The organism is Halalkalibacter flavus (assembly GCF_036663575.1).
GTDB classification, from domain to species: domain Bacteria; phylum Bacillota; class Bacilli; order Bacillales; family Bacillaceae_D; genus Halalkalibacter; species Halalkalibacter flavus.
Map to the genome: position 1 here is coordinate 1 of NZ_JAWRVK010000030.1, position 55,936 is coordinate 55,936.

The following is a 55,936-nucleotide window of genomic DNA, read 5'->3' on the forward strand; positions in this document are numbered from 1 at the left end:
TCAAAAAGCTTAAAACACTACGGCGGCTTCTCTCATTGCATCGAGAGCTAAGAAAAGGGGAAAATCACCCCTTTTCTTAGCTCTCTCTAGTGTGTATATGCTCCAACATTTTCTTGGTTTATTTTTTGATGCAGGGCTGCATTTAAGCCGGCTGCGATAACATTAGCCATGTCATCAATAAATACATCTACTTCCTTTGGTGTCACCATTAAATTATGACCAAGCGGCGCAAGTACTTCTTGGATTAATTGACGCTTTTCTGTTTCAGGTAAATTTCCGACCATCCCCATAATTGTTGAACGCTTTTGTTCATTTGGTAAATCCTCGTCTGTTAATTTTCTTTTTTCACCGAATGTCATCCCAGCTGGAGCAAGAGAACGAGACGGTGCATTTCCTTCTTTCATCTCTCTTCCAAAGTGTTTTAACACGTAATCAATCGTATCACTCGTAATTGATACCGCGTCAACAACTGTAGGGATACCGACTGCAATCACTGGAATTCCTAGCGCCTCTTTACTTAGTTCTTTACGTTTATTGCCCACCCCGCTTCCAGGGTGAATGCCTGTATCCGAAATTTGAATTGTGGAATTGACTCTTTCAATGGAACGCGAAGCCAATGCGTCTATAGCAATTACAAAATCTGGCTTTGTCTTCTCAATTACACCATAAATTACATCGCTCGTTTCAATCCCAGTTAATCCCATGACACCTGGTGTTATTGCACTAACTGAACGAAATCCATCTTGAACTTGTTCAGGAGCTAATTTAAACAAATGGCTTGTAACTAATAAATTTTCTACAGCAATAGGACCTAACGCGTCTGGTGTAACATTCCAATTACCAAGACCTACAACGAGACATTTATCAGTTTCTTTAATTCCTATATCTTTTAGAAAAGCAGAAAAAGAATTGGCAAAGACACGTTCCATTTTTTCCTGTAATTCCGTATCCTTTTTTCGAATCCCCAGAGCTTCGAATGTTAAATAATTTCCGGCCTTTTTCCCTAATCTTTTTGCACCAACTTCATCAATGACTACTCTTGTTATTGAAACACCATCTACTGTTTCTTCATCTATTTGAACCCCATTCACCTCTTTTGGAGGCATTCCTTTAGCAGCCTTTTCTTCTTGTTCTAACACCATTTGATGCGCTTCGACCGCTAAATCAGTACGTATTTGATATTGGTCAAGATTTAATTCTTCACTCATTTTGGACCACACTCCTAGTATAGACTCTCTCGTGAATGTAGTGTCTCCGTTCATACGTGTTTTCATTCTTCTATTGCAATCATGCGTCATTTTTGGTAAAATGCAATTTGTTGTATGAATGATGCGAATTGTGTCAACGTACCTTGAACAAGAAGCGAAACCGTTCATAAATAGATGGACTGGGATCAACCTGAACAACATGTATTAGGAGGTGAATGATATGCCAAACATTAAATCTGCGATCAAACGTGTGAAAACAGCTGACAAACGTCGTGCTCAAAACATGTCAGTTAAATCTGCTCTACGTACTGCTATCAAGAACTTTGAAGCAAAAGTAGAAGCTGGTGACGTTGAAGTAGCGAAAGCAGCTTTCACTGAAGCTACTAAGAAGCTTGATAAAGCAGCTAACAAAGGTCTTATTCATAAAAATGCAGCATCTCGTCAAAAGTCTCGTCTTGCGAAAAAGCTTAACGGACTTTCTGCATAATGGTAAAAGCACACGAATCGTCTTCGTGTGCTTTTTCTTTTCATCTTTTAATTTTCATGAACACTTGCTAGTTTCATTAACAACAGTTCGACCGCAAGAACTTTCTCCATTTTACCTGATTTAATTGCATAGTCGGTATCCGCTGCAGCTTCTAATAATTGAAGGAGACGTTGATCATCAAATTTATTCATTTGTTGGCTCGCCAGCTTGACAACATATGGATGTAGCTTTAACTGCATCGCTATTTGCTTCTGCGAATAGCTTCTTCGACTCATTTCCTTTACTTGATAATATATTCGTAACTGCCTTGCAATTAGAGCCAATAATTTTAACGGTTCTTCTTTTTGCTTTAATAAATCATGATAAATTGATAATGCTTTATCTAACCTTTGTTTCACTGCAAACTCGATTAATGCAAACACATCTTGTTCCAATGAACGGGCCACAAGAAGATCGACAACCTTCCCATCTACCTGCCCCTCTTGTCCTACATACAGGGCCAGCTTTTCCATTTCAGATGCAAGTAATAAAAGCTGCGGGCCTACACGTTCAAGCAAATGGTCTTTTCCATCAGATGTAAATCGAAAGCCTTTCGCTGAGGCTTGGTCATCTAGCCACTCAGACAGCATTCGATCATCAAAAGGGAAACACTCCACTAATGTTGTTTTTTGCTTTAGTGCTTTCGTAATTTTTTTTCGTTCATCTAACTTTTCATAAGGTGCTAATAAAATAAATATCGCTTCCGGCGAAGGCTGCTCTATGTATTGTTGCAAACGTTGTATATCATGTTCTAACTTTGTATCAGGCTTTTGAGTCGAAACAAGGGAGAAATCTTTTACAATTACGACCTTTTTCCCACCAAAAAAAGGAAACGTTTCTGCCTCTTCCACAGCAAGGTCAAGCAGAGTATCTTGGAGACTATACGTTATAACATTTGGGTCATCTTGTGCACCAACTGTATGTTTTACAATTTGAAACAAGAGGTCTTCCATTAAAAACGTTTGTGTCCCATACATAAAATAAACTGGTTTTATGTTTCCGCTTTGAATTTCTTTTCTTATTTTTAAATATGACATGTTCATTCCTCATTTTCACTTGCTTATTTCCCATAATTTTTGGGAATATTATTATAGGAGTTTATTGTGCTCGTCCTTCTCTTAGGATAGACAATGATTGCCCATATGACAAGAAAAATGAGAAAGGGGTCTAGCCCCGTAAATGCCAGACCCCCATTTATGATAAACGCCGTAAAATAAGAACCCGGGACCTCTTACTTACGACGATAACCATGACCGCCTTGCACTATTTATAATATCCTATGCAAACCAAAAGTATAGGTGACAACTCTTTACAGACAAACCAACTATCTGAAAAGTTTTTTACAATTTATTGAACCATTCATGATTTTGTCAAATTAGCGAACAATCTACCTAGCATTTTTTCAGCCCATCCCGTATACTTGAATTTGAATAAGGAGGAATGCCAGATGCATTTTGAAAAAGAAGTACAATGCAAACGTAATGATGCAATTGATTCTGCTGTTGGATTTATCATTCCTTTTGGTTTCTTTGCAACCCTTTTCGTAATCGCTACAATTGTAGATGTATTTAGTGGTATGTAAGAAAAAGATGGTCTAACAGATAAAAGAGGGTGTCTAGGTGTTACGAAAAGGTGCTTAACCTATTCCAATACGCTAGACCCCTCTTTTTCCTATTTATTACTGACCTTTTGGCGTTCTTATGTTAAGCTCTTTGTTTTTTATTAACAGTTGTACCGCGCCATTTAGGTCACTGCGCCAAATTGTAACCTCTTGTTCCTCTAACCTGTTCATGACATCAGGATGAGGGTGACCAAATCGATTATTGCGCCCAACTGAAATGAAAGCAGCCTTTGGTCTTAATTGTTGTAGAAAAGGATCTGTAGTTGAAGTCTTGCTTCCATGATGACCGATTTTCAAAATATCAACTTGAAGTTCAGGGTAATCTCTAACCAGTCTCCTTTCGCCTTCCTCTTCCAAATCTCCAGTAAATAATATAGATACCTCCTCCACATTGGCCAAAAGTACGATAGACCTTGCATTTAAGTCATATTCTGTTCCAACAGGTGATAATACAGAAAACGAAGAACCACCTGTACTCCAGCCCATACCTTCATTAACAAAATGAATAGTCGCTCCATTTTCCGATAAAACAGTCAACAGATCACGCTCAAATCCTCCCTCTACCGGTCCCTTACTATATAATACTTCTTTAATTGCAAGACCCTGAGCTAAAGCTTTCGCACCACCTATATGGTCAAGATGACCGTGTGTTAAAATTAACCGGTCGACTTTTCGAATACCTTGAGCTTTTAGTGTTGGCACAACAATATTAGCTCCTACATCAAATGCTCTTCGTCGACTTCTCCACTCTTCATTCATAAAAGAGATCGTCCCACCAGTGTCAATTAAGTAAACTGCCTTTCGATAAGGAAGCTCTATAAGAAAACTGTCCCCTTGGCCTACATCTATCATGGTGATTTTTGCTCTTGAATCTGTATATGGAAGGAACAGTTGAAACAAAAGGATCAAGCTTAAGAATAACAATGGAGTTCTCCACCACAATTTTCCCCCTTTTTCCCAACATACAAATCCATAGATGATACTGACATAGAAAAGGAACATAATTAACGTAGACGGTTTTCCAACAATAAGAGTCGCCCATTTTAATTCTGCAACTTTCAAAAGAGATTGATGAACAATAGGGACCACTGCTTCTAATAAATAAAGGAACACATTATAGTTAGTTGGCAGAAAAAAGAATATGAGAAAGGATATGAAGGTTAATGGAAGGACAAATAACGAAATAAAAGGAATATAGATTACATTCAACGGAAGACTCAAAATAGGAATTTCATACATATGAAGAAGGATAATAGGAAAGGAAATGAGTTGAGAAACAATCGTAATTGCCACTAGCTGGAAACCTGTTTGATTATAACGTCGTTGAATAACAGGCGCCGAAGTAATTAGACCAAAAGAGACTAAAAAGGATAACTGAAACCCTAGCTGAAATATAATAAACGGATTAATTAAAACATAACCTAAATACACAACGACAATACCTAAAAGTGGCGGAATTCGTAACTTCATGCGCATAAATAATAGAACAACCATAGACATAAGTGCTGCTCGGACAACAGAAGGTGCTGCACCAGCAATCGCACTGTAGATAGGAAGCATAAAGAGAAGCACCTCCATTGATCGCTCCCTCGTTACACCGATTCTAATTAACATATAGAAGCTAGCAGCTACAATCATCCCAACATGCAAACCTGAAACAGCGAGTAAATGAACGACACCCAACCTTTGATAAGCTTCTAATAACTCTCCTTCCATCATTACTCTTTCACCAAAAACTAAGGCACTCATAATGCCACTAAAATCAGAGCTAATGTTCTGTTCAATTTTTCGTAGTTGATTTTGACGCCACCGTTGTAGCTTCAAAAAATAACTTTGATGATCCGTACTAATACACTGGATGCCTGCTCGATTAGGTCTTAAAATCCAAAATATATTTTGCTCGTATAAATAACGTTTATAATCAAATTGTCCAAAATTCGTAGGAGGCAATGGCTGTGAAAGAACACCACTGATTTTACATGAATCACCGACTAAAATGGATTTCAGTTGTTTTTGCTCATACTCATCATAAAGGTATGCTTGAATTTGAATCACTTCTTTTTTATTACTCTCAAGCCGCATTGATAATGAATCACCATCTATAACAGGAATGGTCTGAACTTCACCGTAAATAGTCTGTTCACCAGCTACAAATACCGTCTCTCTTTGATCAACAGTATATATACCTATAAAATAATATATAAGAAAAGTGAAAGTGAAAAGAAGTATCTTAAGTTTGAAGTATTGACGATGAAATAGGCAAAAAAGGAGGAAGGTAGTAAGGATGAAAAGATACGGCAGGTTTGCTCCTCTTAGAGCTAAAAAGAGGCCAAGAGTAGCAACGATCGGGAGGAGAGAAAAGAGGTGAATAATATTGGCTCACCCCTTAAAAAAGCTTTGTTTAAATAGAGAATTAGCTCGATCACGTAACACTTGGAGATCTTTGGTTGCAACACCCGCTTGATCTAATTTATCTAACAAGTCTGCTGTGAATTTCATCTTATCAAGATGGTGTTGATCCAAGCTTATCTCATCTAACTCGACTTGAACAACATGAATCCCTGCTTCTTTAAACATTTCTTCTGCATAAGGATGATTTTTATAATCCTTTGCATAATAGACACTTTTGATGCCTGCCTGGATGATTGCTTTAGCGCAATGCACACAAGGGAAATGCGTCACGTAAATCTCAGACCCTTCTGTCGGAACACCGAATTTTGCACATTGAAGAAGGGCGTTTACCTCTGCGTGTATCGTTCGGATACAATGGTTGTCTACAACATAACAACCTTCATCTATACAATGAGCACCACCAGAAACAGAGCCATTGTATCCACCCGCAATAATTCGCTTTTCTCTAACAATTGTTGCTCCCACCATTAGACGGGTACAAGTACTTCTTAACGCTAACAAATGACTTTGTGCCATAAAATATTGATCCCAAGAAATTCTTTGCACGTTTTATCCTCCTAATCTTCATATAGTTAGTTTAAAAAAAAGAAGCAGCAACGTCAATGCTTATCGGATTTTATCGAAATATAAGGTGTTCTTGAAGCTTTTCAATCGATTTCGGTCCAATCCCAGATACTTGTAATAGATCGTCTACCCCTTTAAATGGACCATTCTCATCACGATAAGTTATGATTGCAGCAGCTTTAGCGGGCCCTATTCCTGGAAGTTGTTCAAGATCCGTAACCGTAGCTTGATTGATGCTTATTTTCCCATCACTTTCTCCTACTCCATGAAATATAAAATCATTAGTTCCCCCTTCTCCTTCAATTGGTACATAAATCAGCATCTCATCATGTAATAATTGAGCTAGATTTAACTTTAATTGATCTGCATCATCCCTAAAGCCTCCCGCAATTTCAATTGCATCCACAATTCGTGTCCCTCCTTCCAACTCATAAACACCGGGACTTCTAATCGCACCTTTTACATCTACCACTAGACTCGTTTTAGTCTCTGTACTTACAGGAAGAAGCTCACCTTGAGTAAATTCCTTTTGGTATTCGTTCCAATCAAATACAACTTCTTCTTCTTTGGGATTGCTAAAATGCAGAAACAATACTAAACTGACTATTAGTATGAATACACCTATTGCCCCTGCTTGTTTTAAAGTAGCTATTTTTTTCAACATATAAACACACCTTTCATTTTTGATAGGTTTAAAAAAACAACAAAGAATAGTAAGGAGACGATATTCAATGACTGTACATTTACAAATTGCTGAACAAGTAAAGAAACACCGTGAAGCACAAAAACAATTTCTAGCATTAGATGCCCAAAGGGAGCGGGCAATTGAGAGTGTGCTCGAATTAGCCAAATCAGGAAAAACAATTCAAACAACAGAAATTAACCAGATCACCAAAGAAATGAATCAAATTGCCATGCAGTTTCAATTCCCACCTCGAAAGCTTATAACGCCTGAGATGGTCGAAAATTATATAAATGAAAAATAATTGAAGTCATAACATCCCTTTCAACCTCATACGTTTAGTCATAACGATAATCGTATGAAGGAGGGGCTATCTTGAAAATTGGAGTAATTGGAACAGGTAGTATGGGGACGATTTTACTTGAATCATTCATAGAATCTGGTGCCATTTCTCCGCACCAATTTGTCATAACTAATCGAAATAGAGAAAAAGCTCAAGCTATACAGGAACGCTTTCCCGACCTTAAGATTGCACCTGATGCAATATCAACAGCAAAGCAGTCAGATGTCATTTTCTTATGCACCAAGCCTTTACAAATGCCAAATGTGTTACGCGAAATTACTCATGTATGTGATAAAAACAAGTTATTAATCTCTATTACAAGTCCCATTTCAGTTGTTCAATTAGAAGAAATGGTCAGTTGTAAAGTTGCCCGTGCAATTCCAAGTATTCTGAATCGAGCCTTAACAGGACCTTCCCTATTAAGTTTTGGAAATAGATGTCATCCAGAAGACCGCACATTTGTGACTAACTTAATGTCATCAATTTCTGAACCGTTAGTTATCGATGAGAATATTACACGTGTATCTTCTGATATCGTAAGCTGCGGTCCTGCTTTTTTTAGCTATATCATGCAACAATTTATTGATGGGGCAGTTAGACAAACAGACATTAGTCAAGAAGATGCGACAACTCTTGCTACAAATATGATGATTGGAATGGGTAAGTTATTAGAAAAAGGACATTTCACCTTACCGACGTTACAAGAACGCGTCTGTGTCCCTGGAGGGATAACTGGGGAAGGAATAAAAGTGTTAGAAGCTGAAATTGGACCGATGTTTGATCATCTGTTTCAACAAACACATGCGAAATATTATGAAGATCAAGAATTAATTTCTGAATCTTTCACGAAAAAATAAGAACCAGGAAGAGCCGATCGGCTCTTCCTGGTTCTTATTTCGTTACTTCTTTCTAAATTCCTTTATTATTTTTCCGTGCACAAAAGAAAATTCGTTCACTTTTATTAGTAGGATATTCGCTAGTAAAATCCGCTTGTATAGATATATCACAAAACCCAGCTTCTACTAGCCATTGCTTATATTGGTCAACCGGATAAGTTCGCTGTTTATGTAATTCAAGCATTCGTTCATAATAATCTAATTCATTTTGTACAAAAAACGTTAATTCATGTTCAACACTATATAGGTGATCACCTTCAAAAGAATTCCATATATATGCAATTTCACCGGCATCTTCAGCAAACGTATGTCCAATAAAGCCTTCTTCTATCTTCGAAACTGAATGGACATCAAATAAAAGAAGGGCCCCTTCCTTCATTTGCTCAAACAAACATTGAAACGTATCGACAACTTCCTGCTCGGTTTCCAAATAATTGAGGGAATCACAAAAGACTGTGACAACATCAAACTGCCCTAAGCCTTCTAAGTCCGTCATTGATTGCTGAATTAATAAGGGGGAAAAGCCAGCTTTCTCGCATTTTTCCTTTGCAATAGCTAGCATTTCAGCTGATAAATCAACCCCGACTACTTCAGCACCTAAATCATTCAACCTGACCAATAGTTCCCCCGTACCACATCCAACATCAAGAACACGACTCCCCAAGAGGTTGGACTTGTGTATTTGTCTATGCATATAATCGATCCATTTGTCATAAGGCGCATCCGCCATTAACGTATCGTACAAAGCAGCAAACGCTTGATAATTCATCGATCTCATAGTCTCCTTTTATGACTTCTTTATATGCGTCCAACCATCTCGCTGTTCAATTTTATTTTCTTTCATTAATTTACCAAGGGCACGCTTAAATTTAGCCTTACTTATTGAAAATCTTAACTCTATATCTTCTGGTGGGGTTTTATCCCAATAAGGCATCGAGCCGCCTCTCTCTTGCAAAAATGTGTAAATACGCTCCGCATCTTCTTCTTGCTGCTCAGACCTTAGCGGATTCATGGTGACATTAATTCGACCATCATCCCGAACAAATTGTACGCGAGCTGTAATATACTCTCCGTATCTTGGTGTGCCACTCATTTCGTCATTATGAAGAAAAGCAATATACTGTTCATCCGTTAATAGCAGTGCACCTTCGTCAAGAAAATGATAAACATACCCATTTACTTCTTTGTTCATCGTTTCTTTCGGAGCTTTGTTGGCCGTTTTTTCAACAGGCTCTCCTTTTACGAGCTTAGCCATTAAGCGACCTCTCTTGTCCCATGTCAATGAAAGAGGGAGTTTGTCTCCCGGTCTAGGCCATTGTTCACGATCATAAGGAAGCTCGTCCATTGACAAGAAAAGATCTCTAGAGATGCCGTTATGAAAGAAGACACCATGGCCTGTTTTTACCTCAACCGCTTCTAACCATTTAACTTCACCCATTTTTAGCAAAGGCTCTTCCATTGTTGCAGCTAAGCGTCCTTGGTGGTCGTGATACAAAAAGACGTCAACCCGATCTCCTATATCAATACCTTCCTTCGCTTCACGTTCATGCAGTAGAATATCTGATTTTCCGTCACTTAAAAAGTAGCCAAAGTTCGCTTTTCGGATAACCTCCAATTTAACACTATAACCAGGCTTCAATTCCATTAACCTAATACTCCTTCTAATTCTACTACAGGGGCATCTCCCCATAATTTCTCCAAATTGTAATAAGCTCGTTCATCCTTATGGAACACATGCACAACGACATCACCTAAATCAATAAGAACCCATCTTGCTTGGTCGAACCCTTCTAGTCGTTTAATTTCAATTCCTTGTTCTTGGACTACTTTTTTCAATTCATATGCAATAGCTTGGACTTGCTTGTCTGAATTACCATGACAAATGACAAAATAATCAGCAATCAGTGAAACACCTTGCATATTTAGTGCAACAATATTTTCTCCTCTTTTATCATCAATCGCCTTTACTGCAAGTGATAAAATTTCGTTCACTAACATCACTTCTCCTTTTTTTGTTTAATTAAATGATTGTATGTTGCAAGTGTATCTGGATAAACACGTTGTCTTCGTTTCATTAAAAAACCAATTGTATTTTCAAGCGCTTGAATAATCGCATCATCTAAACTGACTTTTGCAATCTCACGAACATCGTCAACGCCTTTAAATTTTCGACCAGGTTCAATATAATCAGCTAAGAAAACGACTTTTTCTAAAAGAGTCATTTCTGGCCTTCCTGTTGTATGATAGTAAATGGCATCTAGTATTTCTTTATCGTCAATGCCAACTTCATCTTTCACAAAATATGCCCCGCATGGTGCATGTAGTAGCTCATCTCCGTAATCAAGAAACGATTTATCTACTAGTTTTTCCTGAATGACCTTTTTCATTTCTTCTTTATCGCGAAATTTTGCATAATCATGAAAAATAGCAGCGAGCTCCGCTTTTTCCTGATTAGCACCAAAGCGATTAGCAAGTTCAATAGAAGTTTCTACTACTCCTAGTGTATGAATATAACGGTGATCAGTGAGATGAAGTTTGACGATGGCCAATGCTTGTTCTCGGTTCATATAGCTCCCTTTCTTTCACCAATGCTTCCACACTATTTGGAACCATATACGTAATCGGTTTTCCTTCTTGAACCCTCTTGCGAATTGCAGTTGATGAAATATCAACTTGGGCCATTTCCAAAAGACGGACCTGCTTGGCATAATTAGTTGTATCCACCGAAGACCCTGGACGCTTCACACCTATAAATGTAACTAACTCCAATAATTCATCGACTTTCTCCCATTTAGGCAAATACTCAATCATATCTCCGCCAATCAAAAAATAAAACTCATAAGTTGGATATAATTGTTTCAACTGTCTCATTGTGTCAATTGTGTATGATGGTCCTTCCCTTTCTAACTCAATTGTATTAACATAAAATTGTTCATGATCATCTGTAGCCCCTACAAGCATATCAACCCGATCTTGATTTGAAGCAAGATCATCGCTTTCTTTGTGTGGGGGAACATTAACAGGAATAAACCAAATTTCATCTAATTCAAATTCAACTAATACTTCTTGAGCAAATAACAAGTGTCCTAAATGAGGAGGATTAAATGTTCCTCCAAATAATCCAATTTTTTTCATCATCTCACTCTCCTGCTCTTTACTTAAGAAGGGAGAACTAATTCCTTATTTTCTTTAGACTCTTTATATAAGACAATCGTGTTCCCAATGACTTGAACGAGCTCTGCTCCTGTTTTTGCAACAAGTCGTTCTACGACGTCATCTTTCTCTTCCTCACAATTTTGCAAGATGCTAATTTTTAGTAGTTCTCTCGCTTCTAAAGCATCCTCTATTTGTTTACTCATATTATCATTTACTCCACCTTTTCCCACTTGAAAGATTGGGTTTAAATGATGAGCTTTTGAACGTAAAAACCTTTTTTGTTTACCAGTTAACATGTTGTTCCTCCTAATTGTTCTAATACTATTTTCCTCATCCGATTTCGATCAGGGGTTACTCCATTCCAGTGTTCAAATGAAAGTGCAGCTTGATTGACAAACATTCCTACACCATTGATTGTTGTGGCCCCTTCTTTTTTTGCCAATTTCAATAGCTTTGTTTCTAACGGGTTATAAATAAGGTCACAAACTACAGCCTCTCTTTTTAAATTTCCTAAGTCTAGTGGCACCTCCTCTACGTTTGGACTCATTCCAACAGAAGTCGTATTAATAATGACATCATACTCATCTAGACTCTTTTCTGCTTGTGCACGATCAACTGCTTTGGCTGGAGTCTTCAACGTCTTTGCCAATTGCACGATCGGATCCGCCTTTTCTAATGTTCGATTTGTAATGGCTAGATGCCTAATGCCATGCAGCATAAGTGCGGTAGCCACACCCCTTGCAGCACCACCTGCGCCAATTAGTAATAATCGTTTGTCTTTCAGGTCTTCATTTAGTTCCTCTATTAATGACTGAACAAACCCACGACCATCTGTATTGTATCCAATTAACTTACCATCTTGATTAACAATCGTGTTGACAGCACCTATGAGACGGGCTTCTTCATCAATCTCATCCAAATATTCCATAACAGCGACCTTATGCGGAACAGTTACATTGCAACCAGCTATTTGCAAAGCTCTTATTCCATGAACGGCTTCTTTGACGAACTCAAGCCCTACATCAAAAGCATGATACGTTGCTTCAATTCCAATCTGATTAAATGCGTCGTTATGAATATTCGGAGACATTGAATGCCCTACCGGATGACCTAATAAACCAAAGACTTTCCCCACCTATAACTCCTCCCAACAAAACGCTCTTTATTATAGAGTCTGTTCAAAAAGGGGTAATTTTTCCCTTTTGAACATTTGAACGCGCTCTTATATAATTGATTCTCTAATTGTCACATTAACTCCTTTTGGGGCATATCCTTCTACTTCTATATTCATTCCGTTCACTGTGACCCATCCTAATCCTGAAAAGACAATGTCAACCTTTTTATCTTTAATACGAAATGTATGCTTTACAAGTGAAGGGAGTGATTCCTTGCTTTTGGTGCCAGGAGGCGTTAAAAGCTCTCCTAAATGATTTTGATACAGCTCTTCTGCCTTTTCTCTTTTCGTTCTGTGAATTTTTAGTTCATTTGAAACATAGCAAGTAAAGGATGTTCTATCTCCTGTAACAAAGTCAAAACGACCAAGCCCACCTAAAAATAATGTTTGTCCTTCATTTAATTGGAAGACCATTGGCTTTATTTCCTTTTTCGGCGTAATTACTTTTAGCTCTTGCTTATCTATATAATGAGCCATTTGATGATGATTAATAATTCCCGGAGTGTCATATAGCGCTTTTCCATCATCAAGTGGGATATCAATCATATCTAATGTTGTTCCAGGAAAGTGAGAAGTTGTAATTAACTGCTCGGTATCCCCGCCAAATGCCTTAATCATTTGGTTGATAAACGTTGATTTTCCTACGTTTGTACAGCCAACAATATAAACATCCTGCCCCTTACGCAGTCGATCTATCTCAGAAGCAACCTCCTCTATTCCAATTGCTTTTTCAGCACTCATCAATAAAACATCGATTGGCTTTAGACCAAGATCTTTTGCAGACTTTTTCATCCAATTTACTAATCGGTTATGATTAAGTGATTTTGGCAAAAGGTCTACTTTATTTCCAACTAACAATACATCATTTCCACCGACAAATCGGTGCAGGCCTGGTAGCCAACTTCCTGTAAAGTCAAAAATATCAACAATTTTCACTATCAATGCTTTCTTTTGTCCTAAGCCATTTAATATTTTTAAGAAATCATCATCAGTTAGTGAAACATCTTGAACTTCATTATAATGAGTTAGACGGAAACAACGTTGACAAATAATCACATCTCTTTTTAGTGCAGATGCGGGTGCATAACCAAGACTGTCTTTTGACTCAGTTTGGATCGCTACACCGCAACCTGCACAAATTGTATTTCTTTCTTCCATATTATCCTCCTACTTTTTCATCCTTCTTTAACCTACATACTTCTATTATGAGAGACAATCGATCCATTCATCCCGACAGTTGAATTGCCGATTGTTGACATTGTTTTACGTAGTAAATGCCACGTCTACCAAACTTTAACTATACCTTTTGTTATTTTTTTTTTCAAATGTAACGGTCAGAAAAAGACGTTGTTTTAAAAAAACTGTTATTATTTTCAACTTTTCAAAAAATTTTTCGACAAAACTAAGCACTAATCAACACCTGTGGATAACTTTATACACGCTATCCCCTTAATATCATAAGGGTTTCTTATTGGTAATAAACAGGAAACTAACAACTTATCCACCTAGCAGTGTGGATAAGTAGAACAGTTGTTCTATTCCTGAAGTCGTGATAGGATTAAAACACATTAAACACAACTTAGTAATTTATTCACTTAAAACTGATTCTATTCCTATAAACTTGTCCAAACTAAAAACGGAGGAGGTGAACCTGTCGAATTTTGACAGGAAACAAATGCAAAACCTTTCTGATGAATTATTAATTGAGACATATTACAAAGCCATTGAGTTAAACTTGAACCATGATTTTATTGAATTAATACGTATGGAAATAGCGAAACGTTCCCTCTCTGATAAAATAAAATTATCTTCATAATGCAAAGGGCAGCCATCACAATGATAGCTGCCCTTTTTTTTAAGCCTGTCCCAAAGTCCAGAACAGAGGTGGCAATGGATCCGTCGCTACTCACCATGAGTGAGTACGACTACGCTCATTGCTTGGAGGGATCTCAAAAGGTTAGAAACAGACCTTTTAAAACACCTCCTTTATAGTCTATCAACTCATTCACTACGTTCTGGTACACGATTACCAATACGAATATATTCTCTTGGCTGGAACGGGAATGTAGTCGGAACGACATTATCATGCAGTTGTTGGATTGTCACATTGTTCGGCCCATCAAGCCCCTTCTCATGAATCGTACGATTATTAAATTCATTAGCGTACCACCCACCAGAAAATAGGACAAGAAAAATACATACTGCCGCTAACCCCTTCTGCTTATTGTTCATTGTTGTCACTCCTATTTTTTGGTAACTCTTTAACGTTCGTCTTGCAAAATTGCTTGCTTTTGTTTATAGACTGTCGCACCGTTCCAAAAAATATACATACTTTTTCCAATTTCAATGAAATTAATCATGGATACCCTTAATTTTTTCATTACAAAAAAAATTTTTTTCTTTTATTTTTTCTCATTTCTACATATTTAATAAGTTTTTGAAATTTGGTAGATGCTAAGAACGTCTTGGATGCACGTGTTTAAAAAGTAGGTTATACTTTTATTTAGTCTTGAGAGTTGTGTATTTTGCAGGAAAATTTTGAGGGTAAATGAAAGAAAGATTTACACAAGTTATAACTGTTTAAAGTAAAGAAGGAGGTATGTCAATTGACGGTTTTACATTGGGCTACAATCTCCCCATTTTTGTTAGCCATTTTGATCCCTTTTTTGTATAAGTACGTAAGACCAATACATACGGGGTGGTTTGTCCTTGTACTCCCGCTCGTCTTATTTATTTATTTCATCCAGTATTTGCCAATAACTTCCGCTGGAGAAGTTATTGAGCACACTGTCCCTTGGGTTCCTTCTCTTGGGATTAATTTTACTGTTTATCTGGATGGATTAAGTTTGCTGTTTCTACTGCTTATAACAGGGATCGGAACTCTAGTTATTCTTTATTCGATCTATTATTTATCTAAGAAGACAGAGAAGCTTAACAACTTTTATGTTTACTTGTTAATGTTTATGGGGGCTATGTTAGGTGTTGTATTATCTGATAACTTAATCGTTCTCTATGTATTCTGGGAATTAACAAGTTTAGCTTCATCCCTATTAATTAGTTATTGGTTCCACCGTGAGAAATCTACTTATGGTGCCCAAAAATCAATGCTAATTACTGTGTTTGGTGGATTATCGATGCTTGGTGGTTTCTCTCTCATGTATGTCATGACAGGAACATTCAGCATTCGTGAAATCATTGCTAATGTTGATCTAGTAACAACAAGTACTCTCTTTTTACCTGCAATGCTCCTGATTTTGCTAGGTGCTTTTACAAAATCTGCACAATTCCCGTTTCATATTTGGTTACCGGATGCTATGGAAGCACCTACACCAGTAAGTGCCTACTTACACTCAGCTACAATGGTTAAAGCTGGAATCTATTTAGTAGCTCGTCTTACTCCTGTTTTTGGCGGGGCTGCAGAATGGTTCTGGATCTTATCAATATTTGGAATCGTAACGCTTTGTTGGGGTTCGATATCTGCCGTTCGTCAAAAAGACCTTAAATCCATTCTTGCTTTCTCCACGATTAGTCAGCTTGGGTTAATTATGTGTTTACTTGGTCTTGGTTCGGCATCTCTTTACTATGGTTATGGAACAGATACGATCTATACAACAGCGATTCTTGCTGCTGTATTCCATCTAATTAACCATGCTACGTTTAAAGGTAGCTTGTTCATGACTGCCGGAATCATTGATCATGAAACTGGTACGAGGGACATTCGTAAACTTGGCGGTTTAATGACGATTATGCCAGTAACATTTACCATTTCTCTTATTGGTCTTGCTTCAATGGCTGGCCTACCACCTTTTAACGGTTTCTTAAGTAAAGAAATGTTCTTTACTGGAGTGTTGAACTCAACAGAACTTAATATCTTCAATATGCAGACATGGGGTATGCTTTTCCCAATTCTTGCTTGGATTGCGAGTGTATTTACGTTTGTTTATTGTATGATTATGTTCTTTAAAACCTTCACAGGTAAGTTTCAACCAGAAAAGCTTGATGTAAAACATGTGCACGAAGCACCTGTTGGAATGTTAATCAGTCCAATTGTATTAGGGTCTTTAGTTGTCATATTCGGCTTATTCCCTAATTTATTAGCTTACACCTTGATTGAACCAGCCATGGCTTCGATCCTACCTAATTTGCTAGGGCCAGATGACAGATTCTACGTAAACATTTATCATTGGCATGGGTTTAATGCAGAGTTATTTATGACGATTGGAGTCATCGTCATTGGTACAGTCATCTTTTTAATGATGAAGAAATGGGCTAAGATGGCTTTCTATTTAAAAGAAAGAGATCCACTCAATTGGTTCTATGATCGTTCTTTAAGTGGGTTAATTAGCGGTTCTCAATTTGCAACAAGAATCCAAATGACAGGATTATTGCGTGATTACTTCGCTTATATGTCTGTGTTTATGATTTTGCTCTTTGCTTATACAATGTATCGTTACGATGCATTTGCCATTGATACAGTCAATATTACTGGTATTGATCCATTTATGTGGATCTTATCGATTGTATTTATCGGGGCAACAGTTGTCATTCCGTTTATTAATCATCGGATCACAGCTATTGTCGTTGTCGGTGTTATTGGATTTCTATTAGCATTGTTCTTTGTTGTCTTTCGTGCACCAGACTTAGCTTTAACACAATTACTTGTTGAAACGGTCACAGTCGTACTCTTCATGCTTGTGTTCTACCACTTGCCTGAGCTGCGCAAAGAATCGTTTAAGCCAAAATTTAACATTGTTAATTTAGTTATCTCAATTGCGGTTGGTGCGCTAGTCACAGCTATTGCTTTTAGTGCATCTGCCCTTGGAAACGAAGCAGGATTTGAATCTATTGCTGAATATTTCATTCAAAATTCAAAAGAGCTAGCTGGTGGATATAACATGGTTAACGTTATATTAGTTGACTTCCGGGGACTTGATACTTTACTTGAAGTACTTGTACTTGGTATCGCAGCTCTTGGGGTTGTAACTCTTATTAAACTTAGAATGACAGGGAGGGAAGATGTGTGAAGAAACAAATCAAATCGAATGAGTTAATGCTTCATACTTTGACTAGAGTTGTCACCTTCATCATCCTAGCCTTCTCGGTGTACTTATTCTTCGCCGGGCATAATAACCCCGGCGGAGGCTTCATTGGGGGACTAATGACAGCTTGTGCGCTTCTTTTAATGTATCTCGGTTTTGATATGAAGAGCATGAAAAAAGCCTTGCCTTTTAACTATACAACGATCATTGCAGTCGGACTGTTAATTTCAATTGCAACAGGCGTATCTAGTATGTTGTTTGGCTATCCATTTTTAACTCAATTTTTTGAATACTACCAACTCCCTATTTTAGGAGAGACAGAACTGACTACGGCATTGCCATTTGACCTAGGGATTTACTTAGTCGTTGTTGCAATTGCCTTAATCATTATTCTAACGATTGCGGAGGATGATGCATAATGGAAATTTTAATGTCCATCGTTGTTGGGATCCTCTTTATGGTCGGAACATATATGATTTTAACGAAAAGCTTATTACGTGTTGTCTTAGGACTTATCCTATTATCACACGGAGCTCATTTGTTGCTATTAACAATGGCAGGATTACAAAGAGGAACACCACCATTGTTAAGTTTAGGATCAGAAGCTTACGCCGATCCGCTACCGCAAGCTCTAATCCTAACAGCGATTGTAATTAGTTTTGGGGTCACATCTTTCTTGCTCGTTCTTGCCTATAGAACATATAAAGAACATAAGACAGATGACTTAGACCAATTGAGGGGATCTGCTGATGAATAACTTAATTATTTTACCAATCCTAATCCCGTTTATTATTGGAACGATTTTAATATTATTTGCGAAGCATCATACAATCCAGCGCGTGATTAGCGGAATCACAGCGATTGGGATGCTAATCCTATCTATCTATATTGCTGTGTTTGTCTATCAGAATGGTATTACTGTTTTAGAACTTGGTAATTGGCAAGCACCCTTTGGAATCGTCTTAGTTGCAGATATGTTTGCAACGATGATGGTTATCTTATGTAGCATTGTTGGGGTCGTTTGTTTATTCTTTGCTTTTCAAACGATCTCATCAGAACGTGAGAAGTTTTTCTTCTATCCGTTTTACTTCTTTTTACTAGCAGGGGTAAATGGGGCGTTTTTAACAGGTGACCTATTTAACTTGTTCGTTTTCTTTGAGGTTATGCTGATTTCTTCTTATATTCTTATCGTAATGGGAGGAACGAAATATCAGCTTCGAGAGTCCTTTAAATATGTGGCGATTAACGTTTTTGCATCGATTTTATTTATCGTTGGTGTAGCATACATTTATGCAGTAACAGGTACGTTAAACTTGGCGCAAATAGCTGAGCGAGTAGCTGAAATAGAACAAACTGGTGTGTTGAACGTAATAGCCGTTCTATTCTTCGTTGTTTTTGCAATGAAAGGGGGATTATTCCCACTATACTTTTGGCTCCCGCGCTCCTATTATGGGCCGCCTGCTGCGATCGCTGCTTTATTCGGGGGACTATTAACAAAAGTTGGGATCTATGCGATTATTCGTTCTTTCACACTTATATTCACACATGATCCTGGTTTTACTCACTACCTCATTGTAACGATTGCTGGTTTTACGATGATCTTTGGGGTACTTGGAGCCGTTTCTCAATTTGACTTTAAACGAATTCTTTCGTATCACATTATTAGTCAGGTTGGTTACATGGTAATGGGGCTTGGAATCTATTCTACACTTGCTGTTGCCGGAGCAATTTATTACATTGCTCACCATATTATTGTTAAGTCTGCTTTATTCTTATTTGCTGGAGCGACTCAGAAAATAACCGGAACGACCGATCTTAAGAAAATGGGTGGTTTACTTAAAACCCATCCTTATCTTGCTTGGATGTTTTTCATCTCTGCTATCTCATTAGCTGGGATTCCGCCATTAAGTGGTTTCTTCAGTAAGTTTCCAATTATTTTAGCTGGTTTTGAAGAAGGAAACTATGTAATAGCAGCTGTTGCTCTTGCTGTTGGTCTCTTAACTCTTTTCTCTATGATGAAGATTTTCATCTATGCTTTCTGGGGAGAGCAAAAGCATACAGAGGAACAAGCTAACATTAAAGTTGGCAAACTGTTATTGCCAATCGTACCACTTGTTGCGCTGACAATTGTACTTGGTTTCGCTGCAGAACCAATCTTTGTATATTCATTGCAGGTGGCAGAACAAATCCTAGACCCATCGATTTATATCGAATCTGTTCTAAAGGAGTAGTTGCTATGGCCTTTCAAATATTATTAAACATTGTCATTGCGCTCATTTGGGCCTTCTTACAAAACAGCTATACTGGCGTTGATTTTCTAGTTGGATATGTGATCGGGATTCTAATTCTTTATGTATTAAGACGCTTTTTACAATTTGATTTTTATTTCCGACGAGTATGGGCGTTCATTAAGTTAACATTGCTTTTCTTTAAAGAGCTTATTTTGGCTAACATTGACGTTATTAAAATTGTGCTTAGTCCAAAATTAAATATTAAGCCTGGTATCGTTGCAGTACCAACAAAGCTTGAAACTGAGTGGGAGTTAACATTGTTAGCATCACTCATATCTCTTACACCAGGTACGTTATCAATGGATTTCTCTGATGACAATAAATATATTTACATCCATGCAATCCATGTACCTGATAAGGAAGAAATGATTCGTCAAATCCATAATACGTTTGAACGTGCGATTTTGGAGGTGACGAAATAATGTTTCATACGATCCTAATGATTGCATTAGCAGCGATGTCGATCTCATTATTCGTCTGCTTCATACGAACAGTTATCGGACCAACTATGCCCGATCGAATTGTTGCATTAGATTCATTTGGCATTAACCTTATTGGATTTATTGGTATACTGATGATGGTACAAGAGACACTCGCTTATTCTGAAGTTATTCTTGTCATTAGTATATTAGCTTTTATTGGTACGATTGCTTTATCTAAGTTTATTGAGAGGGGTGTTGTATTTGACCGCGATTGAGATCATTCTAAGTATTTTCGTTATAATTGGGGCTTTTCTAAGTCTTCTTGGTTCGATCGGGTTAATTCGTTTTCCAGATGTGTATGGTCGTACTCATGCTGCGACGAAAAGCGCAACACTCGGTGTTATTTCAATTATGATAGCAACATTCTTGTTCTTCCTTTGGATTGAAGGAATATTTGCTGGTAAAATCTTGCTAGCTATCTTATTTGTTTTCTTAACTGCTCCAGTAGCTGCCTTAATGGTAGCTAGAGCCGCTTATCGTACAGGAGTTCCACTTTGGGATAAAAGCGGGCAAGATGATTTAAAGAAGATGTATGAAAAGAAAATGAATGAACCGCAATAATTGAATGAAAAAGGCCCGAAATTAATCGGGCCTTTTTTTTATATTCTTAATGAATGCCTCACATTATTGCCCCTAAGAAGCATAGGAGCGGTTGTACTCGTCATTTCTTGATATCTAATACCACTATTTTTAAACTCCGTTAAAAAAGCCGTAGAGCGTTTCTCATCCATATACAAGAGTGTTTAAGAGGTTGTCCCCTTTTGGTTTAATAATGCAATCGTCTCTCCTACTCTCACTTCACTATTTTCTTCAATATCTGTATGCGATAAAAGTCCATTCTCACACAATAACACTACCGTTGAACCAAAGGAAAAATATGCCATTTCGTCCCCTTTGTAGAGGCGCTCTTCATTATGAGTAAGTTCGATCGTATTAATATTCATAGCCCCAACTTTAACAATCGCTAAATGTTTTCCATTTATATCAAGTTCTGAAATCACTCGATAATTTCTAGACAATGGTCTTTTTCCATAGCGCAGTCCTAATGAATTAACAGGATAAGAACGACCACCTAGCTGCCACTGCCTTTTAATAATTCCATCAACTGGACAATGAATTCTGTGATAATGACTCGGACTAAGGTATAAGATAAAATAATGACCATTGAAATAAGGTTCTGCCGCTTGAGCCGATCCAAGCATTTCTTGAATATTATAATCTTGTCCTTTAACGTGAAACACTGTGCCTTTACTGAGGTCACCATGCTGAGCCATAATTCCATCTACAGGACTGATTAGACTGTGTGTTTGTTTATCAATAGGTCGTGAACCAGGCTTTAGTTCTCGAATAAACAAGTCATGTAAATGAACGTACTCATTTAATGGTCTTTTCATTTCCGAATCATTTAAGTGAAACGTACGAGCAAATGGTTTCACTAATGGCTTGCTCATTTTTGATCTTGAGAAACTTCTCAAGGCGGATGATGTCAAACGGTGATTTGTAAGTTCAATACATGAACGAAAAAGCAATTTTTTCAATATAATTCCTCCTAGTATTTGTACAGCAGAAACATTTTTTGTTATCTAGTCGATCTCTTCAACATGTGGTATGATTATTATTTAAGAACGTTAATTTCAATTTGTTTTAGTATAAATTTATAAGGAGTCGATGACATGTTCCTTTTACATCAATTGGATCATACCGTCAAAAAATTAAAAGGGCAAATTGCCAATGCCTTAACCCTTTTAAATTTAGGACTAGGTGCTTTTGCTATTATGTTTATTTTACAAAATGAATTACGGTTAGGACTTCTTTTTATTACGATTGCCGCACTTACTGATCGCTTGGACGGGGCGGCTGCTAGACGCTTTAATAGTACCTCAGAATTCGGTAAACAATTAGACTCTTTAAGTGACATCATCTCATTTGGTGTAGCCCCAGCATTTCTATTATATCAGGCAATTCTGTTTAGTTTCGGTTTACCAGGTATGTTTGTTACAATTTTTTTTATTGCTTGCGGTGCAATTAGACTAGCTCGATTTAACATTACCGAAAGCACAGGGCACTTTGTTGGGCTACCTATTACTGCTGCTGGTTGTATTTTAACATTTCAGCTACTTTTAGTTCCTTATATTGCTCCATTTTACTTTTTGATTATAACATTAGTACTAGCTATATTCATGATTTCAACATTATCAGTTCGGAAAATGTAAGAGGTAGACAAACTAGTCACCTCTTATTTTTTTACAAAAATCGCGGTCAGAATCAAAAAAATAAGGGATCATGTCAAAAAATGAGAAAAAAATGGTATAATATGCTTTAATTTCCGCTGAAAGTCTTGACACCACTAGGGTTTCATTATTAAATAAAGTTGCGGCTTTATTTTTAGCTTGTCGAAACAGGACAGTTATTAAAAAATGAAGAATGAACATTTCACCACATGGATAGAAGTGTTTTTCAAAACATGGTATGAAAGGGAGTTTTTTTCATGAACAAAACAGATTTAATTAATGCAGTATCGGAGCAAGCAGACCTTTCTAAAAAGGATGCGTCAAAAGCAGTAGACGCAGTTTTCGACAGTATTACAACAGCTCTTGTTGAAGGTGGAAAAGTTCAACTAGTTGGCTTTGGTAGCTTTGAAGTGCGTGAGCGTTCTGCACGTAAAGGACGTAACCCTCAAACTGGACAAGAAATTGAAATTCCTGCTACAAAGAACCCAGCATTCAAGCCAGGTAAACAACTTAAAGACGCTGTAAACGAATAAGATTAAAACATAACGATGAGATAAGCTCTCATCGTTTTTTTATTCGATAGTTTTTAATTCGTCTTGATATTTGCCTCATATTGCTCTTTGTAACAACATATTGTTGATTGAGTTACTATCCTTAAGGGAGGTTCGTTCATTGAATAACTTCTATCATAGCGCATTGTTTGAACATCAATTTTGGTTACAGGTTTTAGGTGATCATGCTAGATTTATTCGAGATACTCTGTCTCCAATGGAAACAGAGTTTGTCCAAACGGCTATAACTTTTATTGATACGTTTGATTCACTCCTTGATACGAGTCGTCAAAACCTTACAATGGAACAGCTTCAACGTCTTACTGAACAAGCAAATGAGCAAGCACACGGAATAAGGGCTTTTAAGCTTGAAATTATTCGTGAACACTTGGTCGGCGACGTAACGATAGAACTTAGTCCAACCTTTCTGAATCATATGGTAAATGAGGTTGATGAGTATTTGCGAATTCTCCCTTACTTATTAGAGCAACAAGAACCTCCAATCGCTCATCCGCTCCACCATCACTTAGTCTGGCTTCTTGATGCAGCAGGTCATGCTGGTGGCATTAACGATTCACTAGATTTAGTTGAGAAACAGCTGCAAGAGCAGAGTCAAGCCTTTACAAAACGTTTTGAGCAGTTTTATATTAAAGCAGTTGAAATGGCTGGGTATTTGCGGGCAAATGTTGATCAGTTTCCTGCTCTTGAACGGTTTAATGAAAATGTTAAACTTGAGCTAATTTTGTTCAAAACATTTTTAGAGGAACTAGAAGAATTGGAAATGACGAATAAGCTTTTAGGTACACTGGATCAGTTAATGGCTGATCATATGGCACGTGAAGAATGTTATTACTTAGAAAAGTTAGCTCAATCTGCTCATCTCGAGGCACCTGACTGTGATCCAACAAAAGCGCGATCAAAAGAATAATTATTTAAAAAAGATGATCCTGCTCTAGGATTTATCTTTTTTTATTTGTATATTAGACGAGCTAACCCTCTCTATGAAAGTAATAAATTAGTCTTTTTGCATGTGAAACCGCTTAAATTTAATGAATTTAAAGTTTTTTCAGAAAAATATATTGATTCGTTTGTAAGAAATAGTTACAATACGTATCATACTTAGATTTTTCAGATAATTGGAGGATTCATTATGTTTACTTTTCTTTTTGCGATTGCGTTTCTTGTTATTGGCTATTTTATTTATTCTAAAATTGTGGAACGCATCTTCGGTATAAATGATCAAAACAAAACACCTGCTTATACAAATTCTGATGCAATAGATTACACACCGATGCCATGGTGGAAAGCAAGCTTAATTCAATTATTAAATATTGCTGGTCTAGGTCCTATTTTTGGTGCTGTGGCTGGTGCATTATATGGTCCAGTTGCTTTCATTTGGATCGTTATTGGTTGTCTTTTTGCTGGAGCAGTCCATGATTATTTTTCAGGAATGCTATCTTTACGTCATAATGGAGCACAATTTCCAAGCTTAGTTGGTCGTTACCTTGGTAACACTATGCGCGTTATCATTAACGTTGTTTCAATTATACTTATGATTCTTGTAGCGGCAGCGTTCACTGCTGGTCCTGCACAATTAATTTCCAGTCTTACACCACTTTCTTTTACAGTAGCACTTGTTCTTATTTTTGCTTATTTTCTAGTTGCTGCCGTGTTACCAGTAAATCGCATAATTGGCCGGATTTACCCTATATTTGGTGCCATTTTAATCTTTATGGCTGTTTCAATTGGGATTGCGTTACTATTAACAGATCGCCCCATCCCAAATCTTACATTTTCTAATTTACACCCTGGTGACTTACCAATTTGGCCTTTATTAATGGTTACTATTTCATGCGGGGCAATCTCTGGATTTCACAGTACGCAAAGTCCGATTCTCGCACGTACGATCAAACGTGAATCACATGGTAGAAAAGTGTTTTACGGAGCAATGGTTGCTGAAGGAGTCATTGCACTCATTTGGGCTGCGGCTGGTATGACATTCTTTGGCGGTACTGGTGGTCTTCAAGAGGCACTAGCTGCTGGTGGGCCTGCTGGAGTAGTTAATGAAATTTCAACTACACTTCTTGGTACACTTGGTGGAATTCTTGCAATTCTTGGGGTTATTATTCTCCCAATTACAACAGGTGACACAGCGCTACGTTCTTCGCGTATGATGGTATTTGAATTAGTTGAGAAATTCTTTAAAGTTCGTGGGCTAAAAGGGGTGTTATTAGCTACGATCCCTGTTACTATTCCAGCCTTTTGGCTTTCAACGATCGATTATACATTCTTATGGAGGTACGTTGGAGGGACAAACCAACTCGTTGCCACAGTCATGCTTTGGACAGCAGCAATGTACTTATTAGAATCACGTAAATTCCATTGGATTTGTGGAATTCCTGCGTTATTTATGACAGCTGTTGTTTCGACTTATTTCTTATATGCACCAGAAGGGTTCTCTCTTCCATATGAATTGTCACTTGCCATTGGTGGTGTGATTACTCTTGTTGTTGCTATTTGGTACATGAATAAGATTCGTAAAGCTCATAGACAGTCAGTAAATTCATCAAGCTCGCATGCTGCTTAATTTATTCAAGGTGTCCTAGAAGGATAATCTCCCTCTAGAACACCTCTTTTTCATACTCTGATTATTTCCTCCTTCTAAAGAGCAATCTAATAATGATTTTTTTTAAAGGAGTGATCATATGAAATATAGTGAGATACAATCTAAACAAACGGACGGGCAGCCTTCTCAATCTCAGAATCACCAACCAGGACTCGAAAGTAAGATGACCCCCTTACCTGTCTATGACGATCCAAACTATAAAGGAAGTGGAAAGTTAAAAAACAAGGTAGCACTTATTACAGGTGGTGATAGCGGGATTGGAAGAGCTGTTGCTATTGCCTTTGCGAAAGAAGGAGCCAAGGTAACCGTTGTCTACCTTGAAGAACATGATGATGCTAAGCAAACGAAAGAAGAAGTTGAAACATACGGTGGAGAGTGTCTGTTGCTATCTGGGGATATAGGAGATGAATCCTTCTGTCAAACAGCAATAGAACAAACGATTTCTACTTTTGGAAAATTGGATTGTTTAATAAATAATGCAGCTGAACAACATTATCAAGAAAACATTGAAGATATCTCAGTTGAACAAATGGAACGTACCTTTAAAACGAATATCTTCTCTTGCTTTCATTTTATTAAAGCCGCCATGCCACATTTGCAAAAAGGAAGTACGATTATCAATACGGCTTCCATCGTTGCGTACAAAGGAAATCCGGTATTAATAGACTATTCTTCTACAAAAGGAGCAATGGTTGCCTTAACTCGCTCTCTCTCTCAAAGTATTGTATCGAAAGGAATTCGCGTAAATGCAGTAGCTCCTGGTCCTATTTGGACCCCTCTTATTCCTGCATCTTTTCCTGCCGATCAAGTGGCTACATTCGGAACGAATAGTCCTATGGGCAGACCAGGACAGCCGGCTGAATTAGCACCAAGCTACGTGTACCTAGCCTCCGATGACTCATCTTATGTAACAGGGCAAGTTCTTCATGTAAATGGTGGAGAAGTTATTAATGGATAGAGGCTAAATGATTTGTCATAAGTCACCCAAGTGAGCTAGGTGGCTTATTTTGTGTGAGGTCGTTGATCAAATACTATTTAATTCTTAAAAATTGAAAGGAATTACTCACAAATTGTCTAATTAAACTAATACCATCATTATTTTGACATGGTGATTTCATTGGAAAGTGGTGACTTATTTTACTATGTCATTAAAGCCTGATTTAACTAATGTTGTCCCTCAAGCAATAATTGATTTTCTAGAAAAGAACGAATCGAATTTTATCACAATGTGGCAAGAACAAACCATACAAGATCAGGCAGATATCCATAAAGAAAAAGTAAAAGAGAACGGTTATTTAATGTATATTTTAATCAAAAATACATTACTGGACACAGTTACTATGGAAGATGTCAAACATTTAGCCTACAAAGTAGCAAAGGAGCGTGTCGAAGCGAATATAAACATTGGCGACTTTGTTTATAACGTTAATATTGGTAGAAGTATCCTAATTAAATTTGTCCTACAAGCAGATGTAAATAGTAATCAGCTCTCTATCATCGTAGATAAGATTAATACACAATTTGATCAGTTTTGTTATCATGCTGTCACAAGATATACAAAATTAATAAATAGAGAGCTTGAGGAAAAGAAGCTATTTATTCATCAAACTCATAAAGACAAACTGGCTATTTTAGGTCAAATGTCTTCAAGTTTTGTACATGAATTTAGAAACCCGTTAACATCAATTATTGGCTTTAATAAATTGCTGCGAACAGAATACCCAAACTTAAAGTATTTAGATATCATCGAACTAGAACTAGATCAATTAAAATTTAGAATTACTCAGTTCTTGCATACATCAAAAATGGCCACTATAGAAAATCCAAAAGAAATCTTTATATTAAGTGATGTGCTAGACGAAATATTAAGCTTCCTCTATCCAAGCATTGTCGATTCGGATGTTCTTATCTTCACGGACACTGACGCTAAAATTAATATTGAAGCTCATAAGGATGAAATAAAGCAAGTATTTTTAAATGTATTATTTAATTCAATTGATGCAGTTATGCAACGGCAAAAACCAAGAGAAATACACTTGAGATGTTTTATCGAGGATGAACGCGTTATCATAGAAGTTTCAAATAACGGTCCAATGATTCCACTAGATGTCCAAGAAACGATCTTTGAACCATTCTATACGACGAAGGAACTAGGCACAGGAATTGGATTATTTGTTTGTAGAAAAATCATTGAGAAGCACTCAGGGGAACTAACCTGTTCTTCAGACGAACAAAAGACGACTTTTCGTATTTCCCTCCCTTTTAAAAAAACACACGCTTGAAGAACACAGCAAGAGGTGTGCCAACCTGGCACACCTCTCCACCATTACCCTTTTCCTTGGCTTTGTTTATAAAATTCATGGAAAAGCTTCATTAACGCTCGCTTTTCAATTCTAGATACATAACTACGTGAGATCCCAAGTTCTTTCGCAATTTCACGCTGGGTGCGCTCTTCTTCTAAATTTAGACCAAAGCGCCCCACAATGACTTCTTTTTCTCTGTCATCCAACACATGTATGAATTTATAGATTTGTGTTTTCTCCATATTTGTTTGAATGACATCGACAATATCTTCGCCTTCCTCTTGAAGAACATCAATTAACGTGATTTCATTCCCCTCTTTATCCGTTCCAATCGGATCGTGAAGAGATACATCCTTCTTGACCTTTTTTAAGGCTCTCAAGTGCATAAGAATTTCATTTTCAATACATCGTGCAGCATAAGTTGCCAGCTTTGTCCCTTTTCCATCAGAATAGCTTTCTATAGCCTTAATTAAACCGATCGTTCCAATTGAGATGAGATCTTCCGTATCTTCCCTTGTGTTTTCAAACTTCTTAACGATATGAGCCACCAAACGTAGGTTATGTTCAATTAGAAGGTCGCGTGCTCGTTCATCACCCTCCTGCATAAGCTTTAAGTATTTACGTTCTTCATCTTTTTTGAGTGGCTGTGGGAAGGCGTTATTTTTCACATATGATACGAAGACGATAACTTCCTTAAATAAATATGAAATCGCTGCAATTATTGTTGACATCTCATCACCCCCATAATGTCGTTACTTTAACACTATGTAAAACTGGGCTTGGTCGTGTCTGTACAACAAAAATAAAGTGTATTTTATCTTTTTTACATATTTGCCTTACTATTTTTTATAAGGAATTAAAAAAGAGAACCATTTGCAACATACATGCAAGAGGTTCTCTCTAAAGGCCAATTAATTATTTTTTTCGCTCATTAACCGTTCTATTACTTTAGCTAATAGCAACGTTCTCTCTGTTAGAGACGATATAACTAAGTATTCCTTCTCACTATGTGCATGGCCACCAATAGGCCCTAGTCCATCAATTGTCGGGATTCCCATTGCTGAAGTAAAAGAAGCATCTGAACCTCCACCAGTTTTTGTATCTTTTAAGTCAATCCCTAACTCTGCAGCAACATTTCTGACGATCTGAAAAAGTTCTTCAATTTTCTTATTTTTTAACATCGGAGGCCTTCTCATGTCACCTGTTAGTTCAATTTCTGTCCCACTAACATCAGAAGAGGCACAAACTTTCTCTATTTTATGTTCCATTTCTTCTGCTTGTTGTAAAGTAGCGACTCTGACGTCAATATGTCCAACGGCCATAGCTGAGACTGTATTAACTGCATCTCCACCTTCTATAATGCCAACATTGACGGAAATCCCCTGTTCGTGATCGTTTAATTCATGCAATTTTACAATCTTATGAGCAAGCTCTTCAATCGCACTTCTCCCTTTTTCGGGTTCTATTCCTGAATGAGCAGCCTTCCCATGAACTTCAATCGTAAATCGACCACTACCACGACGTTCCGTCACTACGGAACCATCTCTTCTAGCTGGCTCCATTATAAGTGCATATGACTTTCCGATTGCTTCTTTTTCAATAATTGGTCTCGATGTCAACGATCCTGTTTCTTCATCACTATTTAAAATTACTTGAACACCTTTATAAGCATCTGAACCTATGTCTTTTAAATAGCGTAGTGCATAAATGACGGAAACAAGACTAGCCTTCATATCAATGACACCTGGACCATAAGCACGTCCGTCTTTTATTGAAAAAGGACGTGCCTTTGCCGTCCCTTCTTCAAACACTGTATCCATGTGAGCAACGATCAAGATATAGGATTTCTGCTTTTCTGAATGACGAAGGATCAAATGGTCACCAACTTCCTTCTGCTTCACCCTTTGAACATCAAAACCTAGCTCAGTAAAATATGGCAGCAGTATCTTGCCAATTTGATCAACACCAACTTTATAATATGAACCACTATCTATGTTAACTAAACTCTCTAGTAAACCGAGCATCTCTTTCTCTTTAGAATGAACGTCCATCTTGCCCTTCCCCTTACCCTAATTCCTAATAGCTACTTGCTACTTGCTACTATTATTTTCATGTATTTCAACTCTTTTTGCAAGTCACATTCGTCTAGTTCCAAATTATACATATTATTAATGTCAATGATACAAATCAAAAAAATGAGCGATTCAATTGAACCGCTCGCAATGGGGGAGAGTAGAGAGAACATTTTTGGAAGCTAGGTCAATGACCTTTCCTGTATTTAATGTACCTTACTCTGAATCTGTTTACAGCACTTATGTGATATTTCCTTACAGAAAACTTCTGAATTGTCATATTTCGTTAAATCCATTCACACTTTTAGTAATTTTGCAAAGCCTGTCTTTAAGCTGCTATTTTCTATTAATACTGTATAATATAATATTATTTGTGTAATTGGGTACTGACTTTTACGTTCATACTATAATAAGGAGGTTTCTGAATGAATGAACTTTCTGCAATAAAGAGGCAACTTACAAATAGAAAAAGTGGCATTCTCGGATCACAGGCAATGCAGTCTGCTGTTATTGTTCCTTTGGTTTATGTGAAGGGTGAACTATCAATTCTGTTTGAAGTGCGCTCTAAAAAGTTAACGAAACAGCCTGGTGAAATTTGCTTTCCAGGAGGAAGAATTGATAAAACTGATCCGACGCCAGAAGCAGCTGCCATTCGTGAATTAACAGAGGAAATAGGTTTATCTGAAAAGTCTATAAATATTATCGCTCCACTTGATGTACTTGTCACGCCATTTCGCGGTATTATTTATCCTTTTATAGGTGACTTGCAAAGTCTTGATCAATTAAAAATCAACCATGATGAAGTCGATCATACTTTTACTGTCCCACTTTCATATTTGTACGAGCATGAACCGGACGTTCATTCAATGAAATTATGGTTTGAACCTGGTGTAGATTTCCCAATAGATAAAGTTCCTAATAAGCGCTCTTATTCCAATCGGTATAATGAGATTCCAGAATACTTCTACTATTATCAAGACTATGTAATTTGGGGATTAACAGCACGAATTTTAAGTCATTTTTTAGATATAACCAAACCAAGATAGCCTAGCCTGGCATCTTGGTTTTTGATTTCCTATGTAAAACAAAAAAGAAGTGAACTCGACTGAATCTCAGTCCACTTCTTCTATCTTATGAATGTTTGCTATCTTCATATATCTGCTTTTGGGTATTCATTGCTAAACGATGAAATACAACTGCTAGTGCTAGCACAATAAAAATGCCGCTAACAATTAAACTAGGTGCCGTAATAACCGTATGCTCTGTTGGAATCACTAACCCGATAAACAGAAATATACTTAAAGACAATAGAATGAAACCAAACTGCTTGTAATCCTTGACTTTCGCTTCAAGTTGCTTTAACTTTTTATCTTCCATTTATCTTCCTCCTACTCTCCATTCATTCTATCACCTTTTTAAAAGAATAGATGATGCAATGTCTGTTAATTTAGCAAGAGGATTCCAATTTTAATGTTTTCTTTTCCACCCCCTTCAAGCACCATACGCTTTCATCTCTACACATAATACGGTATCATTATCTTTAGTTTGAACTACATATATTGGAGGAACATGAAACATGAAAAGTATTGTACGAGATATGAGCCTTGCACCTGAAGGTCATTTGAAAATTGATTGGGTGAAAGAACATATGCCAGTGTTAAATCGCATTCGTGAGGAATTTGAACGTACCCAGCCTTTCAAAGGTTTGAAAGTAGCGATTTGCCTGCATTTAGAAGCGAAGACAGCTTATCTTGCTAAAGTAGTGAAAGCAGGAGGAGCCGATGTATATATTGCAGGAAGTAACCCTCTTTCTACTCAGGACGATGTTTGTGCTGCCTTAGTTGAAGATGGGATTACCGTTTTTGCTAAGCATAAACCAGACCCAGAAGAATTTAAGCAACACTTAATTATGGCCCTTGAAGTAGAACCAGATTTAATCATTGACGATGGTGGAGACTTTACAACACTCCTTCATTCAGAACGCCCTGACTTAATTAAGAATATTCGTGGTGGTTGTGAAGAGACAACGACTGGAGTAATCAGAGATAAAGCATTAGAAAAATCAGGTGATCTTCCTTTCCCAATGATCGCCGTTAATGATGGATATTGTAAACATCTCTTCGATAACCGTTATGGAACTGGACAATCTGTTTGGGACAGCATTAACCGTACAACAAATTTAGTTGTAGCAGGAAAAACAGTCGTTGTCGTTGGGTATGGCTGGTGCGGACGTGGTGTTGCTATGCGTGCTAAAGGGCTCGGTGCCAAGGTAATCGTTACTGAAGTAGATAGCATTAAAGCGATTGAAGCTTATATGGATGGCTTTGAAGTTATGCCGTTAGTAGAAGCTGCAAAAATGGGAGATTATTTTATTGCCGTAACAGGAAATCAATATGTTATTCGTCAAGAGCATTTGGAAGTGATGAAAGATGGGGCAATTCTTGCTAATGCAGGGCATTTTGATGTAGAGGTCAACAAGCATGACCTTGCTGCGTTATCCACTTCAAAGCGCGAGGTTCGTAAAAACATTGAAGAGTATGTAATGAAAGACGGACGTAAACTCTATTTACTTGCAGAAGGACGTTTAGTCAACCTAGGTGCAGGAGATGGACACCCTGCTGAGATTATGGATATGACCTTTGCTTTACAGGCGGTATCTTTAGCTTATGTTAATGAAAAGTACAAAGAGATTGGTAACCGCATTATTACTGTACCTTATGAACTAGACAAACAAGTCGCTCAATTAAAACTAGAAGCGTTAGGTATTGGCATTGACTCATTAACGGATGAACAAAAAGTTTATCTCGAGAGTTGGAAAATAGATTAACCATCTTGAAGAACCCCTTCACAATGTAACATTGCCGAAGGGGTTCTTGTAATTGCATTTAAAATTGTTCGACCAAACGGTTCACTTCAAAAATAACCTTCTCTTCATCTATTGTTATGCATTCACCATTTTTCACAACTTGCTTTCCTTGAACAAATACATCTTTCACATCTCGTCCACTTCCTGAATATACAAGATGAGAAATCGGATTATGAGCCGGTTGGTAAAATGCTTGTTTTGTATTCATCACAATCAAGTCTGCTTCTTTCCCGACCTCAAGGCTTCCTATTTGATCCTCTAGCCATATTGCTTCCGCTCCATGTAGAGTAGCCATTTGTAATGCCTTTTCAGCTGGAATGAGCGTTGCATCATTACGAACACCTTTAAATAATAATGCTACCTGTTTTAATTCTTCAAATAAATCTAGATTGTTATTAGAAGCTGAACTGTCTGTCCCAAGAGAAACTGTAATACCTTTGTTCAACATTTCTGGAACTGGTGCAATACCGCTTGCTAATTTTAAATTACTAATAATGTTATTTGAAACTTTCACATCATTTTTTGCTAAGATGTCCATTTCCCAATCTTCAACATGGACAGCATGAGCGACAAGACTTCTTTTTGAAAACACACCAAGCTTTTCTAAATGCTTAACAGGGCGTTCTCCATACTCTTTTTCATTTTGCTCCACTTCCGCCTTTGTTTCAGACATATGAATATGAATCGGAGCGTCTAGCTCAAGGGCTTTGGATACAATTTGTTCGATAAATTGAGGGTTGCACGTGTAAGGTGAGTGCGGTGACATCATTGTTGTAATTCGACCATTCGCTTGATTGTTCCAGTTTCTCACAAAACTCGCGGCTTCTTCTAACTTACTCTGGCGCAACTCTTCAGTCCCAAAACCAATCATCCCTCTACATAGTCTAGCTCTTGCTCCTGAAGCCTCTACAGCCATTGCAACCTCATCCATATTGTCATACATATCAACAAACGTTGTGGTACCTGTACGCAGCATTTCGATCAGCGATAGATACGTTCCCCATTTCGCGTGTTCCTTCGTATATTGAGCTTCAATAGGCCACATCTTCTCCTCTAACCATTGTTGCAATGGAAGATCATCAGCGTATCCACGAAGGAGTGACATGGACGCATGACCGTGCGTATTCACTAAGCCAGGCAACACATAATCACCTTGAACATCGATAACTTCATCATACTCAGCCAGGTTTTTTGGAACTTCTCCTACATATGTAATTTTTCCATTCTCAAAAGCAATAGCTCCTTTTTTATATACCTGATTCGTAGGATTAACTGTAATGATCATCCCGTTTATTAAAATCGTTTTTGACATAAAAAAATCCTTTCTATTGTTGGAGAGGCTGTCATTATGACAGCCTCCTTCCAATTATTAATTTACCTTGTTCTTCTCGACTGGCATCCAGCCATGTCCATCAATCCATTCAATATACACTTCATAACGTTCACCTATGTTACTCTTATCACTCACTTCACCACGTGCTCTCGTTGGAGAACCTCCATTTCCAAGCCACCAAATTTCCATATCAGAAAAACCAGTAGCTTGTTGAATAGCCATTACCATTTCATTCCAGTTGGTACTATTTTTAGAGAAATCAGGTGTAAACTCACCAGTTTGTGATGTTCCAACTGGTTGCCATTCACCTTCTGGGATTGGCTCAAGTTCCTGTTCTTCCTCATCCCATTCATTCTCTTCTTCTAGACCACTTTCCTCACGAATTTCTGGTTCTGACTCTTCCACGCCTGCTCGTCCTTGTGTTTCAACAGGATCAGGAATTGATTCTGTTTCACTTTCCTCTATCTCATCTAACAAATCATTATCACTACTTGCTTCTTCACTTTTTGTTGAACTGAAGAAGATTTGGACTGCAAATACAATAATAAGAATGGTGACTATTGCTATCGCCACATTCAAAATACGATTGACTCGCTTCTTTTTTCGTTGCTCATAACGATGTCCTTGCATATCTCCACTCCCTTAATACTTTTTCTTTCTGAGGTTATTATACAAGATCTTCTTAAAAAGAGCGAGAACAGGTTCATACAAGTTCATACAATGTTTCACATAATTAAAGGGTGATGACTAGAAAGGTTTGTTTTTTACCGTTTTGGATGCCACCTTTTCCGGACTTATGAGAGCCCCAATTAAAAAAGCTACTCATCAATAGAGCAGCTTTTTTAATCGTTATTAGTTAATATCAACAATCTTGATTTCCATTTCTCCACCAGGTGTATTTACGGAAACGGTATCATTAATGCTTCGTCCTAATAAACTTTGTGCCATTGGAGAATCATTAGAAATTTTGCCTGCAGCTGGGTCTGACTCCGCACTACCTACAATCGTGTACTCTTCCTCATCTCCGTCTGGAAGCTCAATGAATTTAACCGTTTTTCCAAGAGAAACCACATTTGCTGCCCCTTCTTCTTCCTCGATCATAACGGCATTACGGATCATTTTTTCAAGTTGAGCAATACGACCCTCAACAAATGCTTGTTCTTCCTTCGCTGAATCATACTCTGAGTTCTCCGAAAGGTCACCAAAGCTACGAGCAATTTTTATACGTTCAACGACTTCTTTTCGTCGCTCCGTCTTAAGATATTCTAACTCGTCTTCTAATTTCTTCTTTCCATCCATTGTCATATAATGCTTTTTCTCTTCTGCCATGTCTTTCACTCCTCATCTACTACGATCAATAAATAAATGCATGTAATATAGATAGTTCAAATACCTATGTAGACTAAAAACTCGGATGACCGAGTTTTTATAATCGTCTCATAAAATATAGACCTGCTCTTATGCTATTACAAAATCGCTTTCTCTTCAATAATTGTACGAATTTTAGTTACCATTAGATCAATTGCGACACGATTCTGCCCACCTTCTGGCACAATTACATCAGCATAACGCTTTGTTGGTTCAATAAACTGCAGGTGCATTGGTCTAACAACTGACGTATATTGATCAATTACTGACCCAATTGATCGACCACGATCCTCAATATCTCTGACAAGTCTTCTAATGATACGAATATCTGCATCAGCATCAACAAACAGTTTAATATCCATCATATCACGCAAGCGTTCATCCTCAAGTATCAAAATTCCTTCCACAATAATAACATCCTTTGGTTCAATGACGATAACATCATTAGACCTTGTATGTGCTTTATAATCATAGACAGGTTTTTTTATTCCTTTACCTGCTGAAAGTAGTTGTAAGTGCTCTAATAGTAGATCATTATCAAATGCTAATGGATGATCATAATTTGTTTCCAAACGTTCCTCAAAGCTTAGATGACTTTGATCTTTATAATAAGCATCCTGTTCAATTAATACAATTGATTGTTCATTAAATTGATAAAAGATTTCTTTCGCTACCGTTGTTTTACCAGACCCTGTTCCCCCGGCAACACCGATAACAATAGGTTTTTTTGACATTATCTTACCTCTTTACGCATCATGTTTTGCGGATACACATGCTTATCTACTTTAAAACGAACAATTTGTAATGGATGTCTTGCTGCATCAATTTCATTTCCGTCTTCATCCCAGATTGTTCCGACTTTTTGAATAAAATTTGAGATTTCCGGTCCAAAAAATTCAATTTCATCACCCGTCTTAAAGTGATTTCGTTGCTGCAATGTAACCATCGATGTCTGCTCATCATAATCAAGAACTAGCCCTGCAAAATCATACTTTGTTCGTTTTGGATGCTTCCCATACATTTGTTCTTCAAATGTTGGTTCACCTTCAAAGAATTGTGGAGCAAAGTCCCGATTCGCACACTTTTCAAGCTCATCTAGCCATGCCTTATCAATTTGGAAGTTATCAGGATCTGCACAATATGCATCAATGACTTTACGGTATACACTTGTAACCGTCGCTACATAGTGAATTGATTTCATCCGGCCTTCAACCTTTAGACTGTCAATCCCTGCTTCAATCAACTTCGGAATCGCTTGAACGAGGTTTAAATCTTTTGGACTCATTGTGTATTGAGGATCGCCTTCTTCAAATAAAGCTTTCTCGCCATTTTCATTCGTCTCATATAAATCGTATTCCCAGCGACATGATTGACAGCATCCACCACGATTTGAGTCACGAGCTGTCATATGATTACTCAAAACACAGCGCCCTGAATAAGAGATACACATGGCGCCATGAATAAACGCTTCAATTTCAATGTCTACTTTTTTCTTCATCTCAAGCATCTCTTCTAGACCTACCTCACGTGCTAGAACGACACGATGAAGCCCCTCTTCTTTCCAGTACTTTACTGCAAGCCAGTTACTTAACGATTGCTGTGTACTTAAATGTACTTCTACCTTAGGGGCTACTCGTTTACAGGTCTCAATGATAAGAGGATCTGCAACGATAATTCCTGTAACCCCCACTTCTTGAAGAGATTGTAAATATTCTTCAAGCCCGTCCATGTTTTCATTATGAGCAAAGATATTTGTTGTCACATAAATTTTTGCACCATATTTATTAGCAAACTCGACCCCTTCTTTCATTTCCTCAATAGAGAAGTTGTCAGCATTTGACCTAAGACCAAATTCACGTCCGCCGATAAATACAGCATCTGCACCATAATGGACCGCAACTTTGAGCTTCTCTAAGCTCCCAGCTGGAGCTAAAAGTTCTGGTTTCTTTGTAATCACACGTTTTCCTTCTTTTGTCCGTTCTGCAATAGTTGCCATCTTCATAAGCCTCCCTTCTTAATATACCGTTTCTTTAAAGAAGAACCCTGTATCTAATTTTCGGTTTTCTGGTTGAATTTCTTCTAGTTTGTTTAAATATTCCTCTTTGCGCTCTTCGTATTCATCACGGTTCGTTACACATAAATCAATAGCCTCACGGTAGAGAGCTGTTGTTGTTTCCAGATAATCCGTAGACTTTAGCAGGCCATCTATTTTAAAGCTATCGACCTCTGCATCAATCATCTCTTCTAATTCGTCAATGATGCAAATATCATTCGGACTCATAATATGAGTTCCATTTTCATCTTCAAAGATTGGGTAACGCGCATTTCGTTCGGGATCAAATAAGTGTAAATTTCGCTCTTTATCACGTTTTTCCACAGATAAATTTTTCCCTTGGAACTGCATATAGTTTCCAATTAAAGTTCTCTTTGATTGAAACATACTTGTCATTCCATGAACTTGAACCTCTATTTCAACTTCAGCATTTTCTTTGATTTCTACAATTGCATCCATGTTGATCTCTCGAGCTAAAACAGCACGTTTTGCTCCTTTACGACCCCAATAATTAGCGGTAAACCAGTTGGTTGCTGTCTGTTCTGTATTCCAGTGTAATTTCATATCAGGTGCAACTTCCCGTACTGTCATTAAAACAGCCGGATCTCCAAAAGTAATTCCATCTACACCTGCTTCATGTAAAAATTGAACATAATCAGCCAACTCGTCTACTTTTTCATTATGAAAAAGAGCATTCATCGCTACATAAACTTTTTTCCCTTTAGTATGAGCAATAGTTGTCGCTTCTTTAACAGCGTCTCTTGAAAATTCTCCTGCTAGACGAAGACCGTAGCGTTCCTCCCCAATAACAATCGCATCAGCCCCAGCTGCAAACAATCGATTTACAGCTTCCATGTCCTTTGGTGTGACGAGTAGTTCAGGTTTCTTCTCCATCATTTCACCAGCTCCTTTTATTTCTTAATGCTTACAGCCAATCCATCTCCCACAGGCAAAATTCTTGTCTCATAATGTGGGTGATTCATCAACCATTCATTATAGCTTTTTATCTTTTTCGCTATTTTTTGCAAACGTTTATTTTCTATGTCTTCTTCTGCAACTAACCCACGGAAGAGCACATTATCTGAATAAATTACACCACCAGTTTTCACATATTTCCCATAAAGATCGAAAAAACGCTGGTATTGTCCTTTGGCAGCATCAATAAATAATACATCAAAAGGTGGTTCTGATTCAAGTGTTTGAACTAAATCAAGAGCATCACCAAACTTAAGATGAATCCGGTTGGTAAGTCGAAGAGACGTAATATTTTTTTCTGCTTCATTAAACCTTTCTTCATCTCGCTCAATCGTTATGATTTCAGCAGCAGGTAATGCTTGAGCCATTCGAATAGCCGAGTAACCAATCGCTGTACCAATCTCAAGAATCCTCTTAGGCTCATGCAGTTTCATTTGCTGTAAGAGACTTTCCATCCCGACTAAATCCATTATAGGAACATGATTAATCCTTGCATATTCTTCTATTTCTTCAACTTGATCACCACGTGTGGGAATGATTGATTTCAAATAATTCTCTACTCGTTTATTAATCATTTTTACACTCCATCCATTCTGTCATTAAACCATAAAAAAAGGGAGTGTTCTTATATACTTGAACACATCCCCCTTAAAAAATCCATGATCATTCTATTCTTCTTTAGTCTCTGTGGACTGGCCTTCAACCCATTCATTACGGTATCTTTGATGAGTACGGTTATGCTCTTCATACGTTTCGTTATAAATGACTTCTCCATTAAAACGAGCATAGAAGAACAAGTAATCTGTCTCTTCAGGATTCAAAGCAGCTCTAATTGAATCCTTACCTGGGTTAGCAATAGGGCCTATAGGGATTCCTACATAACGATACGTGTTATAAGGTGAATCAACCTCTAACGCAGCATAGCTTGTCATATATAGGTGCTCACCGAGTGCATAAGAAACAGTTGGGTCTACTTGAAGCCTCATGTCCCTATCTAAACGATTGTACAACACTCCTGAAATCAGATAGCGATCCTCTGACTTCTGAGCTTCCCGTTCAATAATCGATGCAAGCGTTAAAATTTCATGAGCACTGTATTCACTTTGTTCAAGCTCAGTAGAAAATTCTTCTAGCACACTCTGTGTCCCACTAAGCATGGCTTCTACTATTGATTGGATAGAAGGGTTCTCTTCCATAAAGTCATAACGTGCAGGGAACAAATAGCCTTCTAATGCATAACGAATGTCCTCTTTTAAAATGTCTTCTGTTAACATTGAGTATTGATCAATTAGCTCTTCTATATACTCTTGATCGGTTAAAACTTCCATTACTTCTTCTTCGCTATGATCCGTTTCACGGGCGATAATCTCAGCAACATCTTCAAGCCATCTCCCTTCAGGTACTGTGAAAACCAACTCAGGTTCTTGTAGTACCCTTCCTTCTTTCAATTCCGCAATAATATCATCCATTGTCATCGCAGTTGAAAGAGCATAGTCTCCAGCTTGAAACCCTGATTCGTTTTTATACCGAACATAATATCGAAACATTGTTCCACTTCTAACAAGTCCCTCTTCCTCTAATATGGTTCCAATCTGGTTCGCAGTTGATCCAATGGGAATAGTAACTTGAATTTCCTCTGGGTTATCTGAATCAACAGGACCCAGCACATTGGTCACGTAAAAATAAGAAATAATTAATGTAATGATACCTATCAAAAATAAACCAATTAAACTAAAAAAGACGATTTTCCTCACAACTCGTGCCTGAGAAACTCGCTCTTCATACAATTCATTTCGTGGTTTTTCGTTGGAATTAGACATCATTCTCCTCCTTCCACCGTCTTATTATACTACATTTCGACGAAAGTTAAAGAGAAAAAGCAGTACCCTGGTCTTGGGTACTGCTTTTTCTCGAAAAAAATATCTTTTGTTACTCCTCATCTTCAGGCTGAAACGTATTTAACATCTCTTCAACCATTTCCCACTCTTCATCTGTTTCCACTGGGAATAAAGCAATATCGTCTTCTTCGCCTTCACGATCTTCATAGCGGAAAGCAAAAACTTCCACTTCTTCTTCATCGTCTTCATCCGCACCAACAGGCGTCACTAAAATATATGACTTCTCTGTTGCATCAACATGAAACCTGAATAACTCATCAAAAAGATGCTCGTCCCCATTCTCATCAGGGATTACAATTCGTTCTTTTTCTTGTTCTGTCATTATGTTTGCACCTCTTGTAATTAGTTAGGTTCTAACCTTTATGGTCAAGATACCCTTGTAAAATCATGACCGCAGCCATTTTATCAATGACTTGCTTTCTTTTTTTACGACTCACATCTGCAGAGATGAGCATTCTTTCTGCAGCAACAGTCGTTAAACGCTCATCCCACATCTTTATCGTGCACGAAACATGATTACTTAATGTATCAGCAAACAATTGACTTCGTTCACCACTAGGACCAATCGATCCGTTCATATTTTTGGGCAATCCTATTACAATTGTGTCGACGCCATGTTCTTTAACAAGGTTGGCAATGGCTTCAAAGTCCTTGTCTTCTTCATCTTCTTCACGTCTAAGAGTCGTTAACCCTTGTGCAGTCCACCCGAGTTCATCACTTAAAGCGACTCCTATCGTTTTAGTTCCAACATCTAATCCGAGTGCTCTCATCCATTCTCCTTACGGTGCTGTGATAAATAGGATTTTACTAACTCTTCAATTAGTTCATCACGTTCTAGCTTACGAATGAGTGTCCGCGCGTCCTTGTGACGCGGAATATACGCAGGATCTCCTGAAAGTAAATAGCCAACAATTTGGTTAATGGGGTTATAGCCTTTCTCCTCTAGTGACTCATATACAGAAAGGAGCACCTCTTGGACATCAACATCAACCGTGTCATCATGAAAATTAAATTGCATCGTTTTGTCCATAGAGCTCATCACAAACACCTCTTTCATTCATTGCTGTCAGACAAAATTCTTCATAGATCTTGTCCGACAGCTTGTCTATTTCCATTGTACACCATTAAAGTACAATTAGGAAATTGTATTTACATATTCTTCTACAAATGCTAGAGCTGCCTCTAGCTGCGCCGGATTTTTTCCACCTGCTTGCGCCATATCTGGACGGCCACCACCGCCTCCGCCACAGCGGGTCGCCACTTCTTTTACTAATTTCCCAGCGTGGAATCCTTTATCTAGCAGATCCTTTGTAACACCAGCTACAATGTTAACTTTATCACCAGATACCGCGCCTAAGACAATGATTCCAGACGACAAATCTTGTTTTAATGTGTCAACAATCCCACGTAACCCATCCATATCTGCTGCATCGACTTTCTTTGTTAATACTGTAACCCCGTTTATTTCGACCGCTTCATTAACGAGATTCCCAGCTTCCATATTACCCAATTTTGCTGTTAATGATTCATTTTCTCGTTGTAAATCACGAATTTGTTGTTGTGTTGCTTCTACCCTAGCAGGAACATCTTGAACTCGTTTCACTTTTAAGTTCGCTGCAACATCCTTTAACAATTGAATTTGTCCATTCATATGCTCATAGGCACCCTTACCGGTAACTGCCTCAATACGGCGTACCCCTGCACCAATACCTGATTCCGAAACTAACTTAAACAAACCAATTTCAGCTGTGTTGCGAACGTGACAGCCTCCGCAAAGCTCTAAGCTATAATCTCCTACTTTTACAACACGAACCGTTTCTCCATATTTTTCACCGAATAAAGCCATGGCACCCATTTCTTTGGCTTCGTCTAATTTCTTAAGAGAAATGTCTACAGTAAGTGCATTCCATATTTGCTCATTTACAATTTCTTCTACTCTTGTCATTTCTTCAGGTGTTACTTGACCAAAGTGAGAGAAATCAAAGCGCAAGCGGTCTTCAGAAACTAACGACCCGGCCTGGTTAACATGTGCACCAAGAACGTCTTTTAAAGCTTGGTGTAATAAATGAGTAGCCGTATGGTTTTTAACAATGGAAATTCTCTCTGTTTCTTCAACAATACTTGTAACATTTGTTCCTTTTTCAAGCACTCCCTCTATTATTTGAACGGTATGAAGGTGTTGACCATTTGGTGCTTTTGTTACAGCCTTGACCTCTGCAAAAAGATTTTCACCACGGATTGTTCCTGTATCTGCTACTTGTCCTCCACTTTCCGCATAAAAAGGCGTTTCATTTAAAATGATTTGTGCTGTATTTCCAGCTGAGACGATGTCCGTTAATTCTTTTTCAAAAACAATCACTTCCACTTTCGACTCAGATTTCAATTGGTCATATCCAACAAATGTACTTTCAGTCGTAATTTGTCCAAGCACTTCATCTTGAACTTGCATAGAACCGGATTCTTGACGCGCTGAACGAGCACGTTCACGTTGACCTTCCATTTCACGCTCAAAGCCTTCACGATCAATATCTAATCCTTTTTCTTGAACGTATTCTTCTGTTAAATCAACCGGAAAACCGTACGTATCATATAAGCGGAATACATCTGCTCCATCAATGACTTTCTTTCCTGACTGAGCAGCATCATTAAGAACCTTTTCAAGGATTGACAACCCTTCATTTAACGTTTCATGGAAGCGTTCCTCTTCATTTTTCATTACTTTTTGAACAAACTCTGTTTTCTCTTTAACTTCTGGGTAGAAATCTACCATAATTTCTCCAACAACCGGTACAAGTTCATACATAAATGGTCTGTGGATCGAAATTAGTTTTGCATAACGAACCGCACGGCGCAATAACCTTCTAAGAACATAGCCACGACCTTCATTTGATGGGAGTGCCCCATCCGCTACAGCAAATGTTACCGTACGCACATGATCAGCTATTACTTTAAATGCGACATCCGTTTCTTTATCTTTCCCATATTTCAGCCCAGAAATTTCTTCTGTCGCTTGTATAATCGGCAGAAATAAATCTGTCTCAAAGTTTGTAGGTGTATCTTGAATAACGGAAACCATTCGCTCAAGGCCCATACCCGTATCAATATTCTTCTTTGGAAGTGGTGTATAGCTTCCATCTGGGTTGTGGTTAAATTGAGAGAACACAAGGTTCCATACTTCTAAATAACGTTCATTTTCTCCACCAGGATAAAGTTCAGGATCTGTTTCATCATTTCCATAACTTGGTCCACGATCGTAGAATATTTCCGTATTCGGTCCACTTGGTCCTTCGCCAATATCCCAGAAGTTCCCCTCTAGTCGAATGATACGTTCTTCTGGAATACAAATTTTTTCTTTCCAATAATCATAAGCTTCATTATCTTCAGGATGAACCGTTACAGATAATTTCTCTGGATCAAAGCCAACCCATTTTTCACTCGTTAAAAACTCCCACGCCCACTCAATTGCTTCTTCCTTAAAATAATCACCAATCGAAAAATTACCAAGCATTTCAAAAAACGTGTGATGACGCGCTGTCTTCCCTACATTTTCAATGTCATTTGTACGGATTGACTTTTGCGCATTCGTAATTCGTGGATTTTCAGGAATAACTCGTCCATCAAAATATTTCTTTAATGTAGCTACACCACTATTAATCCAAAGCAAGGAAGGATCTTCATGTGGTACTAAAGAAGCACTTGGTTCAATGTCATGCCCTTTTTCTTTGAAAAAGTCTAAATACATTTGTCTAACTTGAGCAGATGTTAGTTTTTTCATTTTGGTCTCTCCTTATTATGTAAATGGTTTTTTAAACAAATAAAAAAACCCCAATCCCAAAAAGGGACGAGAGTTTATCACGCGGTACCACCCTAATTATAGACATAACCATTGTCTATCACTTAAACACCTTAACGCGGCTTAACGTCAGAGATTATCTGCACTCAGGAGTAGCCTTCTGAAGCCCTTCACACAGTGTACTTTCAGCCAAGGTACACCTCTCTATAGAGTGGTCTGCTTCATACTCGTTCCTTCAACGTTTTATTAATGTAAAAAAAGGGTTCAAACAAGAGAAATGTTGTCATCGTTATTAAAACCTCTATATGATGCCCTTCTATTATAGAAATCCAACATTCAAATGTCAATCTTTCATAAAATGAAAACGTATATGCAACAAAGTAACTTTTCCAATCGCTAAAATAGGTACGGCAACTAACATTCCTAGAAAGCCACCTACTTCGACCCCAACTAAGAGAGCAAGAATGATTAATGCAGGGTGCAGATGTAATGTCTTTCCTACAATGACTGGTGAAAGGATATTTCCTTCAATTTGCTGAATCACAAAGATTAAGATTATTGTTGTAATCCCCAATTGCCAAGATTGCAAAAATGCAATAATAACAGCTGGGACCGCCCCAATAAATGGTCCAAAGTAAGGAATTAAGTCCATCGCTCCCATGAACAAACCTAGTAAAATTGGATAAGGAACCCCGAGCAACCATAAACCAAATGTAGAAATAACAAATACAGATAATGACACTAACAACTGTCCACGGATGTAACTTCCAAACGTGTGGTCAACGTCTTTAATATATTTCTTTAGTGCCTCTCTCCATTTTCTAGGTGTTATATACCAAGATATCCTTCGAATTAAGTCGTGATCCTTTAAGAAGAAAAAAACAAGGAAAGGGATAACGATAAAAGAAAACATTGATTTTATAAGGAAAAGTACTGCACTCTCAATCTGATCAAACGCACTTTCTCCCATTTGAACAAGCTGTACTCTCCACTCCTGTGTTTGGGCTTGTAACGGTGCAGGAAGAGTCCTAATGTAGCTTTGGAGTCTCTCTGTTTCTCTCTCTATCTCACGAATTTGTGCTGGTATTGTTTCAAAAGCATGTTGAATCTGTTTAATAAATGACGGAAGCCCTATCGTTAAAAGAAATCCTAATATAAACACAATTAAAAAGAAAATAATTAAGACAGCAAACGGTCGTGATAATCCAGAATCATGCATCCGTTCTACTAAAGGGTGAAGTAAATAAGTAAGAAGCACAGCAATCCCAACCGGTAACGCGAGCGCTCTAAACATTGCCCCAATCGGAGATAACAATGGTGCTAGCTGAACGAACATATAGATGATTAGTAGTGTAAGTAACGTGAAAATAAGGCGATACATCCACTTCTTCTCGTTTTCCATCGTATACACCCCCAACCTTTATCTTGTGCAAGCATTTTATATCCATACAACCTGCACGCATAAAAAAAGAGAGCTAACTTTACCTAAAGTTGATTAGGTTCGTACACCCCTCCTTTTTCTTCTATTTCGACGTTCTCGTTTTCATGTTTGTTAGGCTACATTCCGATTTGAAGATCTTCGTCTTCGAACAAATCATCCAACGAGCTTAATGAACCATCTTCTTCCACTTGGTGCATCGATAATCTTCCTTTTAATAAACTCATCTCTACAAAACAGTTCCAGCAATAATATTGGTTTGTACCGATCTTTCCGATATCTTTGCTCTTACAATTTGGACAATGCATGGTCAAAAGACTCCCTTCTATTCTAGAGGCCACTGAAAAAGGTTTTCCTTTTTTCAGCGCCCTCCGTTTTTTCTTTTTTCAGTAGCCCCTTACTATAAGCGTTACCAATGTTATTGATTAAACCTACCTATAAGTCGTTATCATAGCAGGCCCCATCATCGCGCAAAGCCAATGCAAGTTTTAACAGGTACTAAAAAAAGAGAAATTGCCTTTTACAGTCGTTTCTATTCGTTTAGAATGGCTCGCCCTCCAGCAATGGTTAGCTTAGAATCACTTTTCACAACTCTTCGCCCTTCTACTAGATCAGCTACCAATCCTTCCGTAACTTCATACCCTACAATCGTGCCCACTTCTTCCAAGAAATATACGTCCTCAAGCAGCCCTAACTTCTCTCCTTCTGCGGTTAATAATGCTGTACCGTGAAGACGGTGCTTTCCGTGTTTTAAAAGGAAAGCTTGCTTTTCCTTTTTAGAAAGAGGTTGCAAGGTACGGTAGTCTTTTACCATTACACCATCCGTACCAATATTAGATATCTTCTCTACTGGTAAGAATAAGTGTTTTGTGAACCAGCCTTTTGGATCGACAAGAAACCCTGAAACTGCTCCATTCTCATAAACCAAATCCAATACGTGTCCACACTCTTTTCCTGTTGAAAGCGAAAGGACCGGTAATCCTTCAACTGTTGAAAAAGTATGCAAAAAAATCGCCACCTTTCCTAACAACGTTAGTGTGTGGCGATTTTTTCTTATTTATGTTGTTATCTTCTTCCACTTTTCTCGGGTAGTTGTTGTAACTTTTCTTGCAGCATTGAATTTCGATTCATTTCATCTTTTTGCGTAATGGCTGTGTGAATGGCTTTTAAGTCTCCACATAATAGCAAAAATTGTTTGGCTCTAGTGATGCCTGTATAAAGTAAATTTCTTCTTAACATTCTTGCATAATTTCTAACGATAGGCATAACGACTATTGGAAATTCACTCCCTTGAGCCTTATGGATTGAACAACAGTACGCATGAGTAATTTGATTCAAATCTTTTTTTAGATAAACAACTTCTATTCCATCGTAAGAAATTACTAATTGATCCTGCCGTTCTTGGTTCTCCTTTGCATAAAAAATAGCTACAATTTCACCTCGGTCGCCATTATAGACGTTTTCATCAGGGTTGTTCACTAGTTGTAATACGATATCACCTGTTCGATAAACAACATCACCAAAGGCGATTTCTCGTCTCTGGTCTGTTTTTGGATTGAATAAGTTTTGCAACATGACATTTAATTCTGTAATACCTGCACTTCCTTTATACATAGGTGCTAGTACCTGAATCTCTTTCGCTGTATATCCTTTTTTCATTGCATTTTCACAAATTTGCGAAACAACTTGCTGGACATGATCGATTTGGCAAGGAAAAAAACGACGATCGGATTGAGGCTCAGGTAAATTAGCAGGCATTGTTCCTTGTTTCATCGAATGAGCAAGCTCGATAATCGACGACCCTTCCGCTTGACGGTAAATGTCCACTAAAGGAACGGTCGGAATGATCGTTGACTCAAGGAAATCACGTAACACTTGCCCTGGTCCGACAGATGGCAATTGATCTTGGTCACCTACTAAGACAACCTGCATACCTTTTGGTACTGCCTTTAACAACTGATTCATTAGCCAAATATCAACCATTGAGCTCTCATCTACAATGAGAAGTTCCCCTTCAAGTTGTTCATGGTCTCCTTTTTCAAATCCACCACTTCCTCCTTTCCAACCGAGTAACCGATGGATAGTCGTCGCTGGAAGTTCTGTCGCTTCACTCATTCTTTTAGCGGCTCTTCCAGTTGGAGCAACAAGCAAAATTGGAAAGGGATTGCTCTTCGTGTATGCTTTTTCATCTAAAGAGAGACCGTGCAAACGCGCATAAAGCTCAACAATTCCTTTGATAACGGTAGTTTTCCCTGTTCCTGGTCCCCCAGTTAGTATCATTAAAGGGGACGATAAGGCAGTTTGGATTGCTTCTTTTTGTGACGGAGCATATTCTAATTTTTGTTCTTCTTCTAACTGTCCCAACGCTTTTAAAAATTCAGCTTCAGGAAATTCTTCCTCAACTTCTTGGCTTAATAAACGCTGAACACTTGTGACAATTCCTTTTTCTGCAAAAAAGAGCGACTTCACATAAACTCGATTATCTTCTGTACAAAGCTCATCCTCTTCTTGCATAAGGAGGAGCTGCTCTTCTACTTCTGTAACTTCAAGCTTACAATCATGTGAGGATAACAGCGATATGACATGGGGAACGAGTACATCTTTAGATAGAAAGACATGTCCTTCTTGGAGACAGAGTTCCTGAAGCAAATGCAAGCAGCCTGCACGAATACGGTCTGGATGTTTTCCAGTTATACCGATCGCTGCTCCGAGTAAATCCGCTCTTCTAAAACCAATCCCTTCTACATCAGCTATTAATTGATACGGATTGGTTTGAATTATATCTAAAGCCTGAAGACCATATGCTTGATACACTTTCATCGAAAGTTCTACTCCAAACCCATGTTTAGATAATGTCATGAGGACTTGTTCGACCCCTTGTTGATCGACTAGTTGTTTATACAAAGAGTCTGCTTTCTCTTTTGATAACTTAGGAACAGCTGTTAAAACTGTGCGATCTTCCACGATTCGTGTAATCGCCCGCTCCCCAAGTACTTCAACAATCGTTTCAGCTGTTTTAATTCCTATTCCCGGAAAGCGCCCACTCGACAAGTATTGAACGATGCCATGCTTGGTCTGAGGTAAGTCTCTTCTGAATTGTTCAACTTGATATTGAACTCCAAATTTAGGATGATCAATCACACGTCCAAAAAACAAAAATGTTTCATCTGGCTCTAATTTCGGAAGAGAACCGACAACCGTCACTTTTTTATCCTTTAGCTCTTCATTTGTTTGCTGGACATGAATAAGAGCAACCGTGTAGAAATTCTCCTCATTTCGAAACACGATGTGGCTCACTGTCCCTTTAATAAAACCGCGTTCAATTGACTTCTCTTCTTCAGACAAGATCGTCTCTTCTTTCACATGTCATCACCCTTACTTGATGGCTTGTTCAATGGTTTTCTTTCCATTTGCAGCTAATGCATGATCTGGTTGTATTTCGAGAGCATTTTCAAATGCTTTCAATGCATCGGTCGCACGTTCTTTATAGGCATATGCTACACCTAAATTAAAAAAAGCATCTGCATGACTTTCATCTAATTTAATGACATGCTCAAACTGCTCTATTGATTCATCAATATATTCTAATTGAGCTAAGCATAATCCATATTGAAATAAACCGTCAACGTCTCTTGGTTGAAGTTCTACCGCTCTTTTAAAAGAAGCTAGTGCATGGGGAAGTGCACCAAGTTGGTAATAACTCATTCCAAGCATAAAATGAACATCAGCTTCATCCAATTTTTCCATCAACGCTTTCTTAAACATCTTCGCAGCCTCTTCAAATTGATCTTGCTTATAATAAATTGTTCCAGCCCCGTAATAAGCAGTTGCCGCATGTTCATCTAGGCCGATTGCTTGATCAAAAAAAGTAAGTGCGCGTTCGTAATCACCAAGCACCCCTAAAAGGTTTCCAAAATTCACAAAGCCAGTAGGGTCATTTGGATTTTCTTCAATCGCGTCATTAAACGCCTGTGCGGCTTCTTCATATTTTTTTTCATTCATGTAGGCAATGCCTTTTTCATTAAGCATAATACTCCTCCTTATTTTTTTGATTCTCTTAATAGTAAAACCTACTTTTTGTCATTAAATTTGAAAAGGAAAATACCTAATTAGGCATTTTCCCACTTCTTAATAACATGATCAATTGTTCCTCCACCGAGACAACCGTCTCCCTCATACAAGACAACAGCTTGTCCTGGAGTTACAGCACGCTGAGGTTCGTGGAAATAAATTCGAGCTGTCCCGTCCTCTTTCGGGTAAACTGTTACTTGTTGGTCTTCTTGGCGATAGCGAAGTTTCGCTGTACATGTAAATTCCTCAGACGTTGGTTCTTTTAAGATCCAATTCATTCCAATTGCGTCTAGCCCTTCAGAATATAGGCCTTCATGATGGAATCCTTGACCAACAATTAACACGTTTCGATCTAAATCTTTGTCTATAACAAACCATGGCTCTCCAGCTCCACCGATACCAAGACCTTGACGTTGACCAAGAGTATAGTACATTAAGCCATCATGCTGTCCTTTTACTTCTCCATCTACTGTTTGCATTTCACCAGGTTGAGCTGGCAAAAATTCGCTAAGAAATTCTTTGAAATTTCGTTCACCAATAAAACATATTCCTGTACTATCTTTTTTCTTTGCTGTTGCAAGATTAGCGGATAGAGCACGCTCACGTACTTCCTTTTTCGGCAAATGACCAATTGGGAACATCGTTTTTGATAATTGCTTTTGAGAAAGAGCATTTAAAAAGTACGTTTGATCCTTATTGTCGTCCACACCACGTAACAGTACATATTTCCCTTCACGCTCTTCTACTCGGGCATAGTGACCAGTTGCCACATAATCAGCCCCGAGTGACATGGCATGATTTAAAAAAGCTTTAAATTTAATTTCCTTATTACACATTACATCGGGATTAGGGGTACGCCCTGCTTTGTACTCTTCTAAAAAGTACGTAAATACTTTATCCCAATATTGCTTTTCAAAGTTTACTGCATAATACGGAATTCCAATTTGGTTACACACTTGAATTACATCTTCATAATCCTCTGTTGCCGTACAAAACCCATTTTCATCAGTATCATCCCAGTTTTTCATGAAAATCCCTATCACATCATAGCCTTGCTCTTTAAGCAGCAACGCTGTAACAGATGAATCAACTCCACCAGACATTCCAACAACGACTCTTGTATCTTCTGGTCGTTTCTTCATGCACTCACCACCTTTGGCTCCATTCTAGTTGATAAATTCCTCAAGCTGTCCTAGCCGCTTCACAATTTTTGCTGTTTCATCTGCAACTCGCTCAATCTGTTCTTGTGTATTACCAAGACCAAAGCTAAAACGAATCGCAGACTGTATCCGCTCGTTGTCTTGATCGAACATTGCTACAAGTACATGAGATGGCTCGATTGATCCTGCTGTACAGGCGGAACCGCTTGAGGCTGCGATCCCCACTAGATCAAGATTCATTAACAATGATTCGACATTCACTCCGGGGAAACTTATATTTAATACATGAGGCAAACGCTCATGTTGATGACCATTGACATAAAAAGTTATTTCTTCTTCTGCCCATCTATCAATTAATTTCCTAGCAAATTGTTGGTATTTCTTTTGCCGTTCCTTTATGGAATGAACAGACAACTCCATTGCTTTAGCAAATCCGACAACAGCTGCAACATTTTCTGTTCCTGCTCGACGCTTTCGCTCTTGCTCTCCTCCAAAAAGAACAGGTCTAAGCTTCAAGCTTTCTTTCACATAAAGAAGACCCACCCCTTTAGGTCCGTTAATTTTATGAGCAGAAATCGATAGCATGTCTACTTCCAGTTCGGCAAGATTTAATTCAACCATCCCACACGCTTGTACCGCATCCGTATGAAAAACAGCTTGATGTTCCTTTAACAAAACTCCAATTTCCTGAATTGGCTGTACTGTTCCAACTTCATTGTTCCCAAACATCAATGTAACGAGAATTGTATCATCACGCAAAGCTACTTGTACATCATTTAGCTTTACTCTCCCTGTTTCATCTACAGGAAGATATGTAACTTCAAATCCGCGTTTTTCAAGCTCCTCACATGCATGTAATACGGCATGATGCTCCACCTTTGAAGTAATAATATGCTTTCCTTTCGCTTCATTCTCTAGTGCATAGCCAAGGATCGCCATATTGTCTGCTTCTGTTCCACCACTTGTAAAGATAAGGGTCTGTTCACTAACATTTAGAGCATGTGCGATCTTTCTACGTGCTTGATCGATTGCTTGCCTCGCCTGTCTTCCGATTTGATGAATGCTTGAAGGATTTCCAAAATACGTCTGGAAATATGGGAGCATTGCATCGAGTACTTCTGGATGAAGGGGTGAGGTTGCTGCGTGGTCAACGTAAATCATCTCCACTTTTCGTCCACCTTCTTTTATATATAATACCTATCTAAAAGGATTGAATCCTCTTAAATGTAAAACATAAAATATTCTTGATCTCCTGAATCTTCGTACGTCGCTAAGTCTTCAAGAGTTGTGTTATCAAGTACATCCTTGACAGCATCACGTATTTTTATCCATAGATTGCGCTTAGCTGGCTCTTCATTATCCATTACTTCTACTGGACTGATTGGCCCCTCCAACACACGAATAATATCACCAGCTGTTATTTCTTTTGCATCTTTTGCTAGCATATAACCTCCGTATGCACCACGGACACTTTTAACAAGCATTGCATTCCTAAGAGGTGCAATTAATTGCTCAAGATAATGTTCTGATAAATCATATTCTTTAGCAATTGATTTAAGTGATATAGGTCCTTCCCCAGCTTGTTTAGCTAATGCCATCATAATAGTGAGTCCGTAGCGACCCTTCGTTGAAATCTTCATCCTTATTCCCTCTTTTCAAAATAGAATCAAATATCCGCTTGCAATGTGGTAATGTTACTCCTACAACTGAACCTATTCCAAAACAAAAGATGAGTGTACCAATAAATACGGTACCCCCTAAAAGCCAACCTACTATCAATACTATAACTTCCATTAAAATTCTAACATGTTGTACTTTCCAGCCAGTTTTTATTTGCAGTGCAAGCATTAAGCTATCACGAGGACCTGCTCCACATCCAGGAGCAATATATATCCCAATGCCATAACCAATTATGATGATCCCCGTTATCATCATGACATATTGCAAAAGTAAGTGAGTAGGGGCTGGTACGATCCATAAAAACAGGTCAATAAATATACCAAGAAACAGCATATTTAAAAAGGCTCCCATTTGCGGCCACGCTTTCATTAAAAGTGCTGTTATAATTAAAACAACTAATCCCATAAGAATAGACCAAGTACCTACGGTCAATCCAAAATGATTTGTCAGACCAATATGCAGTACATCCCAAGGTGCACCACCTAGGTCTGCATGAACCATTAGTGCAATCCCAAGCCCCATAACCATTAGCCCAAACATAAACGTACCCCAGCGAATAAAAAAGATACGCTTTGTATTACTTAGTTCTATTCTCCTCAAGAGAAATCCCTTCTCTCTAATTAATTCTTTGCCATTATAGCATGAAAATCTCAACAATGGGGGGCTAGACAATCAAAACCAGTAAGGATAGTTGGATTTTCTGTTCACATCCATTACACTAACTATAGCAATGTAGAAAGAAGGCTAAATATGAAAAAGCAACCACTCGCCTATCGAATGAGACCACAAAAAATAGAAGGTATTATCGGTCAACAGCATTTAATTGGAGAAGGAAAGCTTTTAAGACGGATGGTTGATGCAGGTCAGTTATCCTCCATGATCCTCTACGGTCCTCCAGGTATCGGAAAAACATCGATCGCTAGCAGCATCGCTGGTTCCACAGGTACGCCGTCAAAAATGCTTAATGCCGTCGTTCATAATAAAAAAGATATGGAAATTGCTGTTGAAGAAGCTAAGATGCACGGACAACTTATTTTAATTCTCGATGAAGTGCACCGTTTAGATAAAGGAAAGCAAGACTTCTTATTGCCTTATCTCGAAAATGGACTTTTAATTTTAATTGGAGCAACAACGGCTAATCCGTTTCATTCTATTAACCCAGCAATCCGTAGCCGTTGTCAAATATTTGAACTTGAACCATTAACAATTGACAATATTAAACAAGCGTTACAGCGTGCACTTTTGGATGAGTCAAATGGATACGGAAAGGAAAAAGTAGAGATTAGCGATGAAGCCATTTCTCATCTAGCTCAAGCGTGTGGTGGCGATGTTCGCTCTGCTTTAAATGGGTTAGAATTAGCAATACTGTCAACCTTCCCAAATGACAATGGAATCAAAATGATTTCATTAAAAACTGCTGAAGCTTGTATTCAAAAGAAAAGCTTTCAACATAATAAAGATGGAGATGCTCATTATGATGTCCTTTCAGCATTCCAAAAATCAATAAGAGGTAGTGATGTAGATGGTGCCCTTCATTACTTAGCAAGATTAATTGAAGCAGGCGATCTAATAAGTATTAATAGAAGGTTACTTGTTATTGCTTATGAGGATATCGGATTAGCAAATCCCCAAGCAGGTTCTAGAACCTTATCTGCTATTGAAGCCTCCGAACGTCTAGGCTTTCCGGAAGCAAGGATCCCTCTTGCAAATGCGGTCATTGAACTATGCTTATCACCAAAGTCAAATTCAGCCTACAAGGCACTCGATGCAGCATTAGCTGATATACGCAAAGGCAAGATTGGTGATGTTCCAAAACACCTTAAAGATGCCCATTATCAAGGGGCAGAGCAATTAGGTCGCGGTGTTGATTATAAATACCCTCATGATTACGAACACGGCTGGGTAAAGCAACAATATTTACCTAGTAAATTAAAGGGTGTATCATATTATGAACCTAAAAGAACGGGTAAGTTTGAACAAGCATTAGCTGATGTTTACGAACGCCTAAAGAATAAATGATGTTATCCGAGCTTGAAGCTAGTATAATTCTAGTATTTCAAGCTTTTTTACTATTTACTTTATCCGGACGTACCCCAATAGCTTTGTAGATTAAATACATGGACAACTACCAAATTAGCTGAAGTCTATAATCTATTTAACTAAGTCCTTTATAAATTGCACTACTTAAATAATCTTTTTCTTTTTTCTATCACCCTTGTATAAAGATCTTTTTATCTGGTTAGAATTGGTACCAATTAGATAAAACCATTCAAGGAGCTGATAAAATATGAAAATTAGACAAGATGCTTGGTCTCATGAAGATGATGTATTATTAGCTGAAACTGTACTGAAACACATTAAAGAAGGAAGTACTCAGCTGCGTGCATTTGATGAGGTTGGTGACGAGTTAAATCGAACTTCTGCTGCGTGTGGGTTTCGTTGGAATGCAGTCGTACGTAACCGGTATATGAAGCAAATTGCCGAAGCAAAGAAAGAGCGAAAAGAACGGAAGCGCGCTGCATCGTACTCCTATTATCCTCAAATGAGGCCAATGTGGGCACCTCAACCAACTATGGAACGCGTAAATCAATCACTAGATAGCGAGATGTCACTAGAATCGGTTATTGACTATTTACAAAGCATGATGCATACTTCATCTCAATCTTCTGCGTTACAACGTGAAAATGAGAGATTAGTGAAAGAGAACCAAGAGCTCGAATCTAGAAACAATGAATTAGAGAGGGAATTGAAGAAAATTAAACAAGATAATAGTATTATCGAAGAGGATTATCAATCTCTTATTCAAATTATGAATCGCGCTAGACGTATGGCTATTTTAGAAGATGAGGAGTCTCTTTCAACTGCCTCTTTCAAAATGGATAAGAATGGAAATTTAGAAAAATTAGCGAAGTAAGAGCCTTAAAGCTTTAAAAGCCTGAATTATTTTACTAAAGAGCACTGAAAATGGGAGGCACTTTCCCCTTTTCAGTGCCTTCTTCTTTTTCACCCGTATTAGATTCCCTAAAATTTTGCCAATGAAACCTATTTTCATGGTAGACCCTCATGCCGCGCTGCGGCACCATCAAATATATGAAAAAGAATGATCCCCAAGTGTAGTTTCCCT

Annotated in this window: 61 protein-coding genes and 1 other annotated feature; of the genes, 22 read left to right on the top strand and 39 right to left on the bottom strand. The window is 37.9% G+C overall.

Annotation, left to right across the window (positions count from 1 at the left end; translation table 11 throughout):
* Positions 1-86: 86 nt before the first annotated feature.
* Positions 87-1,208, bottom strand: coding sequence for a GPR endopeptidase (gene gpr / locus SAY88_RS17360; protein WP_332633410.1), 1,122 nt, complete (start codon positions 1,206-1,208; stop codon positions 87-89).
* Between the two features lie 220 nt (positions 1,209-1,428).
* Between gpr and rpsT the strand changes: the two genes are divergently transcribed.
* Positions 1,429-1,695 (top strand): 30S ribosomal protein S20, encoded by a 267-nt coding sequence (gene rpsT / locus SAY88_RS17365; protein WP_034625096.1) that lies wholly within the window; start codon positions 1,429-1,431, stop codon positions 1,693-1,695.
* 47 nt (positions 1,696-1,742) lie between these two features.
* Here rpsT and holA read toward each other — a convergent pair whose 3' ends face one another.
* Positions 1,743-2,771: a DNA polymerase III subunit delta gene (gene holA / locus SAY88_RS17370; protein ID WP_332633413.1), complete on the bottom strand. Its 1,029-nt coding sequence runs from the start codon at positions 2,769-2,771 to the stop codon at positions 1,743-1,745.
* A 410-nt stretch (positions 2,772-3,181) separates the two neighbouring features.
* Between holA and SAY88_RS17375 the strand changes: the two genes are divergently transcribed.
* Positions 3,182-3,316, top strand: coding sequence for a YqzM family protein (locus tag SAY88_RS17375; protein WP_250095792.1), 135 nt, complete (start codon positions 3,182-3,184; stop codon positions 3,314-3,316).
* A gap of 96 nt (positions 3,317-3,412) precedes the next feature.
* Here the strand turns inward: SAY88_RS17375 and SAY88_RS17380 are convergent, their stop codons facing one another.
* From SAY88_RS17380 to SAY88_RS17390, 3 genes are all read right to left on the bottom strand, one after another.
* Positions 3,413-5,728 (bottom strand): DNA internalization-related competence protein ComEC/Rec2, encoded by a 2,316-nt coding sequence (locus SAY88_RS17380; protein ID WP_332633477.1) that lies wholly within the window; start codon positions 5,726-5,728, stop codon positions 3,413-3,415.
* A gap of 6 nt (positions 5,729-5,734) precedes the next feature.
* Positions 5,735-6,313, bottom strand: a complete 579-nt coding sequence (locus SAY88_RS17385) for a ComE operon protein 2 (protein ID WP_332633416.1) — start codon at positions 6,311-6,313, stop codon at positions 5,735-5,737.
* A gap of 70 nt (positions 6,314-6,383) precedes the next feature.
* Complete coding sequence (locus tag SAY88_RS17390; RefSeq protein WP_332633418.1) at positions 6,384-6,995, bottom strand: helix-hairpin-helix domain-containing protein; 612 nt, start codon at positions 6,993-6,995, stop codon at positions 6,384-6,386.
* Positions 6,996-7,062: 67 nt separating this feature from the next.
* On the opposite strand from SAY88_RS17390, the gene SAY88_RS17395 reads away from it, so the two are divergent.
* Positions 7,063-7,317 (top strand): DUF2533 family protein, encoded by a 255-nt coding sequence (locus SAY88_RS17395; RefSeq protein ID WP_332633420.1) that lies wholly within the window; start codon positions 7,063-7,065, stop codon positions 7,315-7,317.
* A 71-nt stretch (positions 7,318-7,388) separates the two neighbouring features.
* Positions 7,389-8,213 carry a late competence protein ComER gene (gene comER / locus SAY88_RS17400; protein ID WP_332633422.1) on the top strand — a complete coding sequence of 275 codons (825 nt, stop codon included), beginning with the start codon at positions 7,389-7,391 and terminating at the stop codon, positions 8,211-8,213.
* A 52-nt stretch (positions 8,214-8,265) separates the two neighbouring features.
* Here comER and SAY88_RS17405 read toward each other — a convergent pair whose 3' ends face one another.
* From SAY88_RS17405 to yqeH, 8 genes are all read right to left on the bottom strand, one after another.
* Positions 8,266-9,021, bottom strand: coding sequence for a class I SAM-dependent DNA methyltransferase (locus tag SAY88_RS17405; RefSeq protein ID WP_332633424.1), 756 nt, complete (start codon positions 9,019-9,021; stop codon positions 8,266-8,268).
* A gap of 18 nt (positions 9,022-9,039) precedes the next feature.
* Positions 9,040-9,897, bottom strand: coding sequence for a CvfB family protein (locus SAY88_RS17410; RefSeq protein ID WP_332633425.1), 858 nt, complete (start codon positions 9,895-9,897; stop codon positions 9,040-9,042).
* The gene (gene rsfS, locus SAY88_RS17415; protein WP_332633427.1) at positions 9,897-10,250 is read right to left on the bottom strand and encodes a ribosome silencing factor; all 354 of its coding nucleotides are present in this window, start codon (positions 10,248-10,250) and stop codon (positions 9,897-9,899) included. The genes SAY88_RS17410 and rsfS overlap by 1 nt, the downstream gene beginning before the upstream one ends.
* A complete protein-coding gene (gene yqeK / locus SAY88_RS17420) occupies positions 10,250-10,819 on the bottom strand; it encodes a bis(5'-nucleosyl)-tetraphosphatase (symmetrical) YqeK (RefSeq protein WP_332633429.1) in 570 nt (189 codons plus the stop codon). Before yqeK ends, rsfS begins: the two co-directional genes overlap by 1 nt.
* Positions 10,773-11,387 (bottom strand): nicotinate-nucleotide adenylyltransferase, encoded by a 615-nt coding sequence (locus tag SAY88_RS17425; RefSeq protein ID WP_332633478.1) that lies wholly within the window; start codon positions 11,385-11,387, stop codon positions 10,773-10,775. The genes yqeK and SAY88_RS17425 overlap by 47 nt, the downstream gene beginning before the upstream one ends.
* A 23-nt stretch (positions 11,388-11,410) precedes the next feature.
* Positions 11,411-11,704, bottom strand: coding sequence for a ribosome assembly RNA-binding protein YhbY (yhbY, locus tag SAY88_RS17430; RefSeq protein ID WP_332633431.1), 294 nt, complete (start codon positions 11,702-11,704; stop codon positions 11,411-11,413).
* Positions 11,698-12,543, bottom strand: a complete 846-nt coding sequence (gene aroE, locus SAY88_RS17435; RefSeq protein ID WP_332633433.1) for a shikimate dehydrogenase — start codon at positions 12,541-12,543, stop codon at positions 11,698-11,700. The genes yhbY and aroE overlap by 7 nt, the downstream gene beginning before the upstream one ends.
* A gap of 87 nt (positions 12,544-12,630) precedes the next feature.
* Entirely contained in the window at positions 12,631-13,740 is a 1,110-nt protein-coding gene (gene yqeH / locus SAY88_RS17440) for a ribosome biogenesis GTPase YqeH (RefSeq protein ID WP_332633435.1), read from the bottom strand.
* Positions 13,741-14,257: 517 nt separating this feature from the next.
* Here yqeH and SAY88_RS17445 point away from each other — a divergent pair.
* On the top strand, positions 14,258-14,398 hold the full coding sequence (locus SAY88_RS17445) for a sporulation histidine kinase inhibitor Sda (RefSeq protein ID WP_332633436.1): 141 nt from the start codon (positions 14,258-14,260) through the stop codon (positions 14,396-14,398).
* Between the two features lie 185 nt (positions 14,399-14,583).
* Here the strand turns inward: SAY88_RS17445 and SAY88_RS17450 are convergent, their stop codons facing one another.
* Positions 14,584-14,814, bottom strand: a complete 231-nt coding sequence (locus tag SAY88_RS17450) for a hypothetical protein (protein WP_332633438.1) — start codon at positions 14,812-14,814, stop codon at positions 14,584-14,586.
* A gap of 374 nt (positions 14,815-15,188) precedes the next feature.
* Between SAY88_RS17450 and SAY88_RS17455 the strand changes: the two genes are divergently transcribed.
* The 7 genes from SAY88_RS17455 to mnhG are packed head-to-tail and all read left to right on the top strand — an operon-like array spanning position 15,189 to position 20,955.
* On the top strand, positions 15,189-17,606 hold the full coding sequence (locus tag SAY88_RS17455; RefSeq protein WP_332633440.1) for a Na+/H+ antiporter subunit A: 2,418 nt from the start codon (positions 15,189-15,191) through the stop codon (positions 17,604-17,606).
* A complete protein-coding gene (locus SAY88_RS17460) occupies positions 17,603-18,040 on the top strand; it encodes a Na(+)/H(+) antiporter subunit B (protein WP_431308889.1) in 438 nt (145 codons plus the stop codon). Before SAY88_RS17455 ends, SAY88_RS17460 begins: the two co-directional genes overlap by 4 nt.
* Positions 18,040-18,378, top strand: a complete 339-nt coding sequence (locus tag SAY88_RS17465; protein ID WP_332633442.1) for a Na(+)/H(+) antiporter subunit C — start codon at positions 18,040-18,042, stop codon at positions 18,376-18,378. Before SAY88_RS17460 ends, SAY88_RS17465 begins: the two co-directional genes overlap by 1 nt.
* Positions 18,371-19,852 (top strand): Na+/H+ antiporter subunit D, encoded by a 1,482-nt coding sequence (locus SAY88_RS17470; protein ID WP_332633444.1) that lies wholly within the window; start codon positions 18,371-18,373, stop codon positions 19,850-19,852. The genes SAY88_RS17465 and SAY88_RS17470 overlap by 8 nt, the downstream gene beginning before the upstream one ends.
* 5 nt (positions 19,853-19,857) lie before the next feature.
* Entirely contained in the window at positions 19,858-20,334 is a 477-nt protein-coding gene (locus SAY88_RS17475) for a Na+/H+ antiporter subunit E (protein WP_332633446.1), read from the top strand.
* Entirely contained in the window at positions 20,334-20,609 is a 276-nt protein-coding gene (locus SAY88_RS17480) for a Na(+)/H(+) antiporter subunit F1 (protein WP_250095811.1), read from the top strand. Before SAY88_RS17475 ends, SAY88_RS17480 begins: the two co-directional genes overlap by 1 nt.
* The gene (mnhG, locus tag SAY88_RS17485) at positions 20,596-20,955 is read left to right on the top strand and encodes a monovalent cation/H(+) antiporter subunit G (RefSeq protein ID WP_332633449.1); all 360 of its coding nucleotides are present in this window, start codon (positions 20,596-20,598) and stop codon (positions 20,953-20,955) included. The genes SAY88_RS17480 and mnhG overlap by 14 nt, the downstream gene beginning before the upstream one ends.
* Positions 20,956-21,137: 182 nt before the next feature.
* Here mnhG and SAY88_RS17490 read toward each other — a convergent pair whose 3' ends face one another.
* Complete coding sequence (locus SAY88_RS17490) at positions 21,138-21,932, bottom strand: phosphatidylserine decarboxylase (protein WP_332633450.1); 795 nt, start codon at positions 21,930-21,932, stop codon at positions 21,138-21,140.
* A gap of 135 nt (positions 21,933-22,067) precedes the next feature.
* On the opposite strand from SAY88_RS17490, the gene pssA reads away from it, so the two are divergent.
* From pssA to SAY88_RS17520, 6 genes are all read left to right on the top strand, one after another.
* Positions 22,068-22,607: a CDP-diacylglycerol--serine O-phosphatidyltransferase gene (gene pssA, locus SAY88_RS17495; RefSeq protein WP_332633451.1), complete on the top strand. Its 540-nt coding sequence runs from the start codon at positions 22,068-22,070 to the stop codon at positions 22,605-22,607.
* Positions 22,608-22,882: 275 nt separating this feature from the next.
* On the top strand, positions 22,883-23,158 hold the full coding sequence (locus SAY88_RS17500; protein ID WP_034625140.1) for an HU family DNA-binding protein: 276 nt from the start codon (positions 22,883-22,885) through the stop codon (positions 23,156-23,158).
* 139 nt (positions 23,159-23,297) lie between these two features.
* Positions 23,298-24,104, top strand: a complete 807-nt coding sequence (locus tag SAY88_RS17505; protein ID WP_332633452.1) for a DUF2935 domain-containing protein — start codon at positions 23,298-23,300, stop codon at positions 24,102-24,104.
* Positions 24,105-24,326: 222 nt separating this feature from the next.
* Entirely contained in the window at positions 24,327-25,763 is a 1,437-nt protein-coding gene (locus tag SAY88_RS17510; protein ID WP_332633453.1) for a carbon starvation CstA family protein, read from the top strand.
* 118 nt (positions 25,764-25,881) lie between these two features.
* Positions 25,882-26,760: an SDR family oxidoreductase gene (locus SAY88_RS17515; RefSeq protein ID WP_332633454.1), complete on the top strand. Its 879-nt coding sequence runs from the start codon at positions 25,882-25,884 to the stop codon at positions 26,758-26,760.
* 184 nt (positions 26,761-26,944) lie between these two features.
* Positions 26,945-28,084 carry a histidine kinase N-terminal domain-containing protein gene (locus SAY88_RS17520; RefSeq protein ID WP_332633455.1) on the top strand — a complete coding sequence of 380 codons (1,140 nt, stop codon included), beginning with the start codon at positions 26,945-26,947 and terminating at the stop codon, positions 28,082-28,084.
* A 44-nt stretch (positions 28,085-28,128) separates the two neighbouring features.
* Here the strand turns inward: SAY88_RS17520 and sigK are convergent, their stop codons facing one another.
* Both sigK and SAY88_RS17530 read right to left on the bottom strand, forming a co-directional pair.
* Positions 28,129-28,836 carry an RNA polymerase sporulation sigma factor SigK gene (sigK, locus tag SAY88_RS17525; protein ID WP_034625153.1) on the bottom strand — a complete coding sequence of 236 codons (708 nt, stop codon included), beginning with the start codon at positions 28,834-28,836 and terminating at the stop codon, positions 28,129-28,131.
* A 180-nt stretch (positions 28,837-29,016) separates the two neighbouring features.
* Positions 29,017-30,156 (bottom strand): M20 family metallopeptidase, encoded by a 1,140-nt coding sequence (locus SAY88_RS17530; RefSeq protein ID WP_332633456.1) that lies wholly within the window; start codon positions 30,154-30,156, stop codon positions 29,017-29,019.
* A gap of 446 nt (positions 30,157-30,602) precedes the next feature.
* On the opposite strand from SAY88_RS17530, the gene SAY88_RS17535 reads away from it, so the two are divergent.
* Positions 30,603-31,223: an NUDIX hydrolase gene (locus tag SAY88_RS17535; protein ID WP_332633457.1), complete on the top strand. Its 621-nt coding sequence runs from the start codon at positions 30,603-30,605 to the stop codon at positions 31,221-31,223.
* Between the two features lie 85 nt (positions 31,224-31,308).
* On the opposite strand, the gene SAY88_RS17540 is transcribed toward SAY88_RS17535, so the two are convergent.
* The gene (locus SAY88_RS17540; protein WP_332633458.1) at positions 31,309-31,554 is read right to left on the bottom strand and encodes a YrhC family protein; all 246 of its coding nucleotides are present in this window, start codon (positions 31,552-31,554) and stop codon (positions 31,309-31,311) included.
* A 199-nt stretch (positions 31,555-31,753) separates the two neighbouring features.
* Between SAY88_RS17540 and SAY88_RS17545 the strand changes: the two genes are divergently transcribed.
* Positions 31,754-33,004 (top strand): adenosylhomocysteinase, encoded by a 1,251-nt coding sequence (locus tag SAY88_RS17545; protein ID WP_332633459.1) that lies wholly within the window; start codon positions 31,754-31,756, stop codon positions 33,002-33,004.
* 58 nt (positions 33,005-33,062) lie between these two features.
* Here the strand turns inward: SAY88_RS17545 and SAY88_RS17550 are convergent, their stop codons facing one another.
* The 21 genes from SAY88_RS17550 to SAY88_RS17650 form a co-directional block, all read right to left on the bottom strand.
* Positions 33,063-34,355: an amidohydrolase family protein gene (locus tag SAY88_RS17550; RefSeq protein WP_332633460.1), complete on the bottom strand. Its 1,293-nt coding sequence runs from the start codon at positions 34,353-34,355 to the stop codon at positions 33,063-33,065.
* Between the two features lie 57 nt (positions 34,356-34,412).
* Complete coding sequence (locus SAY88_RS17555) at positions 34,413-35,006, bottom strand: YrrS family protein (protein WP_332633461.1); 594 nt, start codon at positions 35,004-35,006, stop codon at positions 34,413-34,415.
* Positions 35,007-35,228: 222 nt separating this feature from the next.
* Positions 35,229-35,705, bottom strand: a complete 477-nt coding sequence (gene greA, locus SAY88_RS17560; RefSeq protein ID WP_250095825.1) for a transcription elongation factor GreA — start codon at positions 35,703-35,705, stop codon at positions 35,229-35,231.
* A gap of 137 nt (positions 35,706-35,842) precedes the next feature.
* Positions 35,843-36,478: a uridine kinase gene (gene udk, locus SAY88_RS17565; protein WP_332633462.1), complete on the bottom strand. Its 636-nt coding sequence runs from the start codon at positions 36,476-36,478 to the stop codon at positions 35,843-35,845.
* Positions 36,478-37,740, bottom strand: coding sequence for a peptidase U32 family protein (locus tag SAY88_RS17570; protein ID WP_332633463.1), 1,263 nt, complete (start codon positions 37,738-37,740; stop codon positions 36,478-36,480). Before SAY88_RS17570 ends, udk begins: the two co-directional genes overlap by 1 nt.
* Before the next feature lie 18 nt (positions 37,741-37,758).
* Positions 37,759-38,691 carry a peptidase U32 family protein gene (locus SAY88_RS17575; RefSeq protein WP_431308890.1) on the bottom strand — a complete coding sequence of 311 codons (933 nt, stop codon included), beginning with the start codon at positions 38,689-38,691 and terminating at the stop codon, positions 37,759-37,761.
* Positions 38,692-38,708: 17 nt separating this feature from the next.
* On the bottom strand, positions 38,709-39,347 hold the full coding sequence (locus SAY88_RS17580; RefSeq protein ID WP_332633465.1) for an O-methyltransferase: 639 nt from the start codon (positions 39,345-39,347) through the stop codon (positions 38,709-38,711).
* 93 nt (positions 39,348-39,440) lie between these two features.
* Entirely contained in the window at positions 39,441-40,592 is a 1,152-nt protein-coding gene (gene mltG / locus SAY88_RS17585) for an endolytic transglycosylase MltG (RefSeq protein WP_332633466.1), read from the bottom strand.
* Positions 40,593-40,701: 109 nt separating this feature from the next.
* Entirely contained in the window at positions 40,702-40,992 is a 291-nt protein-coding gene (locus SAY88_RS17590; RefSeq protein ID WP_250095831.1) for a DUF1292 domain-containing protein, read from the bottom strand.
* A gap of 31 nt (positions 40,993-41,023) precedes the next feature.
* Positions 41,024-41,440, bottom strand: a complete 417-nt coding sequence (gene ruvX, locus SAY88_RS17595) for a Holliday junction resolvase RuvX (RefSeq protein WP_332633467.1) — start codon at positions 41,438-41,440, stop codon at positions 41,024-41,026.
* Entirely contained in the window at positions 41,437-41,709 is a 273-nt protein-coding gene (locus tag SAY88_RS17600) for an IreB family regulatory phosphoprotein (RefSeq protein ID WP_034625184.1), read from the bottom strand. Before SAY88_RS17600 ends, ruvX begins: the two co-directional genes overlap by 4 nt.
* A gap of 96 nt (positions 41,710-41,805) precedes the next feature.
* On the bottom strand, positions 41,806-44,445 hold the full coding sequence (gene alaS / locus SAY88_RS17605) for an alanine--tRNA ligase (RefSeq protein ID WP_332633468.1): 2,640 nt from the start codon (positions 44,443-44,445) through the stop codon (positions 41,806-41,808).
* A gap of 59 nt (positions 44,446-44,504) precedes the next feature.
* Positions 44,505-44,711 (bottom strand) — a binding site (T-box leader).
* Positions 44,712-44,806: 95 nt separating this feature from the next.
* Complete coding sequence (locus SAY88_RS17610; RefSeq protein ID WP_332633469.1) at positions 44,807-45,865, bottom strand: AI-2E family transporter; 1,059 nt, start codon at positions 45,863-45,865, stop codon at positions 44,807-44,809.
* A 155-nt stretch (positions 45,866-46,020) separates the two neighbouring features.
* Entirely contained in the window at positions 46,021-46,209 is a 189-nt protein-coding gene (locus SAY88_RS17615) for a hypothetical protein (protein ID WP_034625190.1), read from the bottom strand.
* A 224-nt stretch (positions 46,210-46,433) separates the two neighbouring features.
* The gene (locus SAY88_RS17620) at positions 46,434-46,907 is read right to left on the bottom strand and encodes a PRC-barrel domain-containing protein (protein WP_332633470.1); all 474 of its coding nucleotides are present in this window, start codon (positions 46,905-46,907) and stop codon (positions 46,434-46,436) included.
* 59 nt (positions 46,908-46,966) lie between these two features.
* Positions 46,967-49,264 carry an SF1B family DNA helicase RecD2 gene (gene recD2 / locus SAY88_RS17625; RefSeq protein WP_332633471.1) on the bottom strand — a complete coding sequence of 766 codons (2,298 nt, stop codon included), beginning with the start codon at positions 49,262-49,264 and terminating at the stop codon, positions 46,967-46,969.
* Positions 49,265-49,276: 12 nt separating this feature from the next.
* Complete coding sequence (locus tag SAY88_RS17630; RefSeq protein WP_332633472.1) at positions 49,277-49,930, bottom strand: tetratricopeptide repeat protein; 654 nt, start codon at positions 49,928-49,930, stop codon at positions 49,277-49,279.
* Positions 49,931-50,010: 80 nt separating this feature from the next.
* Entirely contained in the window at positions 50,011-51,114 is a 1,104-nt protein-coding gene (mnmA, locus tag SAY88_RS17635) for a tRNA 2-thiouridine(34) synthase MnmA (RefSeq protein WP_332633473.1), read from the bottom strand.
* Positions 51,115-51,138: 24 nt separating this feature from the next.
* A complete protein-coding gene (locus SAY88_RS17640) occupies positions 51,139-52,299 on the bottom strand; it encodes a cysteine desulfurase family protein (protein WP_332633474.1) in 1,161 nt (386 codons plus the stop codon).
* Positions 52,300-52,352: 53 nt separating this feature from the next.
* Positions 52,353-52,772, bottom strand: coding sequence for a cysteine metabolism transcriptional regulator CymR (gene cymR / locus SAY88_RS17645; RefSeq protein WP_034625202.1), 420 nt, complete (start codon positions 52,770-52,772; stop codon positions 52,353-52,355).
* Positions 52,717-53,403 carry a YczE/YyaS/YitT family protein gene (locus SAY88_RS17650; protein WP_488803301.1) on the bottom strand — a complete coding sequence of 229 codons (687 nt, stop codon included), beginning with the start codon at positions 53,401-53,403 and terminating at the stop codon, positions 52,717-52,719. Before SAY88_RS17650 ends, cymR begins: the two co-directional genes overlap by 56 nt.
* Before the next feature lie 159 nt (positions 53,404-53,562).
* On the opposite strand from SAY88_RS17650, the gene SAY88_RS17655 reads away from it, so the two are divergent.
* Positions 53,563-54,831: a replication-associated recombination protein A gene (locus SAY88_RS17655; protein ID WP_332633475.1), complete on the top strand. Its 1,269-nt coding sequence runs from the start codon at positions 53,563-53,565 to the stop codon at positions 54,829-54,831.
* 268 nt (positions 54,832-55,099) lie between these two features.
* Positions 55,100-55,726, top strand: coding sequence for an RsfA family transcriptional regulator (locus SAY88_RS17660; protein ID WP_332633476.1), 627 nt, complete (start codon positions 55,100-55,102; stop codon positions 55,724-55,726).
* Positions 55,727-55,936 lie beyond the last annotated feature (210 nt).

Excerpts from the sequence above, each read along its gene's own strand:
- SAY88_RS17395 (WP_332633420.1), top strand. The coding sequence starts at position 7,063 with ATGACTGTACATTTACAAATTGCTGAACAAGTAAAGAAACACCGTGAA.
- SAY88_RS17600 (WP_034625184.1), bottom strand. The coding sequence starts at position 41,709 with ATGAGCTCTATGGACAAAACGATGCAATTTAATTTTCATGATGACACG.
- SAY88_RS17375 (WP_250095792.1), top strand. The coding sequence starts at position 3,182 with ATGCATTTTGAAAAAGAAGTACAATGCAAACGTAATGATGCAATTGAT.
- SAY88_RS17410 (WP_332633425.1), bottom strand. The coding sequence starts at position 9,897 with ATGGAATTGAAGCCTGGTTATAGTGTTAAATTGGAGGTTATCCGAAAA.
- SAY88_RS17515 (WP_332633454.1), top strand. The coding sequence starts at position 25,882 with ATGAAATATAGTGAGATACAATCTAAACAAACGGACGGGCAGCCTTCT.
- SAY88_RS17445 (WP_332633436.1), top strand. The coding sequence starts at position 14,258 with ATGCAAAACCTTTCTGATGAATTATTAATTGAGACATATTACAAAGCC.
- ruvX (WP_332633467.1), bottom strand. The coding sequence starts at position 41,440 with ATGAGAGCACTCGGATTAGATGTTGGAACTAAAACGATAGGAGTCGCT.
- SAY88_RS17540 (WP_332633458.1), bottom strand. The coding sequence starts at position 31,554 with ATGGAAGATAAAAAGTTAAAGCAACTTGAAGCGAAAGTCAAGGATTAC.
- SAY88_RS17535 (WP_332633457.1), top strand. The coding sequence starts at position 30,603 with ATGAATGAACTTTCTGCAATAAAGAGGCAACTTACAAATAGAAAAAGT.
- SAY88_RS17390 (WP_332633418.1), bottom strand. The coding sequence starts at position 6,995 with ATGTTGAAAAAAATAGCTACTTTAAAACAAGCAGGGGCAATAGGTGTA.
- SAY88_RS17510 (WP_332633453.1), top strand. The coding sequence starts at position 24,327 with ATGTTTACTTTTCTTTTTGCGATTGCGTTTCTTGTTATTGGCTATTTT.
- SAY88_RS17425 (WP_332633478.1), bottom strand. The coding sequence starts at position 11,387 with ATGAAAAAAATTGGATTATTTGGAGGAACATTTAATCCTCCTCATTTA.
- mnmA (WP_332633473.1), bottom strand. The coding sequence starts at position 51,114 with ATGAAGAAACGACCAGAAGATACAAGAGTCGTTGTTGGAATGTCTGGT.
- yqeK (WP_332633429.1), bottom strand. The coding sequence starts at position 10,819 with ATGAACCGAGAACAAGCATTGGCCATCGTCAAACTTCATCTCACTGAT.
- SAY88_RS17655 (WP_332633475.1), top strand. The coding sequence starts at position 53,563 with ATGAAAAAGCAACCACTCGCCTATCGAATGAGACCACAAAAAATAGAA.
- holA (WP_332633413.1), bottom strand. The coding sequence starts at position 2,771 with ATGTCATATTTAAAAATAAGAAAAGAAATTCAAAGCGGAAACATAAAA.
- SAY88_RS17470 (WP_332633444.1), top strand. The coding sequence starts at position 18,371 with ATGAATAACTTAATTATTTTACCAATCCTAATCCCGTTTATTATTGGA.
- alaS (WP_332633468.1), bottom strand. The coding sequence starts at position 44,445 with ATGAAAAAACTAACATCTGCTCAAGTTAGACAAATGTATTTAGACTTT.
- SAY88_RS17610 (WP_332633469.1), bottom strand. The coding sequence starts at position 45,865 with ATGGAAAACGAGAAGAAGTGGATGTATCGCCTTATTTTCACGTTACTT.
- SAY88_RS17500 (WP_034625140.1), top strand. The coding sequence starts at position 22,883 with ATGAACAAAACAGATTTAATTAATGCAGTATCGGAGCAAGCAGACCTT.
- SAY88_RS17450 (WP_332633438.1), bottom strand. The coding sequence starts at position 14,814 with ATGAACAATAAGCAGAAGGGGTTAGCGGCAGTATGTATTTTTCTTGTC.
- SAY88_RS17465 (WP_332633442.1), top strand. The coding sequence starts at position 18,040 with ATGGAAATTTTAATGTCCATCGTTGTTGGGATCCTCTTTATGGTCGGA.
- SAY88_RS17530 (WP_332633456.1), bottom strand. The coding sequence starts at position 30,156 with ATGGACGTTCATTCTAAAGAGAAAGAGATGCTCGGTTTACTAGAGAGT.
- SAY88_RS17660 (WP_332633476.1), top strand. The coding sequence starts at position 55,100 with ATGAAAATTAGACAAGATGCTTGGTCTCATGAAGATGATGTATTATTA.
- udk (WP_332633462.1), bottom strand. The coding sequence starts at position 36,478 with ATGTCAAAAAAACCTATTGTTATCGGTGTTGCCGGGGGAACAGGGTCT.
- SAY88_RS17630 (WP_332633472.1), bottom strand. The coding sequence starts at position 49,930 with ATGCTTAATGAAAAAGGCATTGCCTACATGAATGAAAAAAAATATGAA.
- gpr (WP_332633410.1), bottom strand. The coding sequence starts at position 1,208 with ATGAGTGAAGAATTAAATCTTGACCAATATCAAATACGTACTGATTTA.
- yhbY (WP_332633431.1), bottom strand. The coding sequence starts at position 11,704 with ATGTTAACTGGTAAACAAAAAAGGTTTTTACGTTCAAAAGCTCATCAT.
- sigK (WP_034625153.1), bottom strand. The coding sequence starts at position 28,836 with ATGTCAACAATAATTGCAGCGATTTCATATTTATTTAAGGAAGTTATC.
- SAY88_RS17475 (WP_332633446.1), top strand. The coding sequence starts at position 19,858 with ATGGCCTTTCAAATATTATTAAACATTGTCATTGCGCTCATTTGGGCC.
- SAY88_RS17520 (WP_332633455.1), top strand. The coding sequence starts at position 26,945 with ATGTCATTAAAGCCTGATTTAACTAATGTTGTCCCTCAAGCAATAATT.
- yqeH (WP_332633435.1), bottom strand. The coding sequence starts at position 13,740 with ATGGAAGAAAGAAATACAATTTGTGCAGGTTGCGGTGTAGCGATCCAA.
- SAY88_RS17405 (WP_332633424.1), bottom strand. The coding sequence starts at position 9,021 with ATGAATTATCAAGCGTTTGCTGCTTTGTACGATACGTTAATGGCGGAT.
- SAY88_RS17550 (WP_332633460.1), bottom strand. The coding sequence starts at position 34,355 with ATGTCAAAAACGATTTTAATAAACGGGATGATCATTACAGTTAATCCT.
- SAY88_RS17580 (WP_332633465.1), bottom strand. The coding sequence starts at position 39,347 with ATGATTAATAAACGAGTAGAGAATTATTTGAAATCAATCATTCCCACA.
- SAY88_RS17575 (WP_431308890.1), bottom strand. The coding sequence starts at position 38,691 with ATGGAGAAGAAACCTGAACTACTCGTCACACCAAAGGACATGGAAGCT.
- SAY88_RS17545 (WP_332633459.1), top strand. The coding sequence starts at position 31,754 with ATGAAAAGTATTGTACGAGATATGAGCCTTGCACCTGAAGGTCATTTG.
- SAY88_RS17590 (WP_250095831.1), bottom strand. The coding sequence starts at position 40,992 with ATGACAGAACAAGAAAAAGAACGAATTGTAATCCCTGATGAGAATGGG.
- cymR (WP_034625202.1), bottom strand. The coding sequence starts at position 52,772 with ATGAAGATTTCAACGAAGGGTCGCTACGGACTCACTATTATGATGGCA.
- mltG (WP_332633466.1), bottom strand. The coding sequence starts at position 40,592 with ATGTCTAATTCCAACGAAAAACCACGAAATGAATTGTATGAAGAGCGA.
- rpsT (WP_034625096.1), top strand. The coding sequence starts at position 1,429 with ATGCCAAACATTAAATCTGCGATCAAACGTGTGAAAACAGCTGACAAA.
- SAY88_RS17480 (WP_250095811.1), top strand. The coding sequence starts at position 20,334 with ATGTTTCATACGATCCTAATGATTGCATTAGCAGCGATGTCGATCTCA.
- greA (WP_250095825.1), bottom strand. The coding sequence starts at position 35,705 with ATGGCAGAAGAGAAAAAGCATTATATGACAATGGATGGAAAGAAGAAA.
- SAY88_RS17570 (WP_332633463.1), bottom strand. The coding sequence starts at position 37,740 with ATGGCAACTATTGCAGAACGGACAAAAGAAGGAAAACGTGTGATTACA.
- rsfS (WP_332633427.1), bottom strand. The coding sequence starts at position 10,250 with ATGTTAGTGAACGAAATTTTATCACTTGCAGTAAAGGCGATTGATGAT.
- pssA (WP_332633451.1), top strand. The coding sequence starts at position 22,068 with ATGTTCCTTTTACATCAATTGGATCATACCGTCAAAAAATTAAAAGGG.
- SAY88_RS17555 (WP_332633461.1), bottom strand. The coding sequence starts at position 35,006 with ATGCAAGGACATCGTTATGAGCAACGAAAAAAGAAGCGAGTCAATCGT.
- SAY88_RS17615 (WP_034625190.1), bottom strand. The coding sequence starts at position 46,209 with ATGCATTGTCCAAATTGTAAGAGCAAAGATATCGGAAAGATCGGTACA.